The organism is Synechococcus sp. PCC 7335 (assembly GCF_000155595.1).
Classification (GTDB): domain Bacteria; phylum Cyanobacteriota; class Cyanobacteriia; order Phormidesmidales; family Phormidesmidaceae; genus Phormidesmis.
Genome location: NZ_DS989905.1, coordinates 1 through 55,483, shown reverse-complemented (window position 1 = coordinate 55,483; position 55,483 = coordinate 1). Strand labels below are relative to the sequence as shown.

General features: G+C 47.6%; 62 protein-coding genes and 3 pseudogenes (1 of these 65 cut by a window edge). 26 read left to right on the top strand and 39 right to left on the bottom strand.

The genetic code is table 11. From position 1 onward, the window contains the following. The 14 genes and pseudogenes from S7335_RS20055 to S7335_RS19990 all read right to left on the bottom strand — a co-directional run. A protein-coding gene (locus S7335_RS20055; RefSeq protein WP_006457790.1) for a F0F1 ATP synthase subunit gamma crosses the window boundary here: on the bottom strand, positions 1-888 show its 5' portion. It extends 66 nt beyond the left edge of the window; the window shows 888 of its 954 coding nt (coding positions 1-888); it begins with the start codon at positions 886-888; its stop codon lies off the left edge, out of view. Between the two features lie 105 nt (positions 889-993). Then, positions 994-1,866, bottom strand: a complete 873-nt coding sequence (locus tag S7335_RS20050; RefSeq protein WP_227500078.1) for an alpha/beta hydrolase — start codon at positions 1,864-1,866, stop codon at positions 994-996. Between the two features lie 40 nt (positions 1,867-1,906). Then, positions 1,907-2,625, bottom strand: a pseudogene (locus S7335_RS27995) (ADYC domain-containing protein). Between the two features lie 67 nt (positions 2,626-2,692). Beyond that, positions 2,693-3,004 (bottom strand): hypothetical protein, encoded by a 312-nt coding sequence (locus S7335_RS20040; RefSeq protein ID WP_006458097.1) that lies wholly within the window; start codon positions 3,002-3,004, stop codon positions 2,693-2,695. 152 nt (positions 3,005-3,156) lie between these two features. Then, positions 3,157-3,804 carry a class I SAM-dependent methyltransferase gene (locus tag S7335_RS20035; RefSeq protein ID WP_006457946.1) on the bottom strand — a complete coding sequence of 216 codons (648 nt, stop codon included), beginning with the start codon at positions 3,802-3,804 and terminating at the stop codon, positions 3,157-3,159. Beyond that, positions 3,801-4,187 carry a RidA family protein gene (locus S7335_RS20030; RefSeq protein ID WP_006458041.1) on the bottom strand — a complete coding sequence of 129 codons (387 nt, stop codon included), beginning with the start codon at positions 4,185-4,187 and terminating at the stop codon, positions 3,801-3,803. The genes S7335_RS20035 and S7335_RS20030 overlap by 4 nt, the downstream gene beginning before the upstream one ends. A 40-nt stretch (positions 4,188-4,227) precedes the next feature. Beyond that, the gene (locus S7335_RS20025) at positions 4,228-5,415 is read right to left on the bottom strand and encodes an acyl-CoA dehydrogenase family protein (protein WP_006458286.1); all 1,188 of its coding nucleotides are present in this window, start codon (positions 5,413-5,415) and stop codon (positions 4,228-4,230) included. Positions 5,416-5,492: 77 nt separating this feature from the next. After that, positions 5,493-6,611 carry a class I SAM-dependent methyltransferase gene (locus S7335_RS20020; RefSeq protein WP_006458386.1) on the bottom strand — a complete coding sequence of 373 codons (1,119 nt, stop codon included), beginning with the start codon at positions 6,609-6,611 and terminating at the stop codon, positions 5,493-5,495. Positions 6,612-6,757: 146 nt separating this feature from the next. Further along, entirely contained in the window at positions 6,758-7,033 is a 276-nt protein-coding gene (locus S7335_RS20015; RefSeq protein WP_006457737.1) for a nickel-binding protein, read from the bottom strand. Positions 7,034-7,063: 30 nt separating this feature from the next. Beyond that, positions 7,064-10,168 carry an AAA family ATPase gene (locus S7335_RS20010; RefSeq protein ID WP_006458284.1) on the bottom strand — a complete coding sequence of 1,035 codons (3,105 nt, stop codon included), beginning with the start codon at positions 10,166-10,168 and terminating at the stop codon, positions 7,064-7,066. Positions 10,169-10,316: 148 nt separating this feature from the next. Further along, complete coding sequence (locus S7335_RS20005; RefSeq protein ID WP_006458290.1) at positions 10,317-10,580, bottom strand: hypothetical protein; 264 nt, start codon at positions 10,578-10,580, stop codon at positions 10,317-10,319. Next, the gene (locus S7335_RS20000) at positions 10,580-11,290 is read right to left on the bottom strand and encodes an IS6 family transposase (protein WP_006458111.1); all 711 of its coding nucleotides are present in this window, start codon (positions 11,288-11,290) and stop codon (positions 10,580-10,582) included. Before S7335_RS20000 ends, S7335_RS20005 begins: the two co-directional genes overlap by 1 nt. Before the next feature lie 42 nt (positions 11,291-11,332). Continuing rightward, positions 11,333-11,692, bottom strand: a complete 360-nt coding sequence (locus tag S7335_RS19995; RefSeq protein ID WP_006458201.1) for an SDR family NAD(P)-dependent oxidoreductase — start codon at positions 11,690-11,692, stop codon at positions 11,333-11,335. A 120-nt stretch (positions 11,693-11,812) separates the two neighbouring features. Continuing rightward, positions 11,813-12,391, bottom strand: a complete 579-nt coding sequence (locus tag S7335_RS19990) for a recombinase family protein (RefSeq protein ID WP_006457864.1) — start codon at positions 12,389-12,391, stop codon at positions 11,813-11,815. Positions 12,392-12,607: 216 nt separating this feature from the next. On the opposite strand from S7335_RS19990, the gene S7335_RS19985 reads away from it, so the two are divergent. Both S7335_RS19985 and S7335_RS19980 read left to right on the top strand, forming a co-directional pair. Further along, positions 12,608-12,877 (top strand): UPF0175 family protein, encoded by a 270-nt coding sequence (locus tag S7335_RS19985; protein ID WP_198011470.1) that lies wholly within the window; start codon positions 12,608-12,610, stop codon positions 12,875-12,877. Further along, complete coding sequence (locus S7335_RS19980; protein ID WP_038019273.1) at positions 12,874-13,362, top strand: DUF3368 domain-containing protein; 489 nt, start codon at positions 12,874-12,876, stop codon at positions 13,360-13,362. The genes S7335_RS19985 and S7335_RS19980 overlap by 4 nt, the downstream gene beginning before the upstream one ends. Positions 13,363-13,447: 85 nt before the next feature. On the opposite strand, the gene S7335_RS19975 is transcribed toward S7335_RS19980, so the two are convergent. Both S7335_RS19975 and S7335_RS19970 read right to left on the bottom strand, forming a co-directional pair. Next, positions 13,448-13,894, bottom strand: a complete 447-nt coding sequence (locus S7335_RS19975) for a nucleotidyltransferase domain-containing protein (protein ID WP_006458079.1) — start codon at positions 13,892-13,894, stop codon at positions 13,448-13,450. Positions 13,895-14,532: 638 nt separating this feature from the next. Beyond that, complete coding sequence (locus tag S7335_RS19970) at positions 14,533-15,681, bottom strand: aldo/keto reductase (protein ID WP_006457907.1); 1,149 nt, start codon at positions 15,679-15,681, stop codon at positions 14,533-14,535. Positions 15,682-16,186: 505 nt separating this feature from the next. Between S7335_RS19970 and S7335_RS19965 the strand changes: the two are divergent. After that, positions 16,187-16,654: pseudogene (locus tag S7335_RS19965) on the top strand (IS6 family transposase); the annotation flags it as partial. Positions 16,655-16,688: 34 nt separating this feature from the next. Here the strand turns inward: S7335_RS19965 and S7335_RS19960 are convergent. Both S7335_RS19960 and S7335_RS19955 read right to left on the bottom strand, forming a co-directional pair. Continuing rightward, entirely contained in the window at positions 16,689-16,934 is a 246-nt protein-coding gene (locus S7335_RS19960) for an IS1 family transposase (protein WP_006458098.1), read from the bottom strand. 513 nt (positions 16,935-17,447) lie between these two features. Beyond that, positions 17,448-17,885 (bottom strand): TetR/AcrR family transcriptional regulator, encoded by a 438-nt coding sequence (locus tag S7335_RS19955; protein WP_006458032.1) that lies wholly within the window; start codon positions 17,883-17,885, stop codon positions 17,448-17,450. A 153-nt stretch (positions 17,886-18,038) separates the two neighbouring features. Here S7335_RS19955 and S7335_RS19950 point away from each other — a divergent pair, with 153 nt between their 5' ends. Both S7335_RS19950 and S7335_RS19945 read left to right on the top strand, forming a co-directional pair. After that, the gene (locus S7335_RS19950; protein ID WP_157620585.1) at positions 18,039-18,470 is read left to right on the top strand and encodes a hypothetical protein; all 432 of its coding nucleotides are present in this window, start codon (positions 18,039-18,041) and stop codon (positions 18,468-18,470) included. 44 nt (positions 18,471-18,514) lie between these two features. Next, positions 18,515-18,991, top strand: a complete 477-nt coding sequence (locus S7335_RS19945) for a cupin domain-containing protein (RefSeq protein WP_006458000.1) — start codon at positions 18,515-18,517, stop codon at positions 18,989-18,991. 31 nt (positions 18,992-19,022) lie between these two features. On the opposite strand, the gene S7335_RS19940 is transcribed toward S7335_RS19945, so the two are convergent. Further along, positions 19,023-19,421, bottom strand: coding sequence for a hypothetical protein (locus S7335_RS19940; protein WP_006457875.1), 399 nt, complete (start codon positions 19,419-19,421; stop codon positions 19,023-19,025). A gap of 125 nt (positions 19,422-19,546) precedes the next feature. Between S7335_RS19940 and S7335_RS28955 the strand changes: the two genes are divergently transcribed. The 10 genes from S7335_RS28955 to S7335_RS29245 all read left to right on the top strand — a co-directional run bounded on the left by S7335_RS28955 (position 19,547) and on the right by S7335_RS29245 (position 28,528). After that, positions 19,547-19,840 (top strand): response regulator, encoded by a 294-nt coding sequence (locus tag S7335_RS28955; protein WP_006457782.1) that lies wholly within the window; start codon positions 19,547-19,549, stop codon positions 19,838-19,840. Positions 19,841-19,903: 63 nt separating this feature from the next. Beyond that, positions 19,904-20,224 carry a winged helix-turn-helix domain-containing protein gene (locus tag S7335_RS28950; protein WP_006458186.1) on the top strand — a complete coding sequence of 107 codons (321 nt, stop codon included), beginning with the start codon at positions 19,904-19,906 and terminating at the stop codon, positions 20,222-20,224. A gap of 41 nt (positions 20,225-20,265) precedes the next feature. Further along, a complete protein-coding gene (locus S7335_RS28945; protein ID WP_006458252.1) occupies positions 20,266-20,976 on the top strand; it encodes a histidine kinase dimerization/phospho-acceptor domain-containing protein in 711 nt (236 codons plus the stop codon). Positions 20,977-21,041: 65 nt separating this feature from the next. Next, on the top strand, positions 21,042-21,569 hold the full coding sequence (locus tag S7335_RS28940) for a cell wall metabolism sensor histidine kinase WalK (protein ID WP_006458380.1): 528 nt from the start codon (positions 21,042-21,044) through the stop codon (positions 21,567-21,569). A 252-nt stretch (positions 21,570-21,821) separates the two neighbouring features. Then, the gene (locus S7335_RS19925) at positions 21,822-23,015 is read left to right on the top strand and encodes an L-dopachrome tautomerase-related protein (protein WP_006458245.1); all 1,194 of its coding nucleotides are present in this window, start codon (positions 21,822-21,824) and stop codon (positions 23,013-23,015) included. A gap of 87 nt (positions 23,016-23,102) precedes the next feature. Further along, complete coding sequence (locus S7335_RS19920; RefSeq protein WP_006457805.1) at positions 23,103-24,011, top strand: hypothetical protein; 909 nt, start codon at positions 23,103-23,105, stop codon at positions 24,009-24,011. A gap of 26 nt (positions 24,012-24,037) precedes the next feature. Then, positions 24,038-24,868 (top strand): HlyD family secretion protein, encoded by an 831-nt coding sequence (locus S7335_RS28515; protein WP_006457980.1) that lies wholly within the window; start codon positions 24,038-24,040, stop codon positions 24,866-24,868. Next, on the top strand, positions 24,856-25,347 hold the full coding sequence (locus S7335_RS28510) for an efflux RND transporter periplasmic adaptor subunit (protein ID WP_006458104.1): 492 nt from the start codon (positions 24,856-24,858) through the stop codon (positions 25,345-25,347). The genes S7335_RS28515 and S7335_RS28510 overlap by 13 nt, the downstream gene beginning before the upstream one ends. 23 nt (positions 25,348-25,370) lie before the next feature. Beyond that, a complete protein-coding gene (locus tag S7335_RS19910; RefSeq protein WP_255346485.1) occupies positions 25,371-28,175 on the top strand; it encodes an efflux RND transporter permease subunit in 2,805 nt (934 codons plus the stop codon). Then, positions 28,160-28,528, top strand: coding sequence for an efflux RND transporter permease subunit (locus tag S7335_RS29245; RefSeq protein WP_255346484.1), 369 nt, complete (start codon positions 28,160-28,162; stop codon positions 28,526-28,528). Before S7335_RS19910 ends, S7335_RS29245 begins: the two co-directional genes overlap by 16 nt. A gap of 180 nt (positions 28,529-28,708) precedes the next feature. Here the strand turns inward: S7335_RS29245 and S7335_RS29535 are convergent, their stop codons facing one another. Further along, positions 28,709-28,801 carry a hypothetical protein gene (locus S7335_RS29535; RefSeq protein ID WP_157620583.1) on the bottom strand — a complete coding sequence of 31 codons (93 nt, stop codon included), beginning with the start codon at positions 28,799-28,801 and terminating at the stop codon, positions 28,709-28,711. Positions 28,802-28,915: 114 nt separating this feature from the next. Between S7335_RS29535 and S7335_RS29530 the strand changes: the two genes are divergently transcribed. Continuing rightward, a complete protein-coding gene (locus tag S7335_RS29530; RefSeq protein WP_157620581.1) occupies positions 28,916-29,122 on the top strand; it encodes a hypothetical protein in 207 nt (68 codons plus the stop codon). Positions 29,123-29,440: 318 nt separating this feature from the next. Here S7335_RS29530 and S7335_RS19900 read toward each other — a convergent pair whose 3' ends face one another. Then, complete coding sequence (locus tag S7335_RS19900) at positions 29,441-30,361, bottom strand: hypothetical protein (protein WP_006457835.1); 921 nt, start codon at positions 30,359-30,361, stop codon at positions 29,441-29,443. 546 nt (positions 30,362-30,907) lie between these two features. On the opposite strand from S7335_RS19900, the gene S7335_RS19895 reads away from it, so the two are divergent. Continuing rightward, positions 30,908-31,147, top strand: coding sequence for a hypothetical protein (locus tag S7335_RS19895; protein WP_006458206.1), 240 nt, complete (start codon positions 30,908-30,910; stop codon positions 31,145-31,147). A 22-nt stretch (positions 31,148-31,169) separates the two neighbouring features. Here the strand turns inward: S7335_RS19895 and S7335_RS19890 are convergent, their stop codons facing one another. Together S7335_RS19890 and S7335_RS19885 are read right to left on the bottom strand one after the other, a co-directional pair. Next, positions 31,170-31,667: a hypothetical protein gene (locus tag S7335_RS19890; RefSeq protein ID WP_006457866.1), complete on the bottom strand. Its 498-nt coding sequence runs from the start codon at positions 31,665-31,667 to the stop codon at positions 31,170-31,172. Then, positions 31,660-31,896 (bottom strand): hypothetical protein, encoded by a 237-nt coding sequence (locus S7335_RS19885; RefSeq protein WP_006458188.1) that lies wholly within the window; start codon positions 31,894-31,896, stop codon positions 31,660-31,662. Before S7335_RS19885 ends, S7335_RS19890 begins: the two co-directional genes overlap by 8 nt. Positions 31,897-32,047: 151 nt before the next feature. Here S7335_RS19885 and S7335_RS27440 point away from each other — a divergent pair, with 151 nt between their 5' ends. The 3 genes from S7335_RS27440 to S7335_RS19875 all read left to right on the top strand — a co-directional run bounded on the left by S7335_RS27440 (position 32,048) and on the right by S7335_RS19875 (position 33,944). Next, positions 32,048-32,341, top strand: a complete 294-nt coding sequence (locus S7335_RS27440; RefSeq protein WP_006457765.1) for a hypothetical protein — start codon at positions 32,048-32,050, stop codon at positions 32,339-32,341. Positions 32,342-32,872: 531 nt separating this feature from the next. Continuing rightward, on the top strand, positions 32,873-33,508 hold the full coding sequence (locus S7335_RS19880; protein WP_050766021.1) for a ParA family protein: 636 nt from the start codon (positions 32,873-32,875) through the stop codon (positions 33,506-33,508). A 145-nt stretch (positions 33,509-33,653) separates the two neighbouring features. Continuing rightward, entirely contained in the window at positions 33,654-33,944 is a 291-nt protein-coding gene (locus tag S7335_RS19875; protein ID WP_006458414.1) for a ribbon-helix-helix domain-containing protein, read from the top strand. A gap of 7 nt (positions 33,945-33,951) precedes the next feature. On the opposite strand, the gene S7335_RS27435 is transcribed toward S7335_RS19875, so the two are convergent. Continuing rightward, a protein-coding gene (locus S7335_RS27435) for an IS630 family transposase (RefSeq protein ID WP_157620579.1) occupies positions 33,952-35,096 on the bottom strand; the annotation gives its coding sequence in 2 pieces (ribosomal slippage) (positions 33,952-34,658 and positions 34,658-35,096; 1,146 coding nt in all). A 194-nt stretch (positions 35,097-35,290) separates the two neighbouring features. On the opposite strand from S7335_RS27435, the gene S7335_RS19860 reads away from it, so the two are divergent. Then, positions 35,291-35,560, top strand: coding sequence for a hypothetical protein (locus S7335_RS19860; RefSeq protein ID WP_006457958.1), 270 nt, complete (start codon positions 35,291-35,293; stop codon positions 35,558-35,560). Positions 35,561-36,106: 546 nt separating this feature from the next. Here the strand turns inward: S7335_RS19860 and S7335_RS27980 are convergent. The 11 genes from S7335_RS27980 to S7335_RS19810 all read right to left on the bottom strand — a co-directional run bounded on the left by S7335_RS27980 (position 36,107) and on the right by S7335_RS19810 (position 45,235). Continuing rightward, entirely contained in the window at positions 36,107-36,250 is a 144-nt protein-coding gene (locus S7335_RS27980) for a hypothetical protein (protein WP_006457857.1), read from the bottom strand. A 550-nt stretch (positions 36,251-36,800) separates the two neighbouring features. Then, positions 36,801-37,127, bottom strand: coding sequence for a type II toxin-antitoxin system HicB family antitoxin (locus S7335_RS19850; RefSeq protein ID WP_006457784.1), 327 nt, complete (start codon positions 37,125-37,127; stop codon positions 36,801-36,803). Then, complete coding sequence (locus tag S7335_RS19845) at positions 37,127-37,372, bottom strand: hypothetical protein (protein ID WP_006458224.1); 246 nt, start codon at positions 37,370-37,372, stop codon at positions 37,127-37,129. Before S7335_RS19845 ends, S7335_RS19850 begins: the two co-directional genes overlap by 1 nt. Positions 37,373-37,456: 84 nt before the next feature. Beyond that, positions 37,457-37,789: a transglycosylase domain-containing protein gene (locus S7335_RS19840; protein ID WP_006457774.1), complete on the bottom strand. Its 333-nt coding sequence runs from the start codon at positions 37,787-37,789 to the stop codon at positions 37,457-37,459. A 340-nt stretch (positions 37,790-38,129) separates the two neighbouring features. Continuing rightward, complete coding sequence (locus tag S7335_RS28935; RefSeq protein ID WP_227500077.1) at positions 38,130-38,714, bottom strand: transposase; 585 nt, start codon at positions 38,712-38,714, stop codon at positions 38,130-38,132. Then, entirely contained in the window at positions 38,657-39,523 is an 867-nt protein-coding gene (locus tag S7335_RS19835) for an IS5 family transposase (protein WP_071777029.1), read from the bottom strand. The genes S7335_RS28935 and S7335_RS19835 overlap by 58 nt, the downstream gene beginning before the upstream one ends. Before the next feature lie 287 nt (positions 39,524-39,810). Next, positions 39,811-40,608, bottom strand: a complete 798-nt coding sequence (locus tag S7335_RS27970) for a bifunctional (p)ppGpp synthetase/guanosine-3',5'-bis(diphosphate) 3'-pyrophosphohydrolase (protein WP_006458173.1) — start codon at positions 40,606-40,608, stop codon at positions 39,811-39,813. Next, the gene (locus S7335_RS19825; RefSeq protein ID WP_038019258.1) at positions 40,562-41,485 is read right to left on the bottom strand and encodes a TGS domain-containing protein; all 924 of its coding nucleotides are present in this window, start codon (positions 41,483-41,485) and stop codon (positions 40,562-40,564) included. The genes S7335_RS27970 and S7335_RS19825 overlap by 47 nt, the downstream gene beginning before the upstream one ends. Before the next feature lie 308 nt (positions 41,486-41,793). Beyond that, on the bottom strand, positions 41,794-42,189 hold the full coding sequence (locus tag S7335_RS19820; protein WP_006458308.1) for a hypothetical protein: 396 nt from the start codon (positions 42,187-42,189) through the stop codon (positions 41,794-41,796). 1,087 nt (positions 42,190-43,276) lie between these two features. Beyond that, positions 43,277-44,641 carry a bifunctional sterol desaturase/short chain dehydrogenase gene (locus tag S7335_RS19815; RefSeq protein ID WP_006458046.1) on the bottom strand — a complete coding sequence of 455 codons (1,365 nt, stop codon included), beginning with the start codon at positions 44,639-44,641 and terminating at the stop codon, positions 43,277-43,279. 132 nt (positions 44,642-44,773) lie between these two features. Beyond that, positions 44,774-45,235 carry a hypothetical protein gene (locus tag S7335_RS19810; protein ID WP_157620575.1) on the bottom strand — a complete coding sequence of 154 codons (462 nt, stop codon included), beginning with the start codon at positions 45,233-45,235 and terminating at the stop codon, positions 44,774-44,776. A gap of 495 nt (positions 45,236-45,730) precedes the next feature. On the opposite strand from S7335_RS19810, the gene S7335_RS19805 reads away from it, so the two are divergent. Further along, on the top strand, positions 45,731-45,979 hold the full coding sequence (locus S7335_RS19805) for a hypothetical protein (RefSeq protein ID WP_227500076.1): 249 nt from the start codon (positions 45,731-45,733) through the stop codon (positions 45,977-45,979). Positions 45,980-46,292: 313 nt separating this feature from the next. On the opposite strand, the gene S7335_RS19800 is transcribed toward S7335_RS19805, so the two are convergent. The 3 genes from S7335_RS19800 to S7335_RS27425 form a co-directional block, all read right to left on the bottom strand. Continuing rightward, positions 46,293-47,516, bottom strand: a complete 1,224-nt coding sequence (locus S7335_RS19800; protein WP_006457933.1) for a fatty acid desaturase — start codon at positions 47,514-47,516, stop codon at positions 46,293-46,295. Between the two features lie 137 nt (positions 47,517-47,653). After that, positions 47,654-48,115, bottom strand: coding sequence for a hypothetical protein (locus S7335_RS19795; RefSeq protein ID WP_006457928.1), 462 nt, complete (start codon positions 48,113-48,115; stop codon positions 47,654-47,656). A gap of 379 nt (positions 48,116-48,494) precedes the next feature. Further along, positions 48,495-48,686, bottom strand: a complete 192-nt coding sequence (locus tag S7335_RS27425) for a hypothetical protein (RefSeq protein ID WP_006457983.1) — start codon at positions 48,684-48,686, stop codon at positions 48,495-48,497. 239 nt (positions 48,687-48,925) lie between these two features. On the opposite strand from S7335_RS27425, the pseudogene S7335_RS19790 reads away from it, so the two are divergent. From S7335_RS19790 to S7335_RS28930, 3 genes and pseudogenes are all read left to right on the top strand, one after another. Next, positions 48,926-49,174: pseudogene (locus S7335_RS19790) on the top strand (IS1 family transposase); the annotation flags it as partial. A gap of 296 nt (positions 49,175-49,470) precedes the next feature. Further along, positions 49,471-50,787 carry a hypothetical protein gene (locus S7335_RS19785; RefSeq protein WP_006457841.1) on the top strand — a complete coding sequence of 439 codons (1,317 nt, stop codon included), beginning with the start codon at positions 49,471-49,473 and terminating at the stop codon, positions 50,785-50,787. A gap of 372 nt (positions 50,788-51,159) precedes the next feature. Then, on the top strand, positions 51,160-53,853 hold the full coding sequence (locus S7335_RS28930; RefSeq protein ID WP_006458344.1) for a pentapeptide repeat-containing protein: 2,694 nt from the start codon (positions 51,160-51,162) through the stop codon (positions 53,851-53,853). A gap of 603 nt (positions 53,854-54,456) precedes the next feature. Here S7335_RS28930 and S7335_RS19775 read toward each other — a convergent pair. After that, positions 54,457-55,065: a hypothetical protein gene (locus S7335_RS19775; protein ID WP_006457858.1), complete on the bottom strand. Its 609-nt coding sequence runs from the start codon at positions 55,063-55,065 to the stop codon at positions 54,457-54,459. 225 nt (positions 55,066-55,290) lie between these two features. Between S7335_RS19775 and S7335_RS19770 the strand changes: the two genes are divergently transcribed. Next, positions 55,291-55,483 (top strand): hypothetical protein (locus tag S7335_RS19770; protein WP_038019253.1); only part of this gene is annotated, 193 nt, incomplete at its 3' end.

Here is a 55,483-nt window from a genome sequence, read left to right as displayed (position 1 = left end):
CTTGTTGTAAGAAAGCGTCAAAGATTTCATTAGCTCTTTTGCGTTCTCACTGGCACTATTCATCGCCGTCATCCGTGAGGCCAGCTCACTGGCAGCCGATTCTTGCATCGCTCTCAAAATTTGATTGTTGAGATACAAAGGCAATAACGCATCGAGAATCTGAGATGGATTTTGCTCGAAGAGCATATCCTTGGGAAACTCGCTGACGGTTACATCTGGGGCATCAGAACGCTCTACGGCCAAACGACCTTTGCGACTCGTGAGGCGAAAAATCTCATCATCCTGAGCTTCTAAACCCTGTATGTCCAAAGGCAAGAGGGTCTGAGTCACTGGCTTGTTGCTCACCAAAGAAAGGAACTTGGTGTAGACCAGCTCTACTCTGTCTACCGATTCCGATAAGAACAAAGACAACAACTCGTCAGAGATTTTAGCAGCCTCGGCGGCTGTCGGGATCTGCTCTAAGCCCATGTAAGTCGCGTCAATTGGCTCATTTCGACGCTCAAAATATTGAATAGCCTTACGACCGACCAATACGTAGGTGTAGTCTACGCCTTCGGCTTTAAGCGCTTTAGCTCGGGTCTGCGCACGACGAATCACGTTGGCGTTATAACCACCGCAAAGGCCGCGATCAGCAGAAACGACCAAAATCGCTACTTTTGCTACGTCGCGTTGCTGCAATAGCGGCAAGTCAGACGTGTCTTCAAATTTGAGGCGGTTCTGTAAACCGTGAAGCACTTGGGCCAAACGGTCAGCAAAGGGACGCGTCGCATTAACCTGTGCTTGAGCACGGCGAACCTTGGCAGCTGCCACAAGGCGCATTGCCTCGGTAATCTTGTGCATATTTTTGACCGACTTAATGCGATCACGAATTAACTTTAAATTAGCCATAATTGTTTTTCAGTAAGTCACTAGGGCTGTTAGCTTTTCAGGCGTGGTTTAAAAACCGCGTAACAATCCATGACGGGCAATGGACGGTTTATTGAAGATGCATCATTAAGATGATTCCGGCTGCTGAAAATGCCGATTCAAAAAATCACTGGCTTCAGAGATCGCCTGCCGCCCCTCTGTTAAAATCGGTGCAAACAGCTGGAAACAGTGAATCATGTTTTGCCAAACTTTAAGCTCTACGGCAACATTAGCCAATCCAACTTGACGAGACAGTTGCAAAGCATCGTCAAGCAATAGTTCTGTTGCCCCTACCTGAATGAGAAGCGGCGGTAAGCCAGATAAATTAGCATAAAGGGGCGAGACGAGGGGATGCCTTAACTGCTCGCAAGATGTGTACCAGGCGGTTATCGTCTCCAAAAGTTGAGGGGACACCATCGGATCAAGATCAGCATGAGTGTTAATAGTTTTGCCTGTTCTAGCCAAGTCGGTATAGGGAGAAATCAGCACTGCCGATGAGGGTAATGCCGCTCCGGCTGCTTTCAATGAGAGCATCATCGTTAGGGCTAGGTTTCCGCCCGCCGAGTCTCCGACAATCGCCACTTGACCTGGTTGGTATCCACGAGTATCTATTAGCCAGTGATAAGCTGACAGGGTATCTTTTAGAGCAGCCGGAAAAGGATGCTCTGGAGCCAGACGATAGTCAATCAACAAAACATCGCAAACCGAGGCCTCGGCCATATCACAGGCAATTCGTCGATGGGTTTCGCAAGAGCCCACGGCAAATCCACCCCCATGAAGATAAAGAATGACTTGTTCAGGCGTCGCCGAGGGCATGGAAATTAGCTCGGCAGCGACACCATTGGTGTGAACGGGCTGAATTTTGGCGGTGGGATGGGATGGGAGCGAAAACCCCTCACGAAAGTGCCTTCGCATCTCGTCGGGCGTGTTACCCCAGGTAAAGTCTTTTAGCATTTTCATAATGCTACTAAGTTCATGGTGGCTCATCACAATCAGTTCCTTATTGAATGAACGAATCGTTAAACAACAAAGGCGTAGAGATGCTTTTCAGCGCTTGAGTGTTTGACTGGTTCAACTGTGTAGTAGAAGAGAGTTTCTCTGGACAGTCTTGCTGTAGTTTCTCAAAAGTTCCTTGAAAGCGAGTCCGTTTGAGATGGGCGACACCGTTAGCATCCCAGGATGCTTCTGGGGCCATACCGTTGTGTTGAGTGCGCTGCTGTAAGCCGAGACGATCGTATACATCAATAGCTGTCCCATTTTGCGTGTGGCTAGTGCCGTTACCACAGTAGTCAGCCCGCACCATGCGAGTACAGGCTTGGTGGTAGTCACGTAAGGACTCTCCTCTAAGCGTCTTCCAGGGTTTGTAGCCCCAGCGTAAGCACTTCGCGATCGCACCATTGGTACAAACGTAATGCTGCCATCGTCGATATGTGCCCCTGTCGCATCCCACCGGCCAGAAAGGGGAATAGCCTTGGCCATACCATCAGCATCGGGTAGGCACAGGTTGTGCCAGGTGTTGCCGTTATTGCTACGAGTACCTTGATAAAGAACGGTGTAGAGATAGGTCTCTTGTTCATGATCTTGTGGGTCAAGCTGCACATCGTTGATTCTGAGGATGCGAGCTTGTCCCTGCTCATCAAAGCTATTGAGGGTTACCTCGGTTATACGATTGCCATACCAGGACGAGGGAACACTATCCCGTTTTAGAAGAGAATGCACTGCGAGACCGATTCCCCCTGTCAAGGCAAGAATCAAAGCTAGGTAACTGTATCTCACAATTGTCTCCTTATTCGGCAGCTCTGAGAGTAAGCTGACTGCCTTCGAGCACAATGCGTTCTGTCAAAACGCCTTCAGCAGCTGAGTGATTGGCTACGGCTCGCGTCCTAGCTGGATCGATCCAGTCGGGGAACGTTGGGTCAAGAGCATGAGTCGCCTGCTGATTTCCGTTTGATGTATTTAACTGTAAGCCGTTTAGCTGTAGACCTTCTAACCCAACTGGCTTTTGCGGGCGATCGCCCGGTGGAGAAGTCTGAGCGGTCATCACGAGAATGCCCAGACCAAGACCTATTCCCAAAAGTTGTTTTCCATGCGAAATCATAGTGATATTCTCCAATTTTTTATTTCAATTAAATCTACGTTGAGTCGTTCGAAACCTTGAAAGATGCTTGATGATGGGCTATTCACTTCAGGATAAAAGGGAATCGAGAAGATATCGAGAAAGTACAAGCCAATTCACCGACTGACGATTTGTCACCTTTTCATTCGCGCATATAAAAACACTTCAGAATCGTCAGTACTTCCATCTGTGGTCAGGTTCTTGCGGGTGATATGTACAACGTCGAGGCCAAATTTAGAAAAATTATCCCGCAAAAAACCAACTGTGTGGTGATGCATAAACACAGCATCTCCTGACGACGATGTTTTCTGTTCTGAGTAGTACTGATAGCCCTCAATAGCGCTCAAATAAGCTATTCCTCCAGGCTTTAAGGCATCGCTCACATCTTTAACGAGTTTCAAACATTCCGATGGGTTCATATAGGGAACACAAAATCCACAAATCACAACGTCATACTTTCGTTGGAAGCTGTGTGGAAGGCTATCCAGATTTTGGCAATCTAGAACCTCAAAAACTCCGCCAGGAACGTTTTTTCTCGCCAGATCAACCATGTTTGGCGCGAGATCGAATCCAAATACATCTAAGCTGAACCCTTGTTTGATTAAGTAGCTTGAGGCATGCGCTGGCCCACAGGCAATTTCAAGAACAGACAACAAACGGTCTGTTGAGAGCAAACTACCTAACTTATCGTATGTTTCAGTATAGGGTCGAAAATTCTTATACTTCTGGTCATACTCAATCGCGAACTTGTCAAATGTTTCTACTGAGAGCTGATTACTCATGGGTCGCTAACCACGATTGCATCAATTTCCACAAGCTGAGACTCATATCCAAGCAGCGTCACCCCCAGCAACGTAGCAGGTGGCACGTCATGATTAAACCAATCTGTGATAGCCTGCCACGCGCCGATAAGATTTTCCCTTTCTCCAACAACATAAATCGTCAGCTGTCGAATATCGTGCTTGTAGAATCCATAATGTGCGATTAAAGTGCCTAGATTATTGAGGCATTGGGTCGCCTGAACCCGTGGGCTATCAACGCCGACTACATTGGCATTGGCGTCGTGGGGCACCTGACCCGCAACGAACAGCTGCGAACCTACTTGCTGAGCATATCGGTAGTTCGCCGTTTGAGCTAAGCCGGCAATTATTTCACCTTTGTTCATTTTGAATACCTCATTCTGTTGTTGAATCTAAGAAGTGTCTCTATGCATACGGTGTAGGGACAGGTGCTTTTCCGTTTAGTACCCAGTCACCGATCTCTTGTAGTTTGTAGTCCAAAGGATCATGCAGGCTAAGCGTGCGTAAGTCTCGCCAGTAGCGATCGAAATCATAGCAGGCAGCAGCGGAGCGTGCCCCCATCATCTCGAAAATTCGATTGGTGATAGCCAAGCCAGCGTCAGTTGCCAGGCTTTTGGCAGCGGCTGCGGCGATCGCAACCTTTCCTCGTTCTTCATGCGTGAGCGCATTGCCTTTGTCCCACGCCCACTGAGCCTGCGCTGTCGCCTGTCCTGCCAGGGCCTTAGCCCCCTGAAGCTGCGTCCATAGCTTGCCATAGTGCCGCAGTAAATGCGGATCTTCAACGGCTTTGTCTACACCAGAGGTGAGCCAGGGACGCGACTGAGCGCGGGTGTAGTCCATTGCAGACTCAAGGGCTCCTTCGGCAATTCCAAGAAAAATGTGAGAGAGCAGAAGCAGACCGAACATTCCTAGTAGTGTCGCTGCTGCACCCTCGGGGTCCGCAGGTGGCCCTAAGATTTCGGTCGCCTTAACCGCTACATGGTCGAAAGTGAAGCTGCCGCTGGCGGTGCGTCGCTGGCCCATAACATTCCAGTCGTGATTGTAGGTAAGACCCGTGCGATCGCGTGGCAATACAAACAGTACAGGAAGCGGATTACCACTCTCTATTGCCGTACAGATAATCCGGTCGGCTACAGCCGCCCCGGTGCAAAAAGATTTGACACCGTTTACCCGGTAATGGTCGCCATCGGACACAATGCTCAGGCGGGCATCGCGAATGTTAATGGCATTTGCCCAAAAGAGATGGTGCTGAGCCGTTTCTCTATAAAAAGCCTCTGCCTGTTCAGGAGTGCCGGATAGTTGTGGCGTAGCACTCAGCAACACGTGGTAGCCGTAGAGCTGGGCGGTTGCGCTGTCGCCTTTTGCCAGCTCCTTGATAGTGTCCATGGCATCTATCCAGCTTGAACCCAGACCACCATATAATTCAGGGACAATGAGGGGGAGTAATCCAGCTTCTCGCAACAGGTTTACTTCGTAGTCGGGAACTCCCGCCTTGCGATCGCGTTCTATTGCCGTTTCCTTAAGCTTTTTAGCAACAGCTTTGGCTGCCAAACGCCAGTCCAGCACAGTGTGTTTCTGTACAGTAGAAATCATGGTTTTATCTCCAATTAAGTTATTGAGCGTGAACAGGTCAGGCTACCTTCAGTAGCACGCCTTAGTTTGCAAACTGTCTATTTACGAGCCAGATAATAGTTGTTCTGAAAGTCGTGTTCTAGCTGTTTCACTTCAATGCGAGTAAACCCAGCCGCCTCAATCATCTCCAGGGCTAATTCCTCTCCCCACATAGTTCCTAAGCCAGGGCCACCCGCTGCCAAAGAAACAGCCGTACAGTGGTGACAAGAAATGAAATAGAGCAAGGGCGCAACGGGATGGTCTAGATTGTTCTCTAGATGGCTAGAAGCTCGAATATCTTGCATAAGGTAGACCCCTTCGGGGCGCAGTGCCCGATGGATATTTTGCAGAACAGTCTCTGGCTGGGCCTGATCGTGAATGGCATCAAAAGCAAAGATCAGGTCATACTGGCTGTCTTCAGAAATCTGCGCGGCGTCCTGTAGCTCAAAGGTAATATTCTCTAGGTTCAACCGTTGGGATTCTGCCTTTGCCCAGGCGATCGCCCCAGGAGAGAAGTCGTATCCCACAAAGCGACTGTTCGGAAACATGCCTGCCAGCTTTTGGATTGCCCGGCCCTGTCCACAGCCAATATCCGCGACGGATATCCCACTAGCTAGCGTTTCGATCAACCCTGGCACCATTGGTAAAATGTGTGTGTCTAGCCCCGCAATCACGGTTTGAGCGCTGTCTTCTGCCATCACTTCATGGAAGCGAGTATAGGCAGAATAAGGAACGCCGCCACCATGATAAAAACAATCAATGATGGCATCTTCAACAGCGCCCATCAGAGGAACAAACTGCATAGTTGCGGCTAAATTGTTTGGACTGGCCTTGCGGGTCAAAAAGGCTGCATGTTCAGCTGGAAGGGAGTAGCTGCGGCTAACACTGTCATAGTCAACAATGCGGCCTGTCACTAGGGCAGCGAGCCACTCGCGAACATAGCGTTCGTTAAGCCCTGCAGCTTCAGCAATTTGTAGGCTAGTGCTGGCGCTGAGTGTGGCCATCGTATCTAGCAGGCCCGTGCGATGGCCAATGGAGAGCATACTTGCTAAAGCGCCACTGTTGAGCATTCCTAGCAGGCGATCGCCAAAGGCCTCGGCTTTCTTTTCATCCAAGGCTGGCGTGTTGGTCTGACCTTCTAAAACTAAATCGGGTTGAGTTAGGGTATCTGTTGCCATCATGACCTCTAAAAGGGAGAAATGAACTTGTCATGATTCAACAATAGAAAAGCAGGCGCTCCCTAGACGTTCCCTGAACGTTCCTTGGGCGTTCTTTAGACATTCTGTGGAACATCTATTGCGTTGTTAGCGATTGTCCATCAAAGCTAAAGAGCGTTGATAGGCGCTGATAGCGTCTCTATCAAATTTGCTGACCAGATTTGGTCATAGGGAACTTTTCCCTTTTGGTAGGCAGCGCGAACGGTGTCGGCATCGGCGGCTTCTAATTCGCAAATGCTGCGCGTGCGATCACGCGACAAATACGTTCGCTTCCAAACAATATTTCGCTCTGTCATACAAGGGGCAGAACGCTCTACTAGCTCATCCCATAAAGCTTGGTCAATTGGAGGATTGTAAGTAGTTTCGACAACAATAAGGGCCATAGCAAAAACACTTCCAAGCATAAAACTCAGCTAAGACGGCATGGTTTTAGATCGTACTGGATTGAGAAACTGTAATTGATTCAAAGCCTCAGTCAATACTATTTGAACACGAACACTGAAGCTTCTGGCATTCAGCGCTTTTAGCCTTTTTTGCTGCTGCATCGCTTCATAATTCTCTTTAGCTTTATGCTCTGTTGCTAAGTTGCTAAGCAAGCATAGGGCTTGTGCGATCGCAATATCTCCAGGATGTTCAATCCTTTCAGCAGCCTGATGGGTAGTGGTCGCATACTTCATAGCCGCAATCGCATCTCCCTGTGCCAAAGCAAGCTCGCAGGCATGGCTGGCCACAAAAACAATCTTTCGCTGGGCATCTAGCTCATCTAGCCGATGCAAAGCTTCGTTTAGCGCTGGCGGCGGCTTGCTCGCCTCTTGAGCATAGCCTTGCAGGATAATAAGTGCCTGAGCAAAGGCTGCATCGCTACCCCGTGGCAATTGAGGGGATAACGCTAGCAATGCCTGAGCATAGTCCAGGTCGGGCTGATGACTGTCCCAAGCCGTCATCGCCAAAAAGGAAAGATTACAACCGGTTGCCCAATGATCTTGTTGATTTTGAGCGAGCTGAAGAGCCTGATGAAAATGGGCGATCGCGAGGTCATACCGGCCGCGATAGCGATGGATACAGCCCAGCCCCTGGTCAACATCGCAGAGAGATAATCCCAAACGATTGGCGAGCGACTGAGCCTCTAGCAATAGAGCCTCTGCCCGTTCCATCTCTTGTTCAATGGCGGCCAGACAGCTACCGTTGATTGCCAAGGTTTTAGCCTGTAATTGAGGCGTCGGTGGAATCACATCTAAAGATTTTAGGCACTGTCGGTGAACGTCACTCAAGTTGCCTTGTTCGTAGTGCAAAAGGGCGATCGCCTGATGGACGAATAGTTCGGCTTCGGGAAGGGCCAGGCCGTTCATTTCACCGAGCAATTGATTCAACTGCTGTTTCACACTCGTAGCTTCTGATTTGGAAATGCCCGCTAAAATGCGCGTTTCCCAGAATTTGGCTGAGTAGAGAAGGCGATCGCGCGTCTGTAATGATTGGGCGTGCTGTAGCCCTAAGAAGACGAGTTGAATCGCTTCCTCATAAGCGAACAATCGCACGCTGCGAGTGGCTGCTGCTAAGCAAGACTGCGCCGCTAAGGAGTGATTTCCCGCTATGCCAGCATGATAAGCCACCTGAGCTGCTAGGTCATCTTCGACCATCTGAGCTTCTAAGGTTTTGGCCAGCTGCCCATGAACAATACGGCGTCGGGGCGCAGAGAGTTGTTCATAAGCAACTTTCCTAATCAGATCATGAACAAAGTCATAGCTACTTTGTTCATGGGCAGCTGAGGACTGAATCGGGCGAACAATTTTCTGTTGTTCAAGCTGTTCAATTGCCTTTAAAAATTGCATGGGCGGATAGCTAGCTGCCAAGGCTAAAATCTCTGGATTGAACCGTCGTCCGAGCGCCGCCGCCCAGGGCAATAAGTCTCTAGCAGCACCGTCTAACCGTTGCAGGCGATCGTCAATTAAGCCTGACAAATTATGGGCCTTTTGGGTGCTAGCTCTCGCAGATTCCAGCGCAAATAGTGGGTTGCCACCGCTGTCGGCATAAAGTTTGTCTGGGTCTAACGGCTTTACCAATTCCATCACGGCCTTCGCAGACAAAGGCGAGACAGTTTCTTCCTGAAGCCGATTCTCTCTTTTTAACGATTTGATCAGGGTAAGTGCGGCTGAATTATCTTGCAATTCTTTCCATCTGGCGGCACAGGCAATTTTTAATGAGCCTTTACCCAGCAGCCGAAATACGTAGTGCAAGAGCGTTGTAGAAGATTCGTCTAACCATTGGATATCATCAAACAACAGTAACAGGGGCTGCTGCGGTGTGGCTAATGTGCGTAACCCCGCAGTGATCTTGTCTAAAAGCTGTGTCCGGTATTGGAGCGGACGGTGTTGGAGGTGATCCTGCTCTGAGGTCTGTAAGGCTGAAGCCGACGCATCGAATTCAGCCAGCAGACTACCTAAGATCTCTTGAGGGCCTGAGCGCAGCAGATCAATCCACACCCCGTAGGCGCGTAGCTGCTCGGCTGCAAAAGCGTGGCCCCAGCAAGATTGCCAACGATGGTGCATCGCGGTTTCAGCCAAGGCTTCTAGTAGTCGGGTTTTCCCGATGCCAGGTTCGCCAATGAGCAATAGTAACGGGGCCGAGTCATCGATTGTGCTGGAGAGCCACTGTTTCAGAGTTTCTAATAGGTCATCTCGACCTACCAGGGTGTGGCTAGGGTCAGACACTGATAGCGGTGGGGGTGTTAGAAGAGGTTGTAAGGAAATATCTTCAGATATTTTTGATACTTTCTCGGTTTCGTCTTCAGTCATTAGCAACCGCTGATAAATTTTGGCAGTTGTTGGGCTCGGATTCACACCCAGTTCGGCCTGTAGCGCTGTCATGCATTGGTGATAGAGCCGTAAGGCAGTAGCGCGATCGCCCGCCTCTCCGTAGAGTTTCATCAGGCTTTGAGTAGCTCCTTCATCCAGTGGCTCGGCTTGTAGCCAACGCTGTCCAACGACAATGGCTCTACCGATTTCTCCCAGTGAATGCAGCAACTGGGTCATTCGGGCCAGGGCCCGAACATAGCTTTGTTTGATTCGCTGCTGCTCAGGGTAAATCCATTCTGCGTCGCAGTCTGGCCAAAGTTCGCCTTTGCATCCAAGGAGGGCTGTTTCTACCCTCCGAGCGGCCATTTCGTCCTCAGCGTTCTCAGCATTTGCCAGCGCGGTTTCAAAGTAAACGATATCTACATCACAGGGGATTTGGGGCTGCCAGCGTAGCATTTTAGGTGTGATTGCAAGTAATTGATCAACTGGCGCATTGACCTGACGTAGATAGTGGAGTTCTTTACGCAGATTTGTGAGCGCTTGGCTAGTCTGGGTCTCTGGCCAAAGGGCTTCGGCGATGCGACGGCGGAGCTGGGGAGCCTGACGATGCAAAATGAGGTAGGCGAGTAATTGCTGCGATCGCCCATGCAGCCCAGTGATACTTTCACCGTGATTAAGCAGGCAAAAGCCGCCAAATAAACAAACTTTTAAAGATGGCTTTTTCACCGTTGACACCTGCCACTTGCTAGCCCTTGCTTGAGCTTAATTCACCCTGCTTAACTCACCCTGTTTGATTCATCATTTTCAAGCATATTGTAAACGGTCGGCGGTAGTGGCTGTACAAATCAATCAGTGTGCCGCCTGTCGCTCTTAATCATTCGGGCTGAGAAAGTTCAATGATGGCGTCAAAGTCAAAGCGTTGGGTTAGCTTGGAGAGTCGTTCTGCAAGCGCGTGATGATTCGCTGGAATCTGTTCCACTAGCTGGTAAATGATTTCTGCATCTACTCGTACAGCCGCTTGATGAAGTTGACTGCGCCAGGCTGCTGGCATCACAGTCAAACTTTCAGCATCAATCTCAATCGGCTCTGTTGCAAAAAGTAATCGAAGAGAGAATTTCTCTATCCATCCGCCCTCCATTATGCCGCCACGCCAAAGATTCCGTTGATGAAACAGAGTTGTCCTATGACATCTCCTTTCTCAGCTCCTTCAATCTGTCCCTTACGAATCATGTTCATGGCTTCATACCCTTTGAGCGTTCGCCTAGCTGTATTGAAGGAGCCAAACCCCAGTCCAGGTTTAACACGGCGTTTTATGAAGCGATGGTCTTGCTCGACTATGTTGTTCAAGTACTTTATCTGCCTAGTTTTCGTCGCTTTAGGCAGAGACTTATCTTTCTTTAAGGCCTTGATGGCAGGTAGATAAGCTGCATTCTTATCGACGGTGAGCACCCTCGGTGCAATCGTATGCGAGGCAGTGAGTACCTTGTTGAAAAAGCGTTTAGCCGCTTTGGCATCCCGTTTGGCACTGAGCATGAAGTCCAACGTATTGCCCTCAGAATCGACCGCTCGATAGAGATACTTCCACTTCCCTCGGACTTTCACGTATGTCTCGTCAGTCCTCCACGAGTCATTGGTCGGCTTCAGATGGCGGCGACAGCGCTTATCTAGTTCTGGGCTATAGGCCTGCACCCAGCGGTAAATCGTCGTATGGTCAACGTTGACGCCCCGTTCGAGCATCATTTCTTCTATGTCCCGGTAGCTGAGGCTATAGCGGAGATACCGACGCACCGTCAGCAAGATGATGCCCGGTTGGAAGTGACGCCATTTGAACGGGTTTGTCGAAGACATAGCAAGGGTGCGAACTGGGCATCTCAGAATACCAATAAAGGGCTACGCAGTTTTTGCAACACAGCCGTTAAACGTGCCCCAAAACTTTTCCATGCCCCGATGTGCGACTTCGGTCGTCATCGACTCGACTGGTGACATCAGTTTCAGCTCATCAGCTACCGCTGTAAAAGATAAGTAGTCAAACTCTCCGATATCAGCAAATGTCTGACTAACAGATTCCTCATCTAACATATTCATTTCGTGTACATATGATGGAGCGTTCAACTCTTTCTGTACCTGGACAAGCTTAGCCTCACTTCTACTCAGTAGATGAACTATAGCGCCTTGCTCAGAACACATTTTAGTGAGCGATCTTCCGATTCCTGAAGAGGCACCGACGATTACTACTTTTTTATCTTTCATGCAGCCTTATGCCCTTGTTTGCAACTTGGCTAAGAGAACCTTCTACAGCCATTTGCATCGTATCAGCGGGCTACTAATTTTTATTATCCACAACCGCGCTGGCGCTACGCCGAAGTCAACTCAGTTGCTATTCCTGCTAGAGTCAAGACGCGACGCAACCTGCCGATAGTAAGTAGAACGACTACAACCCACCTGCTCGCAGATTTCATTGATCGTCAGCTCGCCCGCTTCTGCGAGTGCGATCGCTACCTTCACCTGGCTCTTGTCCAACACCTTCGGACGACCACCATTACGACCACGCGCACGAGCTGCCGCCAAACCTGCCATCGTCCGTTCTCGGATCAAGTTCCGTTCGTACTCAGCCATCGCCCCGATCACAGAGAAAACCATCTTCCCTGACGCAGTAGACGTATCGAAGCCGTCCTGAATACTGGCGAAGTTCGCACCCCGCTCCTTCAAACCCTCAACAATACTCAGCAGATCGCTCAAAGAACGACCCAAACGGTCGAGCTTCCAAATCACCAGCGTATCCTTCTTCCTGATCTGCTCCAGCGCTTTATCTAGTCCAGGGCGCTCAGCCTTTGCGCCACTCACCCCGTGATCGCTAAAAATCTTCTCGCAACCTGCCGCTTTCAAAGCATCTGTTTGCAGCTCTAAATTTTGGTCAGCCGTCGAAACTCTGGCGTATCCTATTTTCAATGGTTCAAAACTCGCAAAGCGCCTCCATTTTCGACACTTTGATTATGACATAGGTTTTGGCACACAAATACAGTCCCAAAAGCCGCTTTTTTGCCGTTTTTCCAGATAGTACCAAAAACGGTGATTACGACACATGTCACGCAGTCCGATTACGGATTCATCTGTACCGATACAGAACAGGCAACTACAGCCCATCCAACTCTACAATGCAGGTAGATGCGTAAGGGCCGCTCCATGCAAATTACTCTGAACCTACCAGATAGCCTTAGCCAGACAGAGGGCTTTAACCAGAACGACTGGCTACGAGAGATTGCCTTTGCCTTGTTTCAACAAGAGCGTGTGTCTCTCAGTCGCGCTAGCAAGATAGCCGGTATCGAACTGATGGACTTTCAGAAGATGCTGGCCGAGCGCGGCATCTGCGTTCACTATGATGTGGAAGACTTTGAGCAAGATGTTCAGCATCTGCGCGAGCGGGGTTGGCTGTGATCGTTGTCAGCGATACCTCTGCGCTCTCTAATCTAGCCCTTGTTAAGCATCTCTGGCTGCTAGAAGTCATCTACCAAACCGTCATCATTCCTGAGGCTGTTGCTAGCGAACTTGCAGCCGCCAGCAACCCTACTATTTCAGCCACTCTCCAACTAGACTGGATTAAGGTTCAAGCCCTTTCTCAATCTCAGCTAGCTAATCAGCTGCAACAGGAACGGGGACTAGATGCTGGAGAAGCTCATGCGATCGCTCTGGCGCTTGAGCTACGAGCTGACGATCTGCTGATTGACGAAAGGCTGGGCAGACAAGAAGCTGCTCGACTTGGACTATCTATCATTGGCATATTGGGTGTTCTACTGGTCGCTAAGCAAAGAAATCTCATTCCTCAAGTTCAGTCTGTTATGGACAGCTTAATCGAAGAAGCTGGGTTTCGTATCAGTCCCCAGCTATATCAACGCGTCTTGACGCTTGCTCAAGAACTTTAGCAGGCGAACAAAGAGAGATACAACACGCAGTTGCGCTTGCGTCCCTTTATCGCAGTTGCGAACTGATTATGCTTCGGACGCCTTTCTATCCATACTGGCTCAGCACAAATCGCACTAACCGAGACAGATGTCCTTCGGCATCATACAAGATACGGCAACCATCGCGAACAACTTGCTGAGTGCCCGTATCTAAGGGCGTGATAGACGCCCAACTTAGTCGCCCGAAACTTAGCTCGACCGTTATACGATGTGGGTTACTAGCGTTTAGTTGTACGTGACGCGACCACACAACACCATAGACCTTATCTTCCCAGCTCTCGATATAGAGATCGCCCCAGTTAATCTTGCTTAGCCAGTCTGTGCTCATTCTGAAGTGTAAAGGCTGTCTAGCTAAAAACATTAGATCGATATCTGACTTAGCAGTTGCCGTGCCACGAGCCTGCGAACCGACTAAGGCTGCTGCTAGAATGGACTCCTGACTAACTGCCCAATAGGTTACCTGTTGAACAATCTGTTCTACTTGACTCTGCATAAGTTTGAATACTGGGTGACTTTGGAAACAACAATTCTTCAGTAGTGAGGCACAAGACTACGAAGTCAACACCAAGCAACAAAGACTCCCTACAAGACAGCATCAACGGCACTTTAGTCTCACTATAATACTTTAACTGCTCGCAATGAGATGAGACTGAGCAGCCCTCTTCAGTCCATCTAGTCCAGAGTCTCAGGTTAAGACACGGCTAAAGTCCTTGCTGCGACTGGACGGTTAGTTGCATCGATAGGCAACTAGTCGAATTATGTACGCAGCGCGTTCTCTGTGTCTTACAAAGGCTCTAGCTGTTTCATGCTGCTAGTTAGCCAACCGATTCAGCCTGTCTCATGCGTCTCATTCGCTCGCTAGACTCTGGTTCGATTAGACAGCTCTACGCTTCCTTCCAACTAGGCACTCGCATACTTGCATCAAGTGAGAACAGAAATCTGTTGCTTTGAAAGAAGAACAAGAAAGAACAACCTCTGGTAAACAGTATTTGTTAATTCCACTCTTGTACTTGGCGGTTGCCTCTTTGTCACATTCGACTTATCTACATCGCACCGCTTTCAGTACCCCCAGTAGTATCTAGCTACCAGTAGTGTCTAGCTATTGAGATCGATAGTTAAGTCGACGATGTCTTAAATCTCGCGAGCCTCTGCCCCGTTCCATTCCATGACAATTGCGGGGGCGCGCTCGCCCTGCACCTCAATTGCATCAAGCGCAGTTGTAAATTCGGATAACTCTGCTGCGTCGAATGTCACGTTCGCCGCAGCGATATTGTCGCGCAGATGCGGCATTTGCGTTGTGCCGGGTATAGGCACAATCGACGGGCCTTGTGCCATGAGCCAAGCCAGTGCGATCTGCCCCGGATTGACACCCTTACGATTAGCCCAGTTGCTTGCAAGCTCTACGAGTGCCATGTTTACCTCGCGATTTTCGGGATCCATTCGGGATGTAAGCGCACGAAAATCACTGGGCGCGAACATTGTCTCCATATCGACCGCTCCCGTAAGGAAGCCATAGCCGAGCGGCGCAAACGGAACGACGCCAATACCTAATTCCTGGCAGATTGGGAGAATGTCGTCTTCCATGCCTCTGTAGAGTATTGAATATTCATTCTGTACGGCAGTGACAGGCAAGGCAGCGTGGGCTCGGCGCAGTGTATTAGGCCCCATCTCCGACAGCCCCCAGTTTAGGACTTTACCCTCCTTCATCAAATCAGAAACCGTTCCTGCGACTTCTTCGATAGGCACATTGGGATCGACGCGATGCTGATAGAGCAGGTCTATCCGATCGGTGCGCAGGCGGCGCAGCGACCCTTCAACAGCTTGCCGGATGCGCGCCGGATCGCTGATCACCCCGCCGCGAAATTCGCCCGTTTCAAGGTCAACATCGAAACCAAACTTCGTCGTGATTTGCGCCTGATCCCGGAACGGTGCCATGGCCTCCCCCAGGATACGCTCGCATTTGTGCGGGCCATACACCTCAGCACAATCGAAAAAGGTGACTCCCTCATCAAAAGCAGTGCGGATCAGTTGGATCATATCGCCGCGATTGGGGACGATGGTGTGGAAGGTGCGGTGCATATTCTGCACACCAAGGCCAATTTCGGAGACTTCCAGACTGCCAAGCATTCGGCGGCCAGGTGCGGGCGCGGACGTGACGGACGCCGTGCCGGATTGCGCAGCAGTGCGGCGAGCTCCAAGAGCCATGGCGGTCGCTGCGGCGGCGCTTCCAGTCAAAAGGCCACGGCGAACGGGATCGAACTTCTTCCTATTTTTAAACATTTATGGCTTCACACATCTTCTAAATTTAGACTATCAGGTTAGGATTCTTCCGTGGTCTGCATTCCACTAAGGTCATCACTTACTGCCAGCATGACCGGAGTCATAAACTCTCTTCGGTGGGAACAGAAGGGCAGAGATTGTTGAGAGACTATTCTCTACTCATTGAATAGAAGTTGATTCCTCCTTTCATTCTCAGCTTGCTACATCGCACCGGTCGTTGATACTTCACAATGCTAGGAAAGCTCAATTAGGCGAGTCTAGGACGATATTGCGCGATCTTGCATAACTTTTATAACTACCCCTGTTAAGGTGACCAATTGTACTAGCGATCGATACACTGAAAGGGAGTACAGCCAAGTATCTGCAAAGGTTATAGCCCGACTGCTTGGCATGAGCTGAAGGGGGCAGGAAAATGATTGACGCTATCTTTGAGCAGTTTGTAGAAGCGAGTCCGGTCAGCGTGATGGTTCAAGCAGTGATGGTTCGGATATTCTCGAATAAGAATCTCGTCATTAAGATTAAAGGCGAGCAGTTCTACTTGTGGGGAGCCGTTGATCAGCATGGTATGGTGCTCGACATTCTGATGCAGCGCCGACGCAACACAGCGGCTGCTTACAGATTCTTCCGCAAGCTACTCAAATCAACCGGCTTTGCCCCCAGAGTCATCATCACCGATAAGCTCAAAAGCTGTGGCGCTGCGAAGAAGGACATCTTGAAGGGTGTAGAGCATAGGCAGCATAAGGGCTTGAACAATCGAGCAGAGAACTCACACAGACCAACTCGCATCAGAGAGCGGCGGATGGGTCGATTCAAATCGGCGAGTCACGCACAGCGTTTTCTGTCAGCCTTTGAACCGATACGCGGTCATTTTCATCCCCATCAACACAAACAAACCGCTTCAGACTATCGAGAAACGATGCGCCAGCGGATGGAAAGTTGGCGATCTCTGACAGGGACCTATGTGATCGCATAGGTCGATTAGATGACACTTGCCGAATAAAACTGTCCTAAAATTGGCTCATCGAGATCAACTTGACAATGCCCTTTGATGGATTGTTCATCGACAGTCGCTCTAGCAAGAGGTCATCAATCAGGGCTTTAGTGGCATCGCTAATGCGCTTTTGCTGAGGGTCTTTAACAAATTGGCGACCACAGTTTTTACATCGATGATTCTGTTTCCCATTATGAATTTTACCGTTCTTGACGACCTGCTTTGAGTGACAAGCAGGACGGGTCGGCTGATGGTCTAACATGAATCAGAGTCGATAGCACCACGTTCAATTCTATCCTTACTGCTTGAGGACTAACTTCTCTTTGTTATTGTTCATCTATTCTTAAATGCTTGCCAGATTTAGTATACAGCCAGATCTTACATCGTTAAAAGTGGATAAGGTAATGCGACTCCGATTAGATTATCGACTACCAACAAACATTTGACGCAGTCAGAGAAGATGTCTCAAACTAGGCTTCTAAAATTAGCTAGTAAAGCTAGATAAAGCTGATACCTTTCTACCGACTATGCTCATCCCGGCGAAGCTCTACTAGATTTCTCAAACCAGGGCGACCTGATAATTTTTTTGCGCAGGATAAAGGAATAGTAAATTAGATACTAAAACGTGTATGTTTCAGTCGGGAGCTAGTAATGTCTGCGTGGTCTTTGCCGCCAGACAGGCATTCTTTTTTAGCCGCTTAGACGAGACGACTAGTGCGCTAGCGGCTAATCCATCGCTAAGGATAACAGCAAATCGGCTATCTCTCTGGCGCGATCACCAGAGTAGCCGTATGACCAGCACTGCTACTAGCGCATTGATACTGGCATCGCGCTGAGTACAGGCAACTTTAATGAGTTCGGGATGCGAGGTTGCACATTCAGAGAGCGTTTTTACCCTCAAGCATCCATTAGGAAACGCGGGATCAGCCAGGATCGAAGCAGTTTGATCAAAGTATTGTTCCAGAGCTTCTTCAGCGGTCCCTGCAGCGTTTAACGCCTGCATCACTCGGGCCTGGAATGCCTTCTCGTAATAACCTAGCGCTGCTGTGTAGAGGTTGCTTTTGTCGCCAAAGGCATTGTAAAGACTGGGCTTAGTGATGCCAGCTTCCTGGCAAATGTCGTCTAGTTTGGCAGCCGTGTAGCCACTCGACCAAAAGTGCCGAAGAGCAACGTTCAGTACTGCTTCAGAATCAAATTTTCTTGGTCGTCCCATGTCTCTGTCTATCGCTGGCCTCCATCATATCTATTATCAACAGTATTATACCGGCGAGTAGAAAAACTTGCGCTTTTCTAAAAGCTTTTCTATACTCGCAAGTATAAAATCCGTAAAGTGAAACTAGGAAATCAAGAAAAAAGGTAGTTGAAGATGATGTCTTCTCATGAGCAGACTGTTCGGAAGCAGGGGTGGGTAGGTCGATTTGCCTGGTATAAGGTGGGGGCGATCACGTATATTCTTTGGGGGCTGTGGCACTTACGGGTGGTTGCTTGTCTGTGGCAGTTTGGCGCAACACTAGCTGAACCGGCTGGGGTGGGCGTTCGCCTTCAGCAAGGTGCGTTTCATATTCTCTTTTTTGCGGTTTGTGCGATCGCGGTTGGTTTCTTGAATTGGCGGAACAGTCGCATCGGTTACTGGATAAATCTCTTTGCGATTACCTGGACAGAGATTGGTCTGTTCTTGTTATTCATCTTGCCGGGTACTTTTCCCTGGCTGCCGACTGGATGGGTTGGCCCTGCGCTGTGGGTCGTTGCAGTTGTGTTTACGACGCTTGGGCTGCTCAGGAATTCCCAGACGCCATAGGTTCTGTTGGGGTGCCGAAGGAAATTATTGAAGGAGAGTTTGAGATGTTTAAAATAATCTCGCTTGTTGTCGCTTTTTTGCTATCGATGATGTTTTGTGTACAGGCGTTTGCGTCAGAGCCGGCTGATCGGCTGATGGGGCCAGCCGCTGTTCAGTGGCGCGAAAATTCAGAAATTGCGGGTGTCAAGAGTGCTGTGGCCGTCGGTGACCCATCTACGGCGGAACTCTATGCCCTGCTCGGCAAAATGGATGAGGGCACTGTTTTTCCGCTGCATCACCATCCTGACGACAGAATCACCACTGTGATTTCGGGCATTATGTACTACGGCGTCGCGGAAGAGGATACCAGCGAGCAGATGAACCTAGAGGCAGCAGTTGCTTATCCTGCTGGCTCAGTTGTGTATACACCAGCTGGGACGCTTCATTACATGTGGGCCAAAGAAGGAGAGCTTGTCGCTCAAGAAACGGGGTTTGGACCGACGGGTATCGACTTTATCGACGCTAGTGAAAATGAAAATTAGGACCTTTTAATGTAAAAATCTCCGACGAAGGCTATAGCTTCTGGTTTTGGACTTTGTATTGAACCAGACTGCGAACTTCTGACAATGACATGCCGAGTTCTTGCGCGATTGCCTGTTCAAGCTCCTCGGGTCTAGTAAGCGCAAACTGAAACCGACGAGATTCTACCCCTGGATCATTAAAAACAACTTCGGCTTTTGAGGTATTAGATTCGTTGCTAATGTTTACCTGAATGACTGCAACTGCCTGTTGAAAGCCGCCTTTGGGTTCAGTATCTGTGATGAAATATCGAGGCGTTTGATAGGTGCGCTCTAGTATCCGCAGTATTATCAGCTGACCAAAAGCCCAAAAGGCAAACCCTAGCACCAACAGAGATAGCCAGGGCCGCAGCTTTCTAAAATTCGATAGCCAAAGACGACGCAATCTTTGCAAGTGGATACTGTCTAACGCTCAATGCATTTAGGGTAGCCGACAATTAGCACTATCACCTTTCTGTTATATTTATTGCCCAAAATAAAGGGTGGTGACTTCTACTGACCCGCATTTGAATATCACCAATGATTATCCTGATTGTTGAAGATGATCCGGCTCAGCTACGGCCACTATGCATTGCCCTTTCCGAGTCGGGACACTTGGTCGATGGGGTCGAGAATGCTCAAGAGGCTCAATGGCTGGTTAGCCATAAGGATTACGATTTGCTGATTTTGGACTGGATGCTACCTGTACTCAGCGGCGTGTCTTTGTGTCAACACTACAGAACGCTTGGCAAAATAGCGCCTGTGATGATGCTACGGCAAAAGATACTACGCCGACAAGGTTGTGGGCTAGATGCCGAGCGGATGATTATCTAGTAAAGCCCGTGGACATTCTGAGTTGCTGGCTCGGGTAAGGGCACTGGGTCGGCGATCTCCCCAGTGGCATGGCGATCGCTCAGCTTTGGTGACCTCTATCTGAATACTTCAACCCTCACTTTAGAGCGTCAAAAATCATGTATTCGTCTTTCCAGTCGCGAATTCCATTTGATGGAGTACCTGATGCGAAGATCGGGCCAGGTCATCACCCGCGATAACATTGAACAAACCTTGTGGATCTGGGGAACCGAGCCAGAAAGCAACGCAGTAACAGCCCTTATTTGGCGACTGCGGCAGAGGCTGAATGAGCTGGGTGCCAAAAGCTGGTTGAAAACCGTTTATGGTACAGGCTATCGTCTCCAGCATCCAGAAGAAGTCCCCTGACAAGATATCGCTGTGCCCATTGTTTGGCTTTCATTTTTGCAATGTTCACTCGTAGCCGCCTTAATCTTGCTTACTGGTTTGCCCTCTCTATGGGGAGTATCTTGATCGCGTTCACAGGCGCAGTCTACTACCTCGAAGCTGAGGATCGGCTGCGAGCCTTTGATGAAAGTCTGCATACAGCTGTGAAACAAGCGGAAGATAGAGCCTACTACCGTCCGGAACAGGGCGATTGGCTTCTCTCTATCGAGCCCGGAACCACACTCATTGGTGAGAATGCTTCTCCCCCACAGAATAAATTGGTTTACATCCGCTGGTACAACATAGATAGGCAATTAATCCAGTTTGCGGGCCGCTCGCCCAACCAACCACAGTTAACAGCTACGACACCCTACTTTCAGACTATTCGTGTCGATAATGTCACAGGCGAGGAGCCTTCAGAGCGTGACTTGACACACCAGACGCTGCGTCAACTAACAGCTCCAATTAAGTACAACAATATTACTGTTGGCTATATCCAAGCTGCTACTCCGTTGGCTCCGCTACGAGCCGATCTTAATCAGGCGCTTGTTGTTTTGACACTTGGCGTGCCGATTACACTCGGCATTATTGGCCTAACGGGGTGGGTCTTAAGCGGCATTGCCATGCAGCCAATCCGTCAGTCTTATGATCGTCTACAGCGTTTTACTGCCGATGCTTCTCATGAATTACGCAATCCTTTAGCGGCGGTTTTAGCAATGCTCAGGTTGCTCTGATTCCTAATGTTCAGGCTAGCTCGCGAGCAAACTGCGTTAGAGAAATTGAAACGGCTGCGAAGGCGATGAGCGAGCTGATTGACAATCTTTTGTTTTTAGCTCGCCATGAGGGGCCAATTGAGGGTGCTGCGCTCAGCCAACGTATGAGCATTCAAGAATTACTGATATCGCTCTGTGAATACGGCAAAGCCCAATCATTTCAAAAAAAACGTCAATTTATTTATGACATTCCATCGGTCAAAACAGTCGTTAAAGCCGATTCGCAGCTTCTGCGCCGCGCCTTTACAAATCTCTTAGACAATGCTTTCAAATACACAAAAAAGCATGGCATCGTTGAACTTTGCTTGCAGGTTCAATCTCACAGTGTTCTTATTCAGGTTAAAGACGATGGGACAGGCATCCCAGAGGTAGACCTGCCTAAAATTTTTGAGCGCTTTTACCGAATTGATGCAGCGCGATCTCGTCACACAGGCGGATTTGGTCTCGGTCTATCCATCACTCAACAAATCATCCATGCCCACAGTGGAGAAATCACCGTCGTGAGTACTGTCGGCAAAGGCAGCACTTTTCAGGTTCGATTGCCTATAAGCTAGCCAGAACGACCCCCGCAAGGATACTCTAGCCTTCTAAAGCAACGTGTTTGACCAGTATAACGGGTTTCTTGTTGGACACTGATACGTCATATCATATTTCTGTGATATTCCTTTGCAATACTACTGAAGTATTCAACAGTTGAAGCAACAAGCAATGGAGAACAAGATTATTCAGCGACACAAACTTGAACAGAAACGAAAAGGGCAACCAAATTTTTGAATATTTGAGAACAAAAGACTTTTATAACACCGATGAGAAATCAAGCATTACTTTTTACACTACTCTTCGTTTTTGGATTTGCTAGTTCTAGCTACTCGCAGACTCCTCAAGATGCTGTTTTAGAGATTCCGGCTAACCCATTAGCTGCGCAAGCAGCGGACGACGAGTCTGTTGATACTCAAGTAGGGCAGGTAGAGATTGTTGCAGAGCTTGACATTATGCCCGGAAATGTCACCGTTTCTCAAGACGGACGAATTTTTGCAACGGTACATGGCAGAGGGCGTGGAGATGCGCAGCTGATCGAAGTTACGGGACGAACGACCTGGGAAGCATTTCCGAACGAGGCCTGGAATGCGCCACCAGGTAGCGGGTCTGATGTGCTGCACACGCCTCATGGAGTCGTGATTGATTCGCGCGATCGCCTTTGGGTCATTGACCATGGCAACTGGCTCCCCGAAGCGCAACGTCCAAAACTGCTATCTTTCGATATCAATACTCGCGAATTGCTCTATCGCTATGACTTCGACGAAACAGAAGCGCCTGGACAGTTCCCGCAAGGGCAGTTCATGCAAGATTTGGCTGTGGACGCAGAGCGCGGCTTTGTTTATATTGCAGATAGTTCTGCACAGCGGCCTGCCATCGTAGCAGTAGATATTAACCAAAACACCGTAAGACGATTTGAAAATCATCCTTCATTTCTGAATGAAGATCGTGTCGTCGTGATGGTAGAAGGAGAGGTTTGGACGGTCACTACGCCAGATGGCAGGAGCTTTCCAGCAGGCTCACCGATGAACCCCATTACGCTCTCAGCAGACGGCGAGACGTTGTTCTTTGGCGCAGTCAGAGGTTTAACTTGGTACAGCCTGCCTACCCAGCTTCTTCGCAACGGCGCATCGGACCAAGAGATTGGAGAAGCGATTGAAGTCGCCGGTTCAAAGCCCGTCACGGATGGCGTCAGCACTGATGCTGAGGGCAATCACTTTTTTACAAACGTCGCAGCTAATGCGGTTGATATGCTCTCCCCGGATGGACGGACTGTACGCTTAGCCCAAGATCCTAGATTTCTTTGGTTAGACAGCGTTCGATTCGGCCCAGATTCCTGGCTATACGCTTCTGTCAATCAGCTTCACCGCGCACCTAACTTCAACAATGGAGAAAGTCAGGTAGAGCTTCCCTTTCTAATTGCTCGAATTTGGACAGGAACAGAAGGCCAGGTTGGAAGGTAGGCTTTGCCCGATAGCAAAGCAGTCTGCTACTCCACAAGATTGTTCGAGTTAGAAAGTCGTTAGTCAATAAACCTGTTCAGGAGAAACATGCCCCACTTAAACAGAACTGTTTTATCTTTGATTGTCATGATGCCTTTATTGAAAGGTGCTGAGATCTTTGCACAAGCTCAGACGAATCCTACAGAATCTAGAATACCTGCAGAGGTGCTGCTCAACACAACGCTAGAGGCCGAATCAGGCACAATCATTCTAGATGAAGTCGTCATCTATGAAGGCACTGTGGTTCGACAACTTACCTATCAAGACTTACAAAAACCTGAGCTGATAGGGTATCAAAATTCTGGCTCATCACCGGCTCTTTATGCGCATCCAGTAACGCCTGGAACTGAGATCGTTGAAATAAATGACGACACCGGTAGTCCTGTAAGTGAGGATGTTCGTCTGGCAGCGAAGAATTACCTGACAGATAGCGCCATTAACTCGGTGTTCTTTGATATTGGCAGTGAGGGAAATGGACTTGCGATGCGTTTTAGTCCTCCTTTAGTCAATGCTCCCGGCGTTGATTTACTAATTGGTGAAATGAGTGCTACCAGGGGCAGTACTCGTTCAGGCTGTCCTGATACCCCTTCACCGGGTGGCGATAATCTTAGGGTACGACTAGATGACGGGACTTCCACGACAGTTGAATCTGGCGACTACACACAACAGATGCCGCTCGGGGTCATGCGTTATTACGGAAAAGAAGAGCTCAGAGAAGGAACGCTGATTACCTCAGTTGCTGACCTTGAAAACTACCCGGCATCAGAACGAAACGTACTCAATCATTTGCATCTTCACACCGCTACTGTCGATCTGAGCGCTTTGGGTGTGCCTGAAGGAGAAAGTATTAGTCAGATTGTGGTAGAAGCCAGTCCAGTTGAGGTTACTGTTGATGGAGAGTCTGTTCAGTGTTTCACAGGCGATCCAGCTTTTGTCTTTGGTATATCCGAGCAGTGAGTTGAGGTCATTTTATTCACAAGATTATGGATAGTTCTGAAGGCTCAGTAAATAAAGAGAAAGAACAAAATGCGCAGAGTCATCGCCGACTGATAGGGATATTGCTAGCAAGCGTCTTACTGAGCGGTAGCTTTGGCTATTGGGTCGTTCTCAATCGTAGAAATTCTGACTCACAGGCGCTTTCTCAAGCGCCACCGCCTCGCCCTGTCGAAGTTGCCAGACTCGCTGTCGGCGAGGGCGTTAGCTCTGTTGAACTGATTGGTCAAGCCGAAGCCAGAACAAACACAACACTGCGATCGCAAACATCGGGAGTTGTTCAGAAAATCCTGGTTCAATCAGGCGATAGAGTTGATGTTGGTACGACGGTTGCTGTTTTAGATGATGCCGACCAGCAGCTACTTCTCTCACAGGCGATCGCCAATCTTGCTTCTGAGCAGAGTAATTTAGCAGAGCTAGAGACGGGAACTCGGCCAGAGATTATTGAGCAGAGAACAGCAGTTTTACAATCTGCTGAGGCCAGAGAGCAAGAAGCACGGGATAATCTTCAGCGCACTCAAGCATTAGTGGCACAAGGAGCACTCTCTGAGCGATCGCTGATTGAAGCTAGAACAGCAGTAGATGCTGCTCTTTCAGCAAAACTAGAATCGTCGGCAACCCTCGCCGAAGCAACCGCAGGCCCCACCGCTGAAGAACTCGCCGCTCAGCGAGCGATTGTGACGGCGAGGCGGGCCGCTGTCGAGCAAGCTGAGCTGAGCTTGAGTCGTACTCGCCTTCAGACAACAATCAGCGGCGTTGTAGAAGAGAGAGTCGCTAACGTCGGAGATTATATGGAAGCAGGTAAGCTGTGTTGTCGTTAGTTGATCGTGAAGATCTTGATGTGTTTTTAGAGATTCCTGAAGAACTTAGCGGTCAGATAGCACCTGGATTAACCGTTATGCTGACAGCGCGAGCGCTGCCTGGCTGGCAAGGGCAAGCGACAATTGATGGGGTAATTCCAACTGCGAACGAAACCTCTCGTCGCCAGCGAGTACGCCTTCAAATAGAAAATACTCCGGCAGGTCTATTGCCGGGTATGTCTGTTCAAGGCACTTTAGAGAGAGCAAGCGATACGCCCAGCTTTGTTATTTCTCGTGATGCTCTGGTGCAGCAGGAGGGCGAGTGGATTGTGTTTACGGTTGCTGATGGACAAGCGAATGAGATAGCCGTGGAACTGGTTGCAGATACGGGCGAAGCGGTGGCGATCGCTTCAGAGCAATTACGCTCCGGACAATCTGTGGTGGTGCGAGGTGCGTCGGCACTACGAGCGGGCGCAGCAGTTCAGGTAATAGATCAATAGGTTCACTAAGCACTGGCATTATCATGAATTTGATTAGAATGGCTGTTCGCTGGCGGCATGGCACGATTGTTCTGTTTTGTTTGATTGCGCTCTTTGGCATATTGGCATTGTTCAGCCTGCCCTCGGAGCTGCGGCCTGGGGGCGATCGCCCGGAGGTAACTATCCAAACAAACTATCCAGGGGCAAGCCCAGCAGAAGTCGAAGATTTGATCACGCGCCCAATTGAAGAAGTCCTTGAAGGGGTTCAGGGTGTCCAAGAGATGACAAGTTCCAGCGGTAATGGGCAAAGCAGCATCAGCCTAGAATTTGCTTGGGATGTAGATATCAATCAGGCATTTGTAGATGTGCTCAGTAAGTTGCAACAGGCTGATGACTTGCCCGCTGAAGCAAGTGAATCAGAAGTGCAAATTGTCAGCGGTGACACCGATAGTCCTATGCTGCGAATTCACCTAGTGCCTGCTGAGGGAGCTACCGCTGATCTGAACCACTACCGCGATTTGGCAGACGATGTGATTGGGCCGCGTCTGCGTCACATTGAAGGGATTGGCGATCTCTCTATAGAAGGCGGGCAAGCACGAGAAGTTGAAGTGATTGTCGATCCAAGGGCGCTAGCCGATCGAAATCTGGCTATTGATGATGTGATCAATACACTGCGCAGCAGCAATCGCGACATTCGAGGCGGACCCATGGTCGTCGGTCGGCGTGAATACAGAGTACGAACAGTCAGTCGTGCAAACGACGTCAAACAGCTAGAAGGGCTGATACTCCGTCGAGATACGTCAGGCACGGTTTACTTAGGAGATGTCGCCGAGGCTAAAATTGGGCGAGCGACCCCTGAGATGGCTTTCTTACGCGATGGTGAACCCGCCATTACCATCGGCGCGGTTCGACAGATTGGAGGAAATGTTCCTGAGATTTCTAAAAGTATCCGAGCGGCGCTCGCAGAAATCGAAGAGAGATTTATACAACAGGGAGAAAACGTTCGCTTTATCATCCCATACGACGAAAATGACTACATCAGTCAATCGATCTCTTTCGTCCAGAGTAGTTTGATTATTGGTGCTGTTTTAGCCGCTTTTGTACTGATTCTTTTTCTAGGTTCGCTGAGAACCGTTGCTGTCATTGCGATTACTATTCCGACGACGCTCATTTCGGTATTCATTGTCTTTGCGCTGTTGGGGCGATCGCTTAACGTTATTAGCCTGGCGGGACTCGCCTTCGCCTCTGGCATGATTGTAGATAATGCCATTGTTGTATTAGAGAATATATTTACTCATATTCAAAAGGGGAAGACGACGGTTCAAGCGGCTGTTGACGCTACCCAGGAAGTTAGCGGAGCTATGCTGGCATCTACGCTGACAAATGTAGCCGTATTTATGCCGATTGTACTTGTAGAGGGAGAAGCCGGACAGCTCTTTTTCGATTTAGGCATCGCCCTTTCTGCCTCCGTTCTCTTTTCTCTTTTCGCCGCACTGACGCTGGTGCCCATGCTCTCAGGGCTGTTTTTGACTCAAGCCGATGCCCAGCAAATGCTGGAAGGAAAGACTCACATCAAAGGCAACTCAATTGAACAGGCTATCGTTCAAGTTTCTAGATATTTTACGCAAGTGCAGAGTCGCTTAGAACAAAGCTTGCTAGCAACCGTAAAATGGTCCTTAGGAAAAGGACATCGTAGTCGCAGGTTTGCAGTGTTGAGCGTTCCAATAGCGCTACTCTTTGTCGGCTATCAGCTACTACCTGCTATGGACTATCTGCCAGAAGGTAATCGCAATCTAATTATATGGATCACCCAGCCATTTCCAGGAACCAGTATTCCTGAAGCGATAGAGCTATACGAAAAACCTCATGCGTTCGCTCAAGCGCAGCCAGAAGTGTTAGGAGATATTCTGGTTCATCGGCCTGCTGGTAGCATCATCGGTGTTTTTCTCAAGCTAGAAGAGACTAACGCTCGAACCTTAAGTAACCTGGAAGAGCGGATGCGGGCGGCAAGCGGCGAGTTTCCAGGTTACCGATTTGTTGGTCTCAGGCGAGCCTCTATCTTCAGTAATCCTGGTAAAGAGTTTGAGGTTAAGCTCATTGGCCCAGACTTAGACTACCTCAATCAAATTCAAGGTCAGGTTGCTGAATCTTTGGAAGTGCTGGACGGTGTACAGAATGTTCGTCCCGACTTTCTAACAGGTGCGCCCGAACTACAGATTGTTCCCGATCGAGAACGGCTCGCTGAGGTTAGCCTCTCAGCGCTAGACTTGGGGACTGCTGTTGAAACAGCGCTGGGGGGCGTACGTGCCTCTGATTTTTTTGATGGCAGGCGAGACCTTGACGTAACCGTGAAACTGCAAGATGCTACGGCTGAAACGCCTGCTCAGCTTCGACAAATGCCGCTTTATGTAGGGGGTGGTGGCAGTAGCCAACAAGTTCAGCTATTAGATGTTGCCGACATGGTTGAAACGACCGGGCCAAATTCAATCGGCCATGTAGATACAGAAAGGGCCATCACACTGACCGTATCGCTTTCTCAAGAAGCGCCTTTGGGCGGGTTGCTAGAGCAGACTGAAGAAACGATTTTACAGCCCTTGCGAGCAACTTTGCCATCAGGATACCGTGCTGAACTGGCTGGCTCTGCCAATGTGTTGTCAGAAACGCTGCGCCAACTGGGTGCTACTTTTCTACTGTCACTGCTGATCACTTATTTACTATTAGTCGCGCTCTATCGCTCCTTGATATACCCGCTGGTGATTATGGTGACGGTTCCCATTGGCCTAACGGGTGCGCTGCTGAGTTTGCGATCGCAAATCTCATTCCGGGTGTCGTTGTGCCATTGGATATGATTGCTGGCTTGGGCTTTGTCATCTTGACAGGAATTGTGGTGAACAACGCAATTTTGCTAGTGGATCGAACACTTCAGCTTCAGCAGCAAGGGCAAGATTTAGATAGGTCGCTTTATGAGGCTGTGCGTGATCGCCTGCGACCTATTTTTATGTCAGCCGGAACCAGTATATTAGGCATGTTGCCGCTAGCGACCTTTCCTGGCAAGGGCGCGGAACTTTACCAGGGGTTAGGCATCGTCTTGGTAGGGGGGTTAGCGTTCTCAACGCTACTGACTCCGACGATCGTTCCGGCAGTGATGCGATTACTCCGTGATTTTGATACGCTCCGGGATCACAGCTCTGACTCCATATAACCTCCGTTCAGACACGTATATTGGGGCTCTTTGCATACCCCCCTGAAACGTCGCAATACAGATCGAGACGAGTGAGACTTACTGAATCGGCCTGTGCATCAGCTGCTGTAGAATCGCCTCCATATCAATGAATTCAGGTGCTTTGTAGAACTCATAGCGGCCATGAAAGATAAGGTGCTGTCAAGCGATGGGCGAAACCAGCTTGAGCAGTTCCATCCCGTCACCATCCTGCTGACGCTCACTGTGAGTAAAGAGCTTAGAGAGGATCACCATGTTGTAGTAGACGATGCAATTGGTGAGCAGACGAGCGCACTCCCCCAGATTTGGTTCTTCTTAAAGAAGCGATCGCCCCGGTTCAAAGCAAAACCTTCCCTACCAGCGAACGCTGTGAGAAACGTAGATGAAGCAACCCCACCGTCTAACTGCTTCATTAATGTCAATGGTCTCAGTGGTGTCAGTGGTGCCAATGGTGCTTCTGTTTCTGTGCTGAGATTGCCCTTCCGGTTGTTAGGGTTAGCTACTGATACCAGTCTTTTTTTACAGGGAGCGATCGCCCTCTCTCTTCGCTCGCTAGCGTCCCATCCTATGAGTTAATTGCCTTGAGTGATGAGGTAGACGAGATGGGACTGATAAGGAAGCTCAGAGGACTGAAGCAGAAAAGGCAGAGGAGCGATCGCTAGCGTCTGCTTTGCTGCTTTTCTAGTTTTCTGGATATTGTTAAAGCAGCGATCGCCATCTTCTATCGTTGTTAAAGCTGCCGCGCTGTTGGTGAGAGCTGAAGAGAATTATGGGAGATAAAGAAGCGTAGAAAATTCCGGAAAATCTCTGATTACTCTCTAATTTATATTCAGACGGGTTCAAAGGAAATCTATCTATGTAAAAAAGGTTACGCAGACCAGCAGAATATACCATCTACCTCGAAGGTCTCTGCCTGCCTGTATGCTCCTCAGCTTCAAAGTAAGGTACTTCTGAAGTCAGACAGGCTTGTATGTTAGAGCCTACTTGGCTGAAAGGCTGAACATCATTGACTCTTTCATACTCACCACCTCCATAGCTCAAAGTGGTGGCATCCACTTGGAAAATTCGTGTATCTCTATGATCTGGGTCATCAAAACGGTAGATATTAGGTTGCTCAGAGTCTTCAGAGATAGAAGCTATCAGTTGACCATTACGACTAAACCCGACGTAGCAGAACTGACCATTGTGCTCAAACACGCTGACGTAAGCTCCTCTGTAATAAGCAGCAGGGATTAGATCTGGAGGCACATCATTGCTTTGCGAAGATGAATCAGCCGCAGTGCCGCTTTGCGAAGACGAAGTAGCCGGAGTGCCGGAGCTAGGAGGAGCAATACAGAACTGAGGATAATTGGAGCAAGTACTGCCATTACTTACTATAATTCCGCTTGTCGTCTGACCACTTCGTACTTTTACAACAATTGGTCTACTATTCGCGCTTCCAAACATAGATGGTGCGTAATAGAAGAAGTAGCCATCATCTTCTTCTAGATAAGAAAAGAAATAGTAATCACCCGGCGCAAGACTCATCCTAAAAGAAGCGATGGAACCATCCCATATAGCCGGTTGGTCTATACAGGTCATCAAGTGCAGGTTTGAGACGAGTTGAGCACACACCCGCATTGCGTCTATAACTTCAGACCCAAACACCCGCCTACCTTCGACGATACCTGGTTCAACTTGAGCAATGAGCTGTGGTGTGTAGCTTGTTGCATCAGCTGATTCTTCCCTTAATCCACTGGCGGTAGCCAGACTTTGGCTAGATATCAGGCCGCTAGCAGCTAGTAAAGCGCTAAGAACAGAGGTGTAGAATCGCATCAGCAGGTAAGGAGAGACAGCGTATCAAGGGCTAAGCGGTTTATTACCTTCTACATCCTGCCTTTAGATACTACGAATACCAATGAAGAATTTATAAAGAAGCAATTGCTATTTATTTGCTGACTGTGGCTATACAACAGTAGTTGTAATGGCTTGCAATTACATTCCTTTTTTCGCATATTCTGTTGGTGGCTATTTGTGAGCCTCACTAGTCAACCTATCAAAGCTTATGTACTTTACACTTTAGCCACTGCTATAAAGCGATTTTGTCCAGTCGGAGATTCGGTGTGCCCTGGAAAGCCTTATAAAAGTAACACGAATAATTCAATTGGGGAGTGGGAGGGCTTTATCTAGGCTAGGTGCAGTTATGGTGAGTACTGAAAGGCTGGTGTGGTCAAAGTCAAAGGACATCAGCTCTCAGCCCGCTTCATCGATGAGGGGTATGAAAGGGTGCTCGCCTGCCCATAGACATGTATCTAGTTCTCAAACACCAACGCTATCATATCTATTTGGAGTCTTAAGAAAGCAGAATTCTGAGTATAGATAGTGGATGCTAGAGCAGTAGCGGTAGCGGTGCGATCGCCCAATAGTCATTTCCAGCTACGAGATCGCATTACCACTCTTTATTCGTTTCCTTTGCATCCTCCCCTAAAAAGTGACATGGAAAGTATTTCACTCACTGAGTTGATTGAGAGAAACCGAGATTTCGCCATAGAAGACTTGTTGATGGATAGACCAGTGCTGCTGTCCAAGCAGGAGAGCGAGCCAGAGTTCACCGGGCTGTAGGTGAGTAGCCAGTTGAAGCTGGTCAAAGGAAGCAGGTTGTGTGAGCCAAGAGAGCGCTGATTGAATGGTTTGAATCCAGGCGTTTTTCTGCATGAGCGACATTAAGCGCCTCTTCAGCGGACTGCACCGCCTGTGTAACGGCGTTCGCTATTGACGGTCCATCAGGTAAAGGAAGAGGCTTCTGCCTCTGTTGTCTCGGCAGGGGTATTGGCTGAGTAACCAACGCCTGAGTTGAGAAGTAGAAAGTATCTTTATCGCCAGTTAGTTCAGCCATCCAACTTTCATCGAGGGTAGGTTCTTGGCCATACGCCTCAATCTCCTCGAAGACTTGTTCAGCGAAGCCACAGAATGCATCGGTATCGGCCTGAATGCGACTGGCAGCGATCGCAAAGAGTTCTTGGTAGAAGTTATGCGGGTTATTTTTGCGAGAGAGTGCTATGAGTTGAGCACGAAACCGCTGAGCCTTGGCTTGTGCCTGCTGCCATTGCTGAGCATTAAGTCTAGTTGTGGTCTCAGCCATCTATTGTATTCTCCAGCAGACAGAAGGGACAGGCGGCAGCGGGTTGTCGGTCTTGAGTGATGGTAACGTCTTGGCCGAACTTAGCCTGAAGAATACCAATAACCGTCCGAATATGGCGTCTGAGCTGAGCTTGGGGAACTCCTTTTAGATGAATAGGAGTTCCCCTTTCTATCGTTTTTGCCGCATCCTCGATGAGTGGTATGAAAGAGCGAGCGCATGAATGAGCCATCGGTACGGTTGCGATAGAAGGTGATTAGCACCGCTGGTGGCGATACGTAGTTAAGAGCGGGATATCAATGCTGTCAGTCCGCTGACTGCGCTGGCGAGATCGCTTTTTTAGCTTTGTTGAGTGAATGCTTGGCATAGTAAGAACGCCTAGAGTGACAGGTTCGCCCCTGCCAGCCAGGTTTAGCCTGTGCCACCACAACGGATTCATCAAACGTCTGATAGAGATTACCATCTTCAAAAGACAAGAACAGAGTAGAGTCGTCCTGGTTAATCAGGCAACCATGACGCGCCCAGGCGCTGTCTGCGCCTCTATGAACGTCTCCGATCGATGGAGCCAGTCAAGATGGTGTGGGCTAGTCATGTTTTTCATTCCACGTAGCAAGAAGGCCCACTGTCAGGAGAGAAGCACTGAGCAAAGCACCGGCGGCGGCAAACGCACTAGCTAATAAAGAGACGGGTTTGCCAAAGGACATCCTTTTTTGGAGCTAATGGCAAAGCGAACGAAACGTAGTCTGAGTTTAGTCTGAGTGCGGCTATTCTGCTACTAGGAAAATGCTAACTAAGCGCTATGAGTAACCCTTTTTATATGGCAGGCATCAGATTGCATCGGCATAGACTGATCAGCCATAAGTTTAACACCCCATCACGCAAACGCGATTACACGTAATCGCATACACACTAATACTACTGGCGCTGCTTTCCCTCGTTTGATATCGTCGATGCGATAATGTGTAATCACAATATCACACCACCTTAACCAGCCAAAACTAAGACATAGAGGACATTACAAGCATCTGCTCACCATACTCATGCCGACAAGTTTGTGTAATCACAAAATCACGATATCAAAATATCACGCTGCAACAATTGGGTATTGAAGTATGCTGATAAGTGATTACACGTTAGCATGCAGTAGTGTAATCACGTTGGCACCCAATCATTTGTCAATACATATCATTGGAGAGGTCTATAAAGTCATGCCAATTGCAGCCGTCATTTCGCAGAAAGGCGGACCAGGTAAGTCCACGGTATCGATGAACCTAGCCGTCGCCGCCCACCTGTCGGACAAAAGTGTCGCTGTCTTAGACACCGATCCGCAGTGTTCTATTAGTCAGTGGGGCGATATCCGAGAAGGGGAAGGCATCACCGAACCTATCGTTGTCGCTATACCGCCCAGCCGTCTTACCCAAGCGATCGCCACTACTCAAGAGGACAACACAGATTTAGTCATCATAGATACAGCTCCTTTTAACTCAGAAGGGATTCTGACGGCGGCGCGACTCTCCGATATCTGCGTTGTGCCGTGTCGTCCATCAATCCTGGATCTTTCAGCGATCACAACCACACTTGACCTATGCTCAGCGGCAGGCGCAAAAGTAGGGTTGCTACTAAACGCAGTTAAGTCACGTCCGCAGCTGTACGAAGCGACTAGCGTTCTGAAAGATCTAGCGGAAACCGACACGAACCGACAGATCTGCCCGATAGCACTATGGGATAGAACTGAGTACTCGAAAGCAGTCGTTGATGGTCTAGGTGTGCTTGAATACTCGCCGACTGGAAAGGCCGCGAAGGAGATCAAGCAACTGTACAAGTGGTTATGTGCTAACGTGTAATCACAATGACACTTCATCACGTAAGTACGTAATAAGGAAATCACAACCATAGGATTGCCGAAAGGTGAACACCCAAAGCTATCGTCTTGTGATAGCGTGATATCACAATTACACGGTACAAATTTTTTATAGGAGAAGTGTTGCTATGTCTGGTCTAAGAGATCGGCTTAAGCAAGTGGGAAATGGCAAAGCCGCGACTGGCAAAGTACAATCGGCTGCACCTGCTAAGCCTGACAATAAGAAGAGCCCGCACTATCGCCCGAGTCGATCAGGTAAGAAAGCCATTATCGGCTACTTCGACCCGGCAGTCTCAAAACAAGTGAGACAGCTAGCGCTAGATGAAGATACGAGCGTAGAAGCACTCGTCGGGGAGGCGCTAGATCTATTGTTTGAGCAGCGTGGCCTACCTCAGATTGCTGGAAAGCAACCCGACTAGTAGTCAGTCATGATTGAACTTTCGGGTAGAGGCGCTTGAGTTTGATGCGTGCATCATCAGTGGAGAATTGCCAATCAATCCCAGTTTGTTGATGGTTCCGTTGTGTTGCCCAAGCCTGAACTTCTTGTTCAATTTCGGTCACGTTATCAATGCGTCGGCTGAGACATTGTCGGGTCAACACACTTAGTTCAGGCTCTGCCATATTGAGCCAACTGCCATGCTTAGGCGTGTAGACAATCTTCACCTTGTTTCGAATGCGGCGAGCTTCCTGTGGCGTAAAGGCTTGGTATAACGAGGTAACGGTATGGGTGTTGAGATTGTCACAAACTAATGTCAAGGTTTCAGCTGTGGCGTAGCGGGGGAGGTCAATCAGTTGCCGCAGTTGCTGTGCCCAATCAATGGCGGTTCGTCGGTCACTAACACGTACGTCTCGCCACCCGGCTAACGGTTCAACGAACATCCAGACCGTACAGGTTCCCTCGCGAATGTACTCGTGGTCAATCCGTTCAGGGGTATTAGGTTTGACAGGGTGTGGGAGGTGTTTCTCCTTCAGTAACTGTTTGGGTTGCTCGTCCATGCAAATGATTGGATGGGCCGGGTCATACGCCAACTGGTAAATATCCAAGACTTGCTCCATCTGGCAGACGAAAGCAGCATCCTGCTTGGGTGGAATGCACCACATGGTACGTCGCCAAGGCTTCAATTCATTTTTTTCAGCACTTGGCGAACCGTTTCATGGCTAACCGGCTCGACGATGTCTAAGACGACGGCTTGGTCTGCGAGCAGCCGTAGGCTCCAACGGGCATATCCTGGTGGCGGCTGAGAACAAGCTAAGGCCACCAAACGAGCTTCCTGCTCACCATCAAACTTGGGTGGGTTGGGCAGTTGGGATGGCGGCTTGCGAGACAACAAAGACAATGGCCCTTGAAAGACTGCCTGCTTACGCCAACTTTCGATGCTTCGGGTCGTCACCCCATAGGCTTCCGCAATCAGCTGGTCACACCAAGCCGGGCCAGCCTCGCTCTCGTCACATTTCAGTAGAGCTTGAGCGCGGGTCAGTTTCCACTTGGCCGCTTTCCCTTTCGAGACAAGTGCTTCTAGTTCCGCTCTCTCTTCAGGCTGCAATTTGACTCGATGCTGTTTTCTGCTCATGAACGTTCAACTCTCTCTAGAACAATCTTTTCGAGAGTTAGGGTGCCCGAAAATTTAGGGCTGACAGACTACTAGTTTGTCCTTGCACCATATCCAACATGGTCGGCTTCTGGAAAAGCTATACCCTAAGTCAAACTAATCTTGTAGTGATAACGCGATTACACGATTACACATAAACCTCTGTAGTGAAAAATATGACTCTGAAAAAGTTTGAGAAGATAGCTACGGCGAGTCCGTTTGTTGAGTATTTCGGAACGTTCAACGGGCGTGGTAGTCACGAAGGGATTGCGGTCACAGCTGAGGGACCATATGAATACGCTCAGTTTTGCTTAGAGCTGATGTCTGAAGGGCTATGTAGGATAGCAGAAGAGAGACCCCTGATCGATCAATGGGGATTGAGTCAGATCTACTCGTGGCCGAAAAAATTAATAGGAGGCGATCGCCAGTGTTCTACAGGCGGATAGCCTTAACAGTATTCGTGTCGTTTTTGAATTAGTCAACGTAAGTAACACGAATATTTACCATCAGGCTTGGGACTAACCAACAGAGCGATCGCCTCCTATCTTTTCGGATTCCAGATAGAAATTAAAAAATATTAGGAGAGACCTGTTTAGTTTGAGCAGCATCAGTGTGTTCCGTATTGTCTGCCTAGCCGCTGTTATGAGAGCGGCTAGTGCCTTGAAGAGCTAGAAGTTAGTCGAGGATATAGAGATGAATGCGGTAGAAGAATGGCAGATTGTTATCGACGTATCGTTTGATAACATAAACAAAGGTACGGATCTATCGAAAGTTGTAGCATTTCGTTCCGCCTGCAAGTCGAGAGTTATCTATATGACCGAGCTGACGAAGGCGCAGGCTGAGCGGCTGTTCACTACACAATGCAGCAGTTCGAGAGCTACGCCCCTGGCACTGTTGGCAGTGGTACTTATGCAGAAGTGGTAGGCCGTTTGGAAGATCTCTACCCTGGTTGGGTGGAAGAATGTGAAGAAGTTTAAAAGAGAGTGCAGTCACTACTGTGGAGACTTATGTCTACCACAGTACTTAATTTTCCTAGAGAGCGATCGCTCCATCGCCTGCGTTGGTTTACTGCCAGAGCGATCGCCCGAGAGTTGAGGCAGCGCTGAGGTGCTCTGAAGGATTGGGAGGAAGCCCATGGATTTCAAAGAGTAGACAACACTGCTGCCTTGTCGAAGATTGCGCCCCGTTCAATTAAGTCTTGTTTTTCTGCAAGGGCTAACCCTAGAAACTAACTAAGGAAAGCACTAAAATTCCTAACGGGACGAGAAAAAGCAATCTATACCAAACTAACTCACCTAGAACGTTCGGCCAGATCTTCATAGCCAAAGTCATAAGCACTATACACACACAACAATCACGATAAGTGTGGTGGGGCGCAGGTAGGAACTGGCTGATGTGCTTAAGCATCACGATAGCGGCATCAATTGGTAGTGCTAGCAGATACAGCGCATACCAGTTCGTGTTAGTGCTCTATCCTAGAGAAGTCTCCGAGCAGCGATCGCTTCAGACTCTCTGTTGCGCTTGTTTCTCGTGACGCAAAGGGAAGTGATTTTCCATGAGTGCTTTCTACCAAGCAAATTCTAAAACCACTACACAATGAGTTTAGCTGATGGAGAGGTTAGCGAAAGTGATCGCTCTATGAATAGTCCCTAAGAAGGGTGATCGCCTTGTTCAATACTGGCTACGTTAGTCACCTGAAAGCTTTTTACTCGCCAGTCGGTTCAAGCTAACGCCTTGCTCCGCCGCTTGGATAGCCAGTTCCCGATGCTGTTCGGGTGGAATTCTGACCATAAACTTACCGCTGTAGAGTTTCTTCGATAGCGGTGTTGGCACAGCCTCATCGTGCGCTTCTAAATCGTTGATACAAGCCTGAACTAAGTTGATGATGCCAGAGAAAGCAGTTTGCTGATTCTCGTCGAGCCAGCTTAGCCCAGGGAACTCGGCACACAGACCGACAAATTCTTCATCTTCTTCCGACCAAAACACACGATAGGTGTAAAACTGAGCGTCCATTACATCGCCTCCATCTTTCTAATCGCTGCTAGTACCTGTTTGACTTGATAAGGCTTACCCTTTCCTTTTTTTGACTGGATATTGACATAGGGTTCGCCCTGCCAGGGGGTGCGATAAACTCGATGACTGCCGCCCGATTGACGGGGCTTACCGAAGAAATGATCACAAACCTTAGACAAATCAGAGAATTTTACCCCCTTAGGATTGTTCTCCATGTCTGCCAAAATCTTCTGAATACTAGCCATTTCGCAGGTAATATCAATAATGATACTATAACGTAAATTATTGATGTTGAGTCTCAAGGGTGGCCTGAGCTCTTCTTCCTATCACTATTCACTTTCTCTTTGCAGCTGCTGAAGATAGGCTGTGCCGCCAAGCTGACTCATCTGAACCAGAATCCAGCTTTGTCGGTCTAGTACTTCCTGGGAAGGCGCTTCGATGCGGTAAAGTTCTGGCCCAGGTAGTACAGCAGCTAGTAGGGCAGCTTCTTGTGAGGTGAGGTCTCGGGCAGGGAGTTGAAAAAACTGTTGGCTAGCGGCTTCTACGCCGAAGGTACGCTCGCTAAACTGGGCAATGTTCAAGTACATTTCTAAGATCCGCTGCTTGTCCCACATCAACTCTATGAGCAGCGTTAGCCAAGCTTCTATCCCTCCACCTTCCAAAGCGATCGCCCTCCAGTCTGTCCACTCATCGGCGTTGCCGTCTAAATTTCCAAGGCATGACAGGGTTTGGATTGGACCAGAAAGCGGATTGTGTCTGCTGAGCGCTCTGTTCTGCCTCTAAGTAGTCTGAGCGATCGCATATACTGATCAGATGACACTTGCTGAGCAAGACTGTCCTATAAATTGGCTCATCGAGTTTAACTTGACAATGCCTAATACGCTAACGTTTGCACCCTTTGCGAACGCAACTGAGACCTTCCCATCTGCTTCTATCCAACAACGTCGCTTGGAAGTACTCGATACGGCAACTAAGTTCGTTGATGATATCCAAAAGGTTCGCTTAGAGCAGCTGAACAACCAGACTAAGGCGGTTGACGATATTCAAAAGGTTTGGTTGGCGCACTCGAATAACCAAACCAGAGCGGTAGATAGTTGTCCCTGAAAAACACAATATAGACAGCACAGACGATCGCGAAAAACTGTCATCAGAAAGGCAACGGCAGAGTTTACGCAAATTGAAGCCATAAGCAGCCATCAAAGCGTTTATACAGTCACCCTGCTTACCTTTGAGGAAGTTACGCTTGAGAGCATGGTCATGTTTGAGATGACCAATGACCGGCTCAATCGCACTGCGCCGCTTGGCCAAGCGTTTGAGCACCTCTTTGAACTTTCTGGCGCCTGCCACGAGCACCTGTAGGCCCTCTGGATGATGCTTGCTGCCTCGAAAGCCTCTGTCCACCGCTACTTGCTTGGGCAAAACGCCACTGAGCCGATGAGTTTGCGCTATCGCGTCGCTCAGTGTGGAGCCGTCATAGGGATTGCCGTGAACCGCAGCCGTACCTACAATCCAGTTGCTCGCACTGGTCGTCACAAACACCACTTTGCAGCCAAACTCGTAGCGCTTATGAACCTTGACCTTTGCCAAACATTCGACTTCCGGCGCATGCATACTGTAGAGCTTGTTAGAATCACTTCGTTTCTGTTGCTCAATCTGTTTTCCCGGTTCAACAACACAGCCATTTCTGCATCTGGCTGCGGTAGCTTTCGTTCAATATCTCGAATCATACGACCCAAGTAAGTGCGTAGTTTGCGAGTATGCCTTCTGGCTCGTTTGAGTTGCCTTGCAACTCGATAGCGACTCTGCTTAAAGAAAGCATACTTTCCAATCCTTACATAGCTTTGACGGAGCTTGACACCTCGCTTTCTCGCCGCCCGCACCAGCGTTATTCTGGCCTCGTTGTAAAGTCTCGCATCAGTCGGAAAAGCCACCGCTTTCTCTTGCACTGTTGTATCCACATTCACTCGCCCAATCTCTTTCGGTTTCATCACAGCGCTACGCATCGCGGTCTGGATAATTTGACTGAGCAACTGTTCAAATCCATCGGTACCAATCTGCTTTCGCCACTTCACTAGACTCGCTGGATGGCATGGCAGTTCATGTTGAAACACCTGCTCGCCGCAGAAATGCTGCCAGTATGGATTCTCGACCCACTTTGCCGCCACACTCTTATCACTTTCGTCGTACAACGCCTTCTGATAGTGCAGCCCTACCAACAATCGAGTTGGCAACGCTGGTCGTCCGCCACTCGCTTTGACAACACATCCGAACTTCTTCTCGAACGCCTGCCAGGCTATCGTTTCGGCCAATTGGACAAGCGGATGACTTAGGTTCAACTGACTCGCTAGCGCTGATAGCGACGAGTCCCTATTTGAGGGCGATAATGATGGCTTCATTTTGCAAGCTTTTCGGAGCAAGAGCGACTTATCCGACAATTCTAGCTTGCCCTCTAAAGCTTGAAGCCTACTCTTGTCAAGCCTTTCATTAGTTTTCAGGGACGACTAGATAACGTCTAAGCCACTCGGCCAGCTAGTCTCGGTGCTCGTACTCTCATGCTGAGAATGTGTCGGACTGGATGAAGGCGCTGGCTGGTAAGCAGAGAGAAGCACCAAAGCGGTGGATGGACATTCAGCTATTTGTTCACTTTTTGTCCTGTACATAGATCTTCCCATTTATACAAAAGTTATATAAACCTTTCTGGGTCTAAAAATGCGGCAGGACCTGGAAATATGCTTCTAATAGTAACTTGAATTGTATCTGGAATATCTTCAATCTCTTTAATCATTGATTTAAGGAGCCGTATAGAGCTAAACAATACGCAAACATTTACAATAGAAGTTGCATCCAAAGTTGGATATAGCCTTTTATCTGGTAAAACGCTTGATACATTCACGCGTACATTGTTGTTTTCAGCCCACTTGTTAAGAATGTATCTGAGAATGTCTTCCCTATCTTTCAATTTAAGTTTAAGAACAGCTGTACATTCATCAGAGTTCCAAGTTAGAGGCAATTTCTTCTCGAAATCAACTTCCGAGATTTCAGAACAGCCTATTTTGTGGATGTGAACAGACCTTTCGCCTTCCACTCCACATATTCGATCTTTTGGCATTGGATAGCAACATTTTGAAATTAAAAGCATACCTGAAAAGCTACTAGTTAAACCCTGAACAGCAGGAATGTCAGATACATCTTTATGCTCATTTAAACCAAATGACTTTGACACGCCAATCTGAGGTCTTATAAACGTGTCTGAGTAACGTTTTTCTGCTTTTCGAATATCTTCAATTCTTATTCTTCCTAAGCCTAACTGCTGTTGAAGTTCTTCAATACTTCCGCAATTAAGGCACCGAGAAATGTATTCAAACTTGTTCCCTCCTAAGTAGCATTTACTAAACTCTCGTTTAAGAATAGTAGCTCCTCTTTTTATATTTTCTTTATGCCAAAAAGAACTGATAGAATCCCCCCGCTTTAGTAGTAACAACAAACTTTTTCCAAGCAATATCAGGTTTTCTCTCGCCGCCATCCCTCTTTATAATTTCAACCTTATCTCCATTTTCCAACATAAAACTTAGTTCGCACTCTATGATTTCCCAATTTTCTGGACCTTGACCATAGTTGCGAGTTACCTTTGCACGATAGCAGGAATGCCCCAATTCTGTATGTATCTTATAAGCAAAGTCTACAGGAGTTGAGCCTCTCTTGATAGTAATTGGTTTGTCTAAACTCGTGTAGACGGTAATTGTATCCTGATTAGCAATTATATCAAAAAAACTTGTTTCGCTTTCAATGTAATTAACAAAACTGTCTATATCATGAATTTGTAACTCATCAATTTCGTAAGGTATTTCGTTCTGACATTCAGGCTTTTTCTTATGCCTTTTAAAGAAAGAAACGAACGACTCAACATCTTTCTTGTTACTAGTAATGTAGAATTTTGTATTTGAGACGCTTGCTAGAACTAAGTCTATGTATTCTCGATGCTTCAGTTGCCTATTCTCAGAAAGCAATTGAAGTTTATTGGCTTGATCTCTTAACAGTTCATAAGAAATTTTATCACTTATTCTTATTAAATCTTTTGAAGCGTTGATTATGGCTGTCTTTTCTTCTGTACCTAGATCTTCTTCTAATAATTCTATATAGTCACGCATACTCACATAAGTGTAGGAAGGCTCCTCTAACAGAATATGATTTGAATTGATTAACTCTAGTAAGTTAGAAAGGCTTTTCTCTGAAAATCTCAAGCCATCAATACTAGTATGACTTGATGGCAGACCTGAGCGCAACAGAATCTGAGCCAGCGTCGAGAGGTCCATCATCACGTGTATGTGCTTCGTGAGGGATGCTAGAGAGCGTTGCATAAGAAGTGTAATAATAAGCTAATTGCTAACAAAAGAAGGTTTGATGGTGTAGATAGTTCTTTAAGTTCTGAATAGCGAATAAGATATGAATGGCGTTGCTAATCTGAGATACAAGTAGGTAGCCTAAATTAAATGAGGTTATCAAGCGTCGCTTGATAACGGTTTCAGCAACTTATAGCAGCGTTTATATATAGCTACCTACTTAAGACATTTGTGATAAAATAAGCGATAGTACGTGATTAATTCATGCTTAGTTCATTCTGTAGATTAACTAAGCAACGCCATTTATCTAGATACAGCTAGCCATCTTAATTCTTCCTAATACTAATAGCCTCGTCTGTATGACCACTATTGGCTTTCTCTAATTTCTCCTTACTTATACCTGGAAGACTTCTTTGCATAACACTTTTAGGATCAGGCAAAACTTTGCTTTTATCTGAAGTAGCTTCACTATGGCATGGAGATTTTTCCCAAATAGGAGGCGAAGAAACAACCATCAATTCCTTAGTTGCTAATTTTGTGAGTAGACACGAAATTGAACCGCTGTTGCCGTAAGTACAGTCAAAACTTTCAGCAATATCTTCTACTCTTTTCTTTTCACTTGGTGAAAGCTTTACACTATAAGACTTATGACCTAGCTTTTTCTTGGTTCCTCTACCTTTAAGAAGATTCTCGAGGCCAGAGTTTTCTTTGGTTATGGACATTACTATTTATCTCCGCACTTTGGCAATCCGTTTTCAGCCAAAGTCTATCACTTTTGGGAATATCCTCCCAAAAGTAGCATACGTTTTGTGAAGATAGAATTTGAATTAGTGCTCTTTGATCCCATTCATAGTTGAGATTTGAAGGAATTGCTGCTGGGATGGTCCTGGATTGGGCCTTGACCTCACAGTTGACTTGAGAGCTTGCCTGAAAAGTGGTAGGAGGTTCCAGACTCTGTAGAACTCGAATATACTTCACGAGAGCGGCCCAGAGCTATTTCTACAATTACTTCTCTATCAGCGCGATCCCCCTGTTGTTCAGTGAAGCACGACTGCCACTGACAGCGAGTGAGGAAGCTATCGGATGAAGGATGCAAATACCTAGGTATCCTCAAAGCAGTGCTTTTTTACTGCTTCAGCCCTAACTGTCGAGTTGGGGTTTTCAAGCTTACAGGAGTGATCGCCATTATGCTTTCCTCTCTTAGCGTGATCGCCTCTTCATTCGTGGGGTGTTAGGACCAGAGTAGGCACCTAACTTACTAAGGGTTTCTTTAAGAATAAGACATAATCTGGGTACGTTGACTAATGAAACGAGAGACAGCAACCCATTACCTCAGCGGTTAATGGTAACGCGATACTCAGTCATTTACTCATCGTCGTCCCTTTGCGTAAGCTGCATAGTGAGATCCAGTATTGCCATGATGCTTTCCAGCCGTCCCACGTCATTGCCAGCCAGTCCCAATACTAGCAGTGCGAGCATCGCAGCGCTAGTCCTTTGGTCAGTTGATTAGCCTTCATATGTATTTACTGAGTGGTAGACTTTGTTGGATTGTCCAGTTACATATGATTTTATGGATTGACACAAATAGCTCCCAGTGAGCAGCCGCGACAACTGTGATTGGTAGCGATCGCCCCAATGTAGTGATATCGGCTCATCACGATTTTGTAATTTTTGTTTTTCGGCTTTTCAGCCTCCTACCGATTGAAAAAGCCCCTGCGTCTGATCTCTTTAGAGATCAGACGCAGGGGCAAAGAAACTAGTATTAACAGCGGTTGCCGATTACACCCGAGTCTACTGAGTCAATTGGAGCTACACATCCAAGCCATCTGTAGATTCGTCGTGCGAAATTTGGCTCTTGCTCCACTGTTCAGCGTAAGCTGAAACTAGCCATTCGTGCATAGGATAGTAGAGATATACCCAAGGTCGATAAGGCGAGATCACAATGTTTCGCCCGTCTTTCTTAACAGCTTCAATGATTCGCTGTGCCACCCAGTCAGACGAGAGCCGACTGTCATGGCTCATTTTGCTGATAAACCCACCTGGAACTACCTTTCTAATAATGCATGGCGAATTAATTCGCTTGAATGTCACAAGCTGACCAAGAAGCCGCTTACTCAATTCGTAGACAGGACTGTTAGCAGAGGCCACCTCCGCCTCTGAAGTTACTACCCAGACTTCTTTACATGCTGCGTCGAAAGCGGTTTTGACGGTATGAGTAAACCGGTCTAGAAGAGCATATGATGACAATGCATTCACACGAATAGAATCAAGCACCGCTGCTTCTGTAAGTTCCCGACGATTAACTCCGTGGTTGAGAACTAGGATGTCAGCGGACTTTAGAACTTCGTCTAGAGCATCTAGGTTATCAACACTCCAAAGGACTGTCTTTAGCTGTACCAGCCTGCCATCAACTTCTACTTCTATAGGGTTTGTGTGTGAAGAAGTGAGTGCGATGACTTTGGCCTCTTCTAGAATAAGTCTAGCAATTAGGCTTTTGCCCAAACTACCGGAGGCTCCGGTGACGACAACAGTTTTTCTTTTCAAGGAGAGAGCAGTTCCGAGCAGTCGATCTACTAAGGTGAAGATACCACTGAAATATGCGTTAGGGTTTTCAAAATGGTGACGCTGATGGTAGCTCCAGTTGACACACCACTTACCGGGATGAGCCACACTTTCTGTCTGCTTATGATTCAGATCTTGCTCAATTGCCCACTTGTATCCTAGTCCCCTAAGAATAGCCATTAGAAGACTATGTAGAGTGAAGAGTAAGCATAAGAAACTGCCAATTGATGAAGAAGACCAGCCAGAAATCAGAAATGAAGAGATAGATATCGAGAAAGCAATCATGAGCATTATCACTGACTCAGGCACATCATGATGCCATTGAGAGCGTTGATACAGTGCAGAGCTTACTTTCGACATATCACGCTTAAAGACTCTGTGGTGCCAGTTATGGTGCCGTGATAACCGGGGAATGTAATGGGAAAGAACATGGAAACCATCTCTTGCTATCTCAACACATAGTCTTGTAGCTGCTGCCCAAATAGCTGTTAAGACGATAAAGAGAATTGTGCTTTGGATGTGTGAAGATGTAGCAATAGGTGTCATTAAACGATCATCAAAATCAGCTAAAGCCATTGCTTTTGAGATGGCATTTTCTACTAAGTTGTTCATGAATTTATCCTCTTTCGATTAAAAGAAAAAACAAAAAACGCTGCATCGAGAAAGTCATCTCAATACAGCGTCGTAACAGGTACTGCTCTCTGGCTATGCCTTTTATTCAGTTGGAACCTTACTAAAGCAGCGCTACTTTTGGTAGCTATGGATGTATTGAAGGTCGCTAGGTGTACCACCAACAACAATCATCAACCGATTTTTTGAACAGTTGACCGTAACGTCAAAGTCACCATGACTACCCCGCGTCCAGCTAAGCACAAGCCTTTCTAAAATCATCGTGAACAAATTAACCATTTCCTTCTGAGAAAAAACTGCTCGAACGTGAGGAGGCATTTTATGCCAGGTATGAGTCAGTTGATCTCGACTCCATCTTGGATCTTCCCAATTGCTGATGTCGCCTAGTGACAATGTATAGGAAGGACATGGGAAGTAGCCTAATGTCAGGATAATCAGGCCCTGGCTGCCCCTCGTGCTTTTAATCTTGAAGGCCCACTCTTCTCTAGAAACTGCTTCGCTTGCCTGAAGCAAATCTTGCGAAAGCTGTTTCATTAGGACGTACACTCCATCCTCTACGGAATAGACTCTATTCATCGCTATTTCCAAAGTACTGAGAAATGTTGGTGTTGTTGTTCATAAACCAAACTCCTTGCCTATAAGCGTTAGGCATTATTCACTTTTTACAGACAGAATTAGCGATCCCTGGTTTTTGAGATTGAGCCATCTTTAGTTTCCCAACAAGGTCTTCTAAAGATCAGAAGACCTTCGCCGCTTGGTTGCAGCATATCTTCTTCGTATGTGTACCTTGCTATTCATTCAGCGAAGGCTTTTGAATACAGAACTATCACTAAGACAAGCCACGTAGGACCAAACTACACATGGCACGGGCCACGGGCATGTTTCTGCCCTGACCTAAAACCGTCGATGAACGTCTTTGACAAGCCGCAAAGGAAAGCTCAATTAGAAGGCAAAAGCACTATTTAGTAACACCATACTATTATACTATAGTTTTTTGATATGTGTGCTACTTTTGGGATAAATTTCCCAAAAGTAGTAACTAGTTTTGATTCCCTAGTATTTTCGTTCTGTTTGTCCTTTTTGATTGCGTATTCGAGATTCGGTGCTGCTCTGGCATTGAAGGTGGCGACTGATGGTTTAGCGTCCTATCCAAGAGCAATCGAGGAAGAACTGGGTGAGGAAGTCGAGCACGAGGTGCGACCCTGCACCGCCAACCAGTCGAACAAAACCATCGGCGTATCAAGCATCGCTATCACCCTACTCTGGGCTTTGGGGAATTTGATGCGGCGCAGCGATTCTGTCGAGCAGTGGATAAAGTGAGTAACTTTTTAAGACCTCGGACGCGAATGACAGAACTCGTGTCTCTACATGACCGAAGAAAACATTTCATAGCAAGCTGTGAGAAACTGCAAGCATTATTCCAGACCGCTTAAACAGATAGAGAAAGGTGCGATCGCATTCGTGATGATACGTCGATATTTGGCTACCCATATCTGACAAATTCGAGTGCTGTATTCAGCCTCTAAGTAAGCTGCGTGATCTCATTGACTCAGATATTGGCGATAAGCAACGGCATGACCGCTTTGGACTAGGCATGAGCTGATTAATCACAAGTCTAAGTGATCACATACCTTCAGCCCTTTGCAGAGCACTGGTCGCTTAAATCTCTGGGAGACTGGAAGCTTAGAGTAACGAACGTCATCTGAATTGCTCTAAGCAAGCCAAATGTCTCCTGATACTTGCCCCATTCATTTACAGGCAGCTCCGCATCAGCTTGACGGTGGTAAATGCTATTAGGCCAATCACCAGACGGGTTACGGTGGTGCCAGTCGTGAACAGGAGAATCACCAGTGAGAATCAACAGCCGACTAGGTAAGTGATAAAAGAAAACTCGTGCCCACCAACACACCCACGACAACCAGTACTCTAATTGTGATTCCTCACCTGTATGGCACGGAGGTGACTCACAGAGAATAATTGCACTTGTCATTACGCCTAGAGTTGTCCGACCGCGATCACCCGTATCTGGCACAGGCCAACGGTGCTCTACGCACTGTCGAAGTAGACTACTGCATTCAAACAGGATAGTCACTGTGACTAGGTATGCGATCGCAAATGAAGGATTGTGCTCGATGTAAATGAGTAACATTAGCACTAGCCAAATAGCCACCGCAGCTAGATCATGAGCTTTGTTAGGAGATAGAAAGGTAGCTTGTAGTCTTGAGCATAGGCGTTCAGCGTGAAAAGTAGGTGAGCACAGTGTCTTGATGAGATGTTGCCAAGATTCACTGACTGTTGCACCGAGCTGGAAACCCGCCGCCTCCAGTAGATATCGATATGTCTCGTCATTCTTTTGTAGCAGCGATAAATGGCCTGGCCTCGAACCAATTTGATGGTGCTGATGACGATGGTCTTTACAGTAAGTATCGAAGTCGCCAGACAGCGTAAGAACTGCGACAAGCGAACCCAATAAGACATTCGCATGTCGATTGGATCTAATGCCTGCATTGTGACTACAAGCATGCATGAACGTCAGACGAAACCACCGAAAACTATGAAGCAATAGCAGCTGTCCTAGGAAGGTCATCCAGATATAACCGCTCGTTGTCGACCAAAACATCACGCAAATTGAACAGCAAAAGACGAACGCCTTTTGGATTAGTTGGTTGGTTGACGTTTTTTGGAAAGCTGGTTGCTGGCCTGCGTAGGGCTTCCCACTTAGCTCTGTAAACAAATTTTGAAACCACTTTCTATCTGAGAAAACTTTGCGCTTGACAGCTTCGCGTGGATTATCGCAACTATCGGAATTGACCAAGGTTTCTGTTTTTGAGATGGCATCTTCTACTGAGACGTTCATTGAATTTATCCTCTTTCGATTAAACAAAAAACAAAAAACGCTGCATCGAGATAAGTCATCTCAATACAGCGTCGTAACAGGTATCTGCTCTCCGGCTGAGCCGTTCTTATTCAGTTGGAGCCTTTGCTAGATCAGGGCTACTTTTGGCAGATATGAATGTACTGAATGTTGCTAGGTGTACCACCAACAACGATCCTCAACCGATTTTTTAAACGATTGATCGTCACTTCAAAGTCACCATAGCTACCCTGTGTCCAGCTAAGCAAAAGCCTCTCCAATATCATCGTAAACAGAGCAATCATTTCCTCCTGAGAAAAGGCTGATTGAACATGAGAAGGCATTTTACGCCAGATACAAGTCAGTTGATCTCGACTCGATCTTAGATCTTCCCAATTGCTGATGTCGCCTAGTGACAATGTATAGGAAGGAAGTGGGAAGTAGTCCAATCTCAGGATAATTAGGCCCTGACCAGCCTTCGCACTTCTAATCTGGAAGTCCCACTCTTCTTTGGAAACTACTTTGCTTGCCTGAAACAGATCTTGTGAAAACTGCTTCACTAGGACGTACACTCCATCCTCTACGGAATAGACTCTATTCATCGCTATTTCCAAAGTACTGAGAAATGTTGGTGTTGTTGTTCATAAACCAAACTCCTTGCCTATAAGCGTTAGGCATTATTCACTTTTTACAGACAGAATTAGCGATCCCTGGTTTTTGAGATTGAGCCATCTTTAGTTTCCCAACAAGGTCTTCTAAAGATCAGAAGACCTTCGCCGCTTGGTTGCAGCATATCTTCTTCGTATGCGTACCTTGCTATTCATTCAGCGAAGGCTTTTGAATACAGAACTATCACTAAGACAAGCCACGTAGGACCAAACTACACATGGCACGGACCACGGGCATGCTTCTGCCCTGCCCTAAAACCGTCGATGAACAGCTTTACTAAACAGTCCTCACATCAATCACTCTAAGGAAAACTTAACTATAGAGAACGGCCTTCATCTCTTTGAGGTCCAATTCCCCGCCGCTATGTGGCATCCAAGAAAAACAGTGTCCGAAGGGCTCTGCTGAGCGACGACGAGCCACATAGCGTGTGAGCTTCGAGAAGTGATACCCCGTCCGCTTGCGGCGGGGATATTCATTGAGTGTTCCGTAAGATAATAGTATCATATAAATCAGTAATACGTACAAAAACGTTTTTAGATTTTTGGATATGTCTGAATATGCGCATAAAGTATCATTTAACAGCTTTATATCTCCATGAAGGCTTATAGAATCTTTGGCATTACTTTTTATCAGTATTACGCACACCTTACTTACGTGACTGTGTTAGAAGCTACAGTGTTTCTGGTCGTGAACTAAAGAAGCGTGGGAAACGTCGTCTACGTTATTGAGTTAGACAACGAGCAATGGATTGTCCTTTCTGCGATCATCCCACACCCCACAAGCACGGTAAGACCAGTAAAGGTAGTCAGCGATATCGTTGTACAGCCTGTCGTCGAACGTTTACCGAAACCTTTGATACGCTGTACGATCGACGCCAAGTAACCTCAGAGCAGGTAAAACTGATCTTACAGACCTACGTTGAAGGCAGCAGCTTACGCGGAATTAGCAGAATTGGAAAGCGGGCATACGGCACCGTCGTGGACATCGTTCGCTAGCCTAGCTACAGAGCCCGGCTCGTGCATAACGAAGTGCTCAAAGATACTGCTGCACGAAAAGCTGGATTATTGACACGGTCTTGGGTTTGGCATGATATCGCCACATAACCCACGTTATGTTGAGGCACAATCGTATTTCTATACGTAATAAATTAATATTATTGTTAAATCATAAAAAGTAGTTAGAAGCCTTTGCTATGATACTCTTATGGCAGTAGGCGACAATGCTTTTTATCTGCTATATGTATTTATGTACGTAACTTAAATAGAGTCCTGCACTAGGTACTTTCCATATGTTGATCGTTGCAAAAACTGATCCTGAGGAACTTGCAATTCCTGAAAGACCTTCTTTAGTTTCTTCTTATAAAGCGAAGCGCGGGCGGCCGCCGACTTTGAGTGAAGAGAGAAAGAGGAAGCGACGTAATGTTTCAATCTCTGATACAGCCTGGGACAGGTTAGACAAACTAGCAAATGACCTTGGTTATACTTCCAAAAGCGAGTTGTTAGAGAAGATTGGTCGAAGAGAGGTAGAGCTTTCACACCCTGAAAGCTCATCTGGCAGCTCGTCTTTGAAGGACATTCTTATATATCGCCGTATAATGGGGCTTTTCGACCCACATGGTGACGTCTTAAGATCTTTGGTAGGGTTTAATTATGCGATCTCTCAAAAACTACCACAGAAAGAAAACAAAGCTTTTTCTGAGTTGTTGAGTGATAATTTACTCACATCGCTATCAGTAATATTTCAACATTGTTATATTCGTCCTGATCGCTATGTCAATAGTATCAGTGCTTTAAGTCGCCTTATTAATTACTGTCTCCTGCTGAACCAGGCTGGTTTAGCAGATGAATGGTTCTCTGATCAAGATAGAGACGAGTTTGACAATAATTCAATAGAAAGCAAGAAAGTAGAAGGTTGTCTAAATCAGATTGGATATGGAATGAGTCATCTAAAAGATGCTAGCTTTTCTCATCAGCTGACAGCTTTACGTCTTAAGTATATTGGAGGCTTTACCGAAGCTCAGATTCAGCAGATATACGCGCTTCAAGGAATGGCGTTTACCATAGAACAGATTCGTAGTCTTGTTCATGAAGGATGGTTTTCTTTTCGTAGTCACTGGAGCCAAACTATCGAGACTGAGCCTGATAAGGAGCCTGACATTGAGCCGGATGCTCAGAAATATTGCAAACTGCTTTGGTCTTCTTCCTTGGAGAGCGCCGAGTCACGGAAAGCTTTACTACGAATAATTTTAAAAGCAACCTATGATGCCCCTTTAAACTTTTGGTTGTGTGAGATTGAACACAAATGGCGTACTGAGTTTCTAGGTAGAGACGAAGGCTTAGAGAATGAACTGTCTCAACTACAAGCCGAGATTCAAGATCGGATTAGCGAAAGATTTGAGGAAAGAAAACAGGCCATTGATAGGAATATGCACTACTGTCTTAACCGGAGCGCAGCTGTGGATAAGCTGGTCGCTTTATTTGAGGAGGACACTGAGATCAGTAGCAAGACAAAGCTTGGTACCTTTGTAACTAAGTTGCTTCAAGCTGAACCAGAAGGTCACTTTGCTCAAGAACTAACTGCAGTACTGGATTCTTCTGATAAATGATAAATAGTAGCCGTTTTCTGTTAGTTATATGGAAGCTTTAGTCCTTAGTACCTGACCAAGCTACCAGTTACTAAATATTGAGTCGTCATTGGTAATGGTAAGAGCGAGGTGTACACGAGGTAATTGGTTCAATGGTCTTGCTAGTGGCCGTGTCTGCGCCATCAGCTGTTCTATCTTCCAAGAGAGAGATCGCCTTAGCAGTGATGAGGTGGTTATACAAAGAGGTGCTGCAAAAGCAGTTGGAACAGTCCCTAGGTGTGGCTTAAGTGTGAGGCCACATCAGTGACTGCACTCTGGGTAATGGATAGAACGCTGGTCTGCTAAGCTTTCGGTAATCTGAAAGCCTACCCTCACTTTGGTTGTTCCTGTTCAATGTCAAGCTCATCTGGTCTGACGGTTACCAAACCTATCTCTGTCTGGAATAAACCGTTAAAGACAAACTTCAAAGACTTGTTTAAAGCGCTAGGCAAAGCCGGGGTAGATGCGGCAACCGGGCAATGGATAGGACTGGGGAAAGACGCTGTCGATGTACTGTCCGCAATTGGTCTAGATAGTAAGAACCCAGCAGAACTGTCCTGGGCACTAATCTATAATTCATTGAGCAGAGCGACCTTCCAACTGGTAGCCGAGAGTCAGTTTTTGATGAAAGAGGTGCCTGTAGACATCGCCACGCTTACCGAGCAACTGGATCTATCGCTAGAAACGAGCGAGCTGCAAATTACAGCTAACTTCTTTGAACATCCAGAGCAGTTGAGCGTTGTTAGTCGTCTACAAACCCCCGTAAAGCAGTGGCTGATGGGTGTAGGCCTGGATGCGGTTCAATCAGAAACCGTTAGCAATCGCTTACCCGCTTACTTCACCTTCGCCTTGCACGAAGAGTGGCGACGCCATTCTCAAACCTATAGTAGTATCACCGCCGCCGTAAAAACGCCCTTCACCGAGGCGACAGAGCGAGAACAAGGCTGGCGACTGTACGCCTCCTGGCTGCAAAAGCAGATCGAGGAACCCATGATGTTCGAGGCCTTTGGTCTCAAAGATGTCTATATTCCGCTCAGAGGCTACTACAAGCGCCAGCAGCCTAGCCAAGAGTCTTCCTCGATAGCCAAAGCATATGAGAGTGCGGAACCTAAACCAGAACGTGTAGTGGTAGACCTCGCTACTGAGCTGAGGGGGTGGCTGCGCAAGGCGGAACAGCAAGATGCGATTCGAGTAATCAGCGGAGGTCCAGGCGCTGGAAAGTCGTCGTTTGCCAAAGTCTATGCGGCTGAACACGCTCAACGAGGTGAGTTCCCAGTTTTGTTTGTTCCACTTCACCAATTCACACCTACTGGAGACCTAGTTAAAGCAGTAGATGAGTTTATCCGATACGACCACTATCTGAAACATAACCCCCTTGATCCTGAGAGTGAGGGGAGCAGACTGCTGGTAATATTCGACGGTTTAGACGAGCTGGCGCTGCAAGGGAAAATAGCAAGAGAAACAGCGCAGTCCTTTGTTCGAGAAGTGCAGGACAAGGTCAGTCGATTTAACTATCGAACGACCCGCCTTCAGGTGATTATCACCGGCAGAGAAGTCGTTGTCCAAGAATCTTTCAGAGAGCAGCATCAAATTCTGCATGTCTTGCCGTACCTTCTTCCAAAGAACGAACGAAAGGAAGTAAAAGGTGAGCCTTACATTGACCCTAACGGCTTGCTATCAAGAGATCAGCGAGGCGATTGGTGGAGCAAGTATGGTGTGGCGGTAAAGCAAAACTATTCTGCCATGCCAGGAGTGTTAAAAACGGCCAGCTTGACTGAGATAACAGCGCAGCCTCTATTAAATTACTTAGTGGCCCTGAGTTATGTAGCAGGAAAGCTTACCCTCTCGGCGGCGACAAACTTAAATACTGTCTATGCGGATTTGCTGGATGCGGTCTATGAACGAGGCTACGAAGACAGCGGTCGGCACCGTGCGCTCACCTCGATGTCAAAAGCGCATTTTATACGAGTGTTAGAAGAGATCGCGCTGGCGGCGTGGCATGGCGGTGGCCGTACAACCACTATTCAAGAAATCGAATTGCACTGCGAGCGCAGCGGTCTGAGTAAGCTTCTGAGCGATTTTGAGGAAGGCGCTGAGCTAGGTGTTACTCGACTACTTGTTGCCTTTTACTTTCGACAAAGTGGCCAACGAAGCGATCAGAGAACATTTGAGTTCACCCACAAAAGCTTTAGCGAGTATCTGACTGCTCGACGGATTGTCCGGGCGGTGTCTCGAATTCAAAAGCAGCTAGCGCGCCGCGCTGAAGATATAGAGGAAGGATGGAGTCAGCGAGACGCTTTGCAGCATTGGGCAGAGGTATGTGGCCCAACTCGTATAGACGTTTATCTGTTGGATTTCTTAAGAGATGAGGTGGCTTTGTGTCCTGTGAAACAGGTAGCTAAGTGGCAGAAAACGTTTAGTGAGCTAATCGCCGTAATGCTTCGGCGGGGAATGCCGATGGAGAAGATTGAGCCGTCACTTAGATTCTATGAAGCGAATCAAAGAGCGATTCATGCGGAAGAGGCACTTCTAGCTGTGTTGGGTATTTGTTCTTCAGTGACTAAAGACATTTCAACAGTAGAGTGGCCTACTCGGGTATCGTTTGGGGCGTGGATAGGACGTTTGCAGGGACAGAGAGTAGATGTTGAGAATCTAGCATCTCTTTGCAGCCTAGTACGTTTAAACCTATCTAGTTCGGTTCTTATCAACCGAGATTTAATGGGAGCCGACCTGCGTGAAGCCAACTTGCGCGAAGCCAACTTGCGCGAAGCCAACTTGCGCGAAGCCAACTTGAGCAGAGCCAACTTGCGCGGAGCCGATCTGAGCGGAGCCAACTTGAGTGAAGCCAACTTGAGTGAAGCTGACCTACGCGAAACCAACCTGCGCTTAGCTAACCTGCGCGGAGCCATTCTGCTCAAAACCAATCTGCGTGAAGCTAGGAACGTTACTAAGGAGCAGCTAATAGAAGCGCTACTTTGCAACACCTGTCTTCGTGAAGGTATTAGCCTAGATCCTGACCGTGATTGCGGGAGACGATGGAACAGCTAACAGAAGCCTTTTTATGCAATACCCGCCTACCTAATGGCATTAGCCTAGACCCTAATCGCGATTGCGAGAGATTGCTACAACAAGGCAAACAATAGCCTCGCCTTTGAGTGCTGTCATCGCCTGTTGACTGCTTTTCTAGTATTGCGATCGCTATTGCCCCATCACGGTCTCTTATCTTCCAGTAGTCATTCGTGTCACTTAAATTGTCATAATAAAAAACGACACGAATAAATTCATCGAGGCGTGGGAAGGGTTCATAATTCAGGTTAGGTGCCGGTATAGTGAGAGCTGAATTGCTGGTCTGGTCAAAGTAAAAGCGTCTTACTAATACTGGGCGCACGAATGTAGCTAAGTGACTTGAAACTAATTACAGTACCTGGCTATAGGGAAGGCGTCACTAGCTTAACCCCGGCTATTCACCAGGCAATCTAAATCAGCGACCATAGCTACAGTTTTGCTGATAGACGGCGACCCAAACCGAACAGCGAGCACAAGTAGTGGCCGCGACGTGGTTACTGCTTTGACTATTTTCCCCTTTTGGGTATAAAAACGTTTGTTTCTCAAGACTCAAATTACTCACTGTGCTAATTCTCTGGAATCTTCTTAGTCTGTCCGTTTTTCTCCTACTAGATCACCGTACCAGAGTGTACAGCCTCCTTCTGGAACGTCTTGTGGCTTCATCGTGCCTCTGAATATATCCGAACTTGGCTCTAGAGTTAGTAAATACAAAGATTGTTCTTCAGGGCAGCAAGACCCATTGAAAGTTAGTGTCAGCTGAATATTTTCCTCACTTCTTTCTCCACTCAAAGTGGCGTTGTTACAGGGGTTTTGTAACGCTGTCCCTTTAGAACCAAGCATTTCTCCAGTCACAATATTGTCAGTAAAGCTAAGCCTCCAAACCCGATTTATTGTTCCAGTAGCTTCTTCTATAAAACCGTCACTGCTGATTCGTCTGTTCCCTATTATTGATATGTCCCAAATTCCATCTAGCTCCCTTTCTGATTGAGTTCCAGATATTACAGGTGTCTCTGGTTCAGACTGCTGCGGATTGGATTGTTCTACTGGGCTAGTCTGTGATACTGGTTGTGTCGGTTTTGATGCTCTCAATCCTTCTGTTAGCCAAAAAATTACTACTCCAGAAATTACTGTAGCTAGAATCCCAGCAGACCATTTCAACGTGTTGATCAGCGGCTGATTGTTTCTCTGGTTCATGTATAAGTCAGTGAAAGGAGTGATGAGTTGATAAAGACTACCATGCTAGAAGGCTGAGGAGCGTGATCGCCCCTTCTCTTCCCCCCTTGGCTGTTACTACCAGTAACGCGCTATTTATGCGTTAATCGACTTCAGTTGAGGAGGTTGGTAGGGATGCGGTTGAGGATACTGTCACCGATTAGATGGTTTACTTTGGGTGTAGCAGGTAAAACGTCATGGGAGTGGATGAAACTGCTGCTTATTCCGTTGTTCCTAACAGGCGGTGCGCTTTATTTAGAGAATCAGGTAGAGAGACGACAGGAAAGGATTGCGGCTGAGCGTTATGAGCAAGAGGCGCAGATTGCGGCGGAACGGGCTAAGCAAGAGACGTTGACCAGCTACTTTGAGCAGACGAAGGAGCTACTGCTATCAGAGAACT

What these genes read in the sequence shown, in the direction of transcription:
- S7335_RS20050 (WP_227500078.1), bottom strand. Translation starts at nt 1,866, where the DNA reads ATGAAAATGCTAAAAGACTTTACCTGGGGTAACACGCCCGACGAGATG.
- S7335_RS20040 (WP_006458097.1), bottom strand. Translation starts at nt 3,004, where the DNA reads ATGATTTCGCATGGAAAACAACTTTTGGGAATAGGTCTTGGTCTGGGC.
- S7335_RS20035 (WP_006457946.1), bottom strand. Translation starts at nt 3,804, where the DNA reads ATGAGTAATCAGCTCTCAGTAGAAACATTTGACAAGTTCGCGATTGAG.
- S7335_RS20030 (WP_006458041.1), bottom strand. Translation starts at nt 4,187, where the DNA reads ATGAACAAAGGTGAAATAATTGCCGGCTTAGCTCAAACGGCGAACTAC.
- S7335_RS20025 (WP_006458286.1), bottom strand. Translation starts at nt 5,415, where the DNA reads ATGATTTCTACTGTACAGAAACACACTGTGCTGGACTGGCGTTTGGCA.
- S7335_RS20020 (WP_006458386.1), bottom strand. Translation starts at nt 6,611, where the DNA reads ATGGCAACAGATACCCTAACTCAACCCGATTTAGTTTTAGAAGGTCAG.
- S7335_RS20015 (WP_006457737.1), bottom strand. Translation starts at nt 7,033, where the DNA reads ATGGCCCTTATTGTTGTCGAAACTACTTACAATCCTCCAATTGACCAA.
- S7335_RS20005 (WP_006458290.1), bottom strand. Translation starts at nt 10,580, where the DNA reads ATGGAGGGCGGATGGATAGAGAAATTCTCTCTTCGATTACTTTTTGCA.
- S7335_RS20000 (WP_006458111.1), bottom strand. Translation starts at nt 11,290, where the DNA reads ATGTCTTCGACAAACCCGTTCAAATGGCGTCACTTCCAACCGGGCATC.
- S7335_RS19995 (WP_006458201.1), bottom strand. Translation starts at nt 11,692, where the DNA reads ATGAAAGATAAAAAAGTAGTAATCGTCGGTGCCTCTTCAGGAATCGGA.
- S7335_RS19985 (WP_198011470.1), top strand. Translation starts at nt 12,608, where the DNA reads ATGCGTAAGGGCCGCTCCATGCAAATTACTCTGAACCTACCAGATAGC.
- S7335_RS19975 (WP_006458079.1), bottom strand. Translation starts at nt 13,894, where the DNA reads ATGCAGAGTCAAGTAGAACAGATTGTTCAACAGGTAACCTATTGGGCA.
- S7335_RS19970 (WP_006457907.1), bottom strand. Translation starts at nt 15,681, where the DNA reads ATGTTTAAAAATAGGAAGAAGTTCGATCCCGTTCGCCGTGGCCTTTTG.
- S7335_RS19960 (WP_006458098.1), bottom strand. Translation starts at nt 16,934, where the DNA reads ATGTTAGACCATCAGCCGACCCGTCCTGCTTGTCACTCAAAGCAGGTC.
- S7335_RS19955 (WP_006458032.1), bottom strand. Translation starts at nt 17,885, where the DNA reads ATGGGACGACCAAGAAAATTTGATTCTGAAGCAGTACTGAACGTTGCT.
- S7335_RS19950 (WP_157620585.1), top strand. Translation starts at nt 18,039, where the DNA reads ATGATGTCTTCTCATGAGCAGACTGTTCGGAAGCAGGGGTGGGTAGGT.
- S7335_RS19945 (WP_006458000.1), top strand. Translation starts at nt 18,515, where the DNA reads ATGTTTAAAATAATCTCGCTTGTTGTCGCTTTTTTGCTATCGATGATG.
- S7335_RS28955 (WP_006457782.1), top strand. Translation starts at nt 19,547, where the DNA reads ATGATTATCCTGATTGTTGAAGATGATCCGGCTCAGCTACGGCCACTA.
- S7335_RS28945 (WP_006458252.1), top strand. Translation starts at nt 20,266, where the DNA reads ATGTTCACTCGTAGCCGCCTTAATCTTGCTTACTGGTTTGCCCTCTCT.
- S7335_RS28940 (WP_006458380.1), top strand. Translation starts at nt 21,042, where the DNA reads ATGAGCGAGCTGATTGACAATCTTTTGTTTTTAGCTCGCCATGAGGGG.
- S7335_RS19925 (WP_006458245.1), top strand. Translation starts at nt 21,822, where the DNA reads ATGAGAAATCAAGCATTACTTTTTACACTACTCTTCGTTTTTGGATTT.
- S7335_RS19920 (WP_006457805.1), top strand. Translation starts at nt 23,103, where the DNA reads ATGCCCCACTTAAACAGAACTGTTTTATCTTTGATTGTCATGATGCCT.
- S7335_RS28515 (WP_006457980.1), top strand. Translation starts at nt 24,038, where the DNA reads ATGGATAGTTCTGAAGGCTCAGTAAATAAAGAGAAAGAACAAAATGCG.
- S7335_RS19910 (WP_255346485.1), top strand. Translation starts at nt 25,371, where the DNA reads ATGAATTTGATTAGAATGGCTGTTCGCTGGCGGCATGGCACGATTGTT.
- S7335_RS29535 (WP_157620583.1), bottom strand. Translation starts at nt 28,801, where the DNA reads ATGGTGATCCTCTCTAAGCTCTTTACTCACAGTGAGCGTCAGCAGGAT.
- S7335_RS19900 (WP_006457835.1), bottom strand. Translation starts at nt 30,361, where the DNA reads ATGCGATTCTACACCTCTGTTCTTAGCGCTTTACTAGCTGCTAGCGGC.
- S7335_RS19890 (WP_006457866.1), bottom strand. Translation starts at nt 31,667, where the DNA reads ATGGCTGAGACCACAACTAGACTTAATGCTCAGCAATGGCAGCAGGCA.
- S7335_RS19885 (WP_006458188.1), bottom strand. Translation starts at nt 31,896, where the DNA reads ATGGCTCATTCATGCGCTCGCTCTTTCATACCACTCATCGAGGATGCG.
- S7335_RS19880 (WP_050766021.1), top strand. Translation starts at nt 32,873, where the DNA reads ATGCCAATTGCAGCCGTCATTTCGCAGAAAGGCGGACCAGGTAAGTCC.
- S7335_RS19875 (WP_006458414.1), top strand. Translation starts at nt 33,654, where the DNA reads ATGTCTGGTCTAAGAGATCGGCTTAAGCAAGTGGGAAATGGCAAAGCC.
- S7335_RS19860 (WP_006457958.1), top strand. Translation starts at nt 35,291, where the DNA reads ATGACTCTGAAAAAGTTTGAGAAGATAGCTACGGCGAGTCCGTTTGTT.
- S7335_RS27980 (WP_006457857.1), bottom strand. Translation starts at nt 36,250, where the DNA reads ATGGGCTTCCTCCCAATCCTTCAGAGCACCTCAGCGCTGCCTCAACTC.
- S7335_RS19850 (WP_006457784.1), bottom strand. Translation starts at nt 37,127, where the DNA reads ATGGACGCTCAGTTTTACACCTATCGTGTGTTTTGGTCGGAAGAAGAT.
- S7335_RS19845 (WP_006458224.1), bottom strand. Translation starts at nt 37,372, where the DNA reads ATGGCTAGTATTCAGAAGATTTTGGCAGACATGGAGAACAATCCTAAG.
- S7335_RS19835 (WP_071777029.1), bottom strand. Translation starts at nt 39,523, where the DNA reads ATGAAGCCATCATTATCGCCCTCAAATAGGGACTCGTCGCTATCAGCG.
- S7335_RS19825 (WP_038019258.1), bottom strand. Translation starts at nt 41,485, where the DNA reads ATGCAACGCTCTCTAGCATCCCTCACGAAGCACATACACGTGATGATG.
- S7335_RS19820 (WP_006458308.1), bottom strand. Translation starts at nt 42,189, where the DNA reads ATGTCCATAACCAAAGAAAACTCTGGCCTCGAGAATCTTCTTAAAGGT.
- S7335_RS19815 (WP_006458046.1), bottom strand. Translation starts at nt 44,641, where the DNA reads ATGAACAACTTAGTAGAAAATGCCATCTCAAAAGCAATGGCTTTAGCT.
- S7335_RS19810 (WP_157620575.1), bottom strand. Translation starts at nt 45,235, where the DNA reads ATGAATAGAGTCTATTCCGTAGAGGATGGAGTGTACGTCCTAATGAAA.
- S7335_RS19800 (WP_006457933.1), bottom strand. Translation starts at nt 47,516, where the DNA reads ATGAACGTCTCAGTAGAAGATGCCATCTCAAAAACAGAAACCTTGGTC.
- S7335_RS19795 (WP_006457928.1), bottom strand. Translation starts at nt 48,115, where the DNA reads ATGAATAGAGTCTATTCCGTAGAGGATGGAGTGTACGTCCTAGTGAAG.
- S7335_RS27425 (WP_006457983.1), bottom strand. Translation starts at nt 48,686, where the DNA reads ATGATACTATTATCTTACGGAACACTCAATGAATATCCCCGCCGCAAG.
- S7335_RS19785 (WP_006457841.1), top strand. Translation starts at nt 49,471, where the DNA reads ATGTTGATCGTTGCAAAAACTGATCCTGAGGAACTTGCAATTCCTGAA.
- S7335_RS28930 (WP_006458344.1), top strand. Translation starts at nt 51,160, where the DNA reads ATGTCAAGCTCATCTGGTCTGACGGTTACCAAACCTATCTCTGTCTGG.
- S7335_RS19775 (WP_006457858.1), bottom strand. Translation starts at nt 55,065, where the DNA reads ATGAACCAGAGAAACAATCAGCCGCTGATCAACACGTTGAAATGGTCT.